The sequence below is a fragment of the Acidobacteriota bacterium genome, assembly GCA_003696075.1.
Classification (GTDB): domain Bacteria; phylum Acidobacteriota; class Polarisedimenticolia; order J045; family J045; genus J045.
In genome coordinates this window covers 1-57671 of the sequence record RFHH01000119.1, presented here as the reverse complement: position 1 = coordinate 57671, position 57671 = coordinate 1, and the positions used below count along the sequence as shown (strand labels likewise).

48 protein-coding genes and 1 tRNA gene (1 of these 49 running past the window's edge) are annotated in these 57671 nt (G+C 71.5%); 32 read left to right on the top strand and 17 right to left on the bottom strand.

The genetic code is table 11. From position 1 onward, the window contains the following. The 5 genes from D6718_07615 to D6718_07595 all read right to left on the bottom strand — a co-directional run. Positions 1-157, bottom strand: the 5' portion of a protein-coding gene (locus D6718_07615; protein ID RMG45413.1) for a hypothetical protein. It extends 23 nt beyond the left edge of the window; only the first 157 of its 180 coding nucleotides appear in the window; it begins with the start codon at positions 155-157; the stop codon falls past the left edge of the window. Between the two features lie 7 nt (positions 158-164). Further along, entirely contained in the window at positions 165-1286 is a 1122-nt protein-coding gene (locus D6718_07610) for a hypothetical protein (GenBank protein RMG45412.1), read from the bottom strand. A gap of 397 nt (positions 1287-1683) precedes the next feature. Next, positions 1684-5121 carry a hypothetical protein gene (locus D6718_07605; GenBank protein ID RMG45411.1) on the bottom strand — a complete coding sequence of 1146 codons (3438 nt, stop codon included), beginning with the start codon at positions 5119-5121 and terminating at the stop codon, positions 1684-1686. 163 nt (positions 5122-5284) lie between these two features. Then, a complete protein-coding gene (locus D6718_07600; protein ID RMG45410.1) occupies positions 5285-6553 on the bottom strand; it encodes a DUF362 domain-containing protein in 1269 nt (422 codons plus the stop codon). Positions 6554-6653: 100 nt separating this feature from the next. Next, the gene (locus tag D6718_07595) at positions 6654-7520 is read right to left on the bottom strand and encodes a DUF4442 domain-containing protein (protein RMG45409.1); all 867 of its coding nucleotides are present in this window, start codon (positions 7518-7520) and stop codon (positions 6654-6656) included. A 211-nt stretch (positions 7521-7731) separates the two neighbouring features. On the opposite strand from D6718_07595, the gene D6718_07590 reads away from it, so the two are divergent. Both D6718_07590 and clpB read left to right on the top strand, forming a co-directional pair. After that, positions 7732-8751 (top strand): hypothetical protein, encoded by a 1020-nt coding sequence (locus tag D6718_07590; protein ID RMG45408.1) that lies wholly within the window; start codon positions 7732-7734, stop codon positions 8749-8751. 39 nt (positions 8752-8790) lie between these two features. Continuing rightward, the gene (gene clpB / locus D6718_07585; protein RMG45407.1) at positions 8791-11412 is read left to right on the top strand and encodes an ATP-dependent chaperone ClpB; all 2622 of its coding nucleotides are present in this window, start codon (positions 8791-8793) and stop codon (positions 11410-11412) included. Positions 11413-11424: 12 nt separating this feature from the next. Here clpB and D6718_07580 read toward each other — a convergent pair whose 3' ends face one another. Continuing rightward, positions 11425-13545: a S9 family peptidase gene (locus tag D6718_07580; GenBank protein RMG45406.1), complete on the bottom strand. Its 2121-nt coding sequence runs from the start codon at positions 13543-13545 to the stop codon at positions 11425-11427. A 30-nt stretch (positions 13546-13575) separates the two neighbouring features. Further along, positions 13576-14589 (bottom strand): hypothetical protein, encoded by a 1014-nt coding sequence (locus tag D6718_07575; GenBank protein ID RMG45405.1) that lies wholly within the window; start codon positions 14587-14589, stop codon positions 13576-13578. 202 nt (positions 14590-14791) lie between these two features. Here D6718_07575 and D6718_07570 point away from each other — a divergent pair, with 202 nt between their 5' ends. After that, positions 14792-15625, top strand: coding sequence for a tetratricopeptide repeat protein (locus D6718_07570; GenBank protein RMG45404.1), 834 nt, complete (start codon positions 14792-14794; stop codon positions 15623-15625). A gap of 21 nt (positions 15626-15646) precedes the next feature. Here D6718_07570 and D6718_07565 read toward each other — a convergent pair whose 3' ends face one another. From D6718_07565 to D6718_07555, 3 genes are all read right to left on the bottom strand, one after another. After that, positions 15647-16321, bottom strand: coding sequence for a response regulator (locus D6718_07565; protein ID RMG45403.1), 675 nt, complete (start codon positions 16319-16321; stop codon positions 15647-15649). A gap of 161 nt (positions 16322-16482) precedes the next feature. Continuing rightward, positions 16483-17139, bottom strand: a complete 657-nt coding sequence (locus D6718_07560) for a LysM peptidoglycan-binding domain-containing protein (GenBank protein RMG45402.1) — start codon at positions 17137-17139, stop codon at positions 16483-16485. Then, positions 17136-18104: an RluA family pseudouridine synthase gene (locus D6718_07555; GenBank protein RMG45401.1), complete on the bottom strand. Its 969-nt coding sequence runs from the start codon at positions 18102-18104 to the stop codon at positions 17136-17138. Before D6718_07555 ends, D6718_07560 begins: the two co-directional genes overlap by 4 nt. 65 nt (positions 18105-18169) lie before the next feature. Between D6718_07555 and D6718_07550 the strand changes: the two genes are divergently transcribed. The 26 genes from D6718_07550 to lon all read left to right on the top strand — a co-directional run bounded on the left by D6718_07550 (position 18170) and on the right by lon (position 46535). Continuing rightward, complete coding sequence (locus D6718_07550) at positions 18170-19204, top strand: TlpA family protein disulfide reductase (GenBank protein RMG45400.1); 1035 nt, start codon at positions 18170-18172, stop codon at positions 19202-19204. Positions 19205-19827: 623 nt separating this feature from the next. Further along, entirely contained in the window at positions 19828-21534 is a 1707-nt protein-coding gene (locus D6718_07545) for a DUF1957 domain-containing protein (protein ID RMG45399.1), read from the top strand. Between the two features lie 39 nt (positions 21535-21573). Further along, positions 21574-22398: an RNA methyltransferase gene (locus D6718_07540; protein ID RMG45398.1), complete on the top strand. Its 825-nt coding sequence runs from the start codon at positions 21574-21576 to the stop codon at positions 22396-22398. Continuing rightward, positions 22385-23296: an ATP-binding cassette domain-containing protein gene (locus tag D6718_07535; GenBank protein RMG45397.1), complete on the top strand. Its 912-nt coding sequence runs from the start codon at positions 22385-22387 to the stop codon at positions 23294-23296. Before D6718_07540 ends, D6718_07535 begins: the two co-directional genes overlap by 14 nt. Beyond that, complete coding sequence (locus D6718_07530; protein RMG45396.1) at positions 23293-24630, top strand: ABC transporter permease; 1338 nt, start codon at positions 23293-23295, stop codon at positions 24628-24630. Before D6718_07535 ends, D6718_07530 begins: the two co-directional genes overlap by 4 nt. Before the next feature lie 110 nt (positions 24631-24740). Continuing rightward, positions 24741-25658, top strand: coding sequence for a hydroxymethylglutaryl-CoA lyase (locus tag D6718_07525; protein ID RMG45432.1), 918 nt, complete (start codon positions 24741-24743; stop codon positions 25656-25658). Then, on the top strand, positions 25655-26923 hold the full coding sequence (locus tag D6718_07520) for an ATP-grasp domain-containing protein (protein ID RMG45395.1): 1269 nt from the start codon (positions 25655-25657) through the stop codon (positions 26921-26923). The genes D6718_07525 and D6718_07520 overlap by 4 nt, the downstream gene beginning before the upstream one ends. A 31-nt stretch (positions 26924-26954) precedes the next feature. Then, positions 26955-27548 carry an iron-sulfur cluster assembly accessory protein gene (locus tag D6718_07515; GenBank protein RMG45394.1) on the top strand — a complete coding sequence of 198 codons (594 nt, stop codon included), beginning with the start codon at positions 26955-26957 and terminating at the stop codon, positions 27546-27548. A 14-nt stretch (positions 27549-27562) separates the two neighbouring features. Continuing rightward, positions 27563-28894 carry a radical SAM protein gene (locus D6718_07510; protein ID RMG45393.1) on the top strand — a complete coding sequence of 444 codons (1332 nt, stop codon included), beginning with the start codon at positions 27563-27565 and terminating at the stop codon, positions 28892-28894. Between the two features lie 85 nt (positions 28895-28979). Further along, on the top strand, positions 28980-29228 hold the full coding sequence (locus D6718_07505) for a ferredoxin (GenBank protein RMG45392.1): 249 nt from the start codon (positions 28980-28982) through the stop codon (positions 29226-29228). A gap of 80 nt (positions 29229-29308) precedes the next feature. Next, entirely contained in the window at positions 29309-30040 is a 732-nt protein-coding gene (locus D6718_07500) for an orotidine-5'-phosphate decarboxylase (GenBank protein RMG45431.1), read from the top strand. Further along, complete coding sequence (locus tag D6718_07495) at positions 30037-31953, top strand: tetratricopeptide repeat protein (GenBank protein RMG45391.1); 1917 nt, start codon at positions 30037-30039, stop codon at positions 31951-31953. Before D6718_07500 ends, D6718_07495 begins: the two co-directional genes overlap by 4 nt. Positions 31954-32109: 156 nt before the next feature. Then, a complete protein-coding gene (locus D6718_07490) occupies positions 32110-33288 on the top strand; it encodes an acetyl-CoA C-acetyltransferase (protein ID RMG45390.1) in 1179 nt (392 codons plus the stop codon). A gap of 4 nt (positions 33289-33292) precedes the next feature. Beyond that, a complete protein-coding gene (locus D6718_07485) occupies positions 33293-33655 on the top strand; it encodes a hypothetical protein (GenBank protein RMG45389.1) in 363 nt (120 codons plus the stop codon). Positions 33656-33670: 15 nt separating this feature from the next. Beyond that, complete coding sequence (locus D6718_07480; GenBank protein ID RMG45388.1) at positions 33671-34528, top strand: 3-hydroxybutyryl-CoA dehydrogenase; 858 nt, start codon at positions 33671-33673, stop codon at positions 34526-34528. Between the two features lie 18 nt (positions 34529-34546). Continuing rightward, positions 34547-35251 carry a hypothetical protein gene (locus D6718_07475; GenBank protein RMG45387.1) on the top strand — a complete coding sequence of 235 codons (705 nt, stop codon included), beginning with the start codon at positions 34547-34549 and terminating at the stop codon, positions 35249-35251. Continuing rightward, positions 35251-35805 (top strand): NUDIX hydrolase, encoded by a 555-nt coding sequence (locus D6718_07470; GenBank protein RMG45386.1) that lies wholly within the window; start codon positions 35251-35253, stop codon positions 35803-35805. The genes D6718_07475 and D6718_07470 overlap by 1 nt, the downstream gene beginning before the upstream one ends. After that, positions 35679-36818, top strand: a complete 1140-nt coding sequence (locus D6718_07465) for a tRNA-dihydrouridine synthase family protein (protein ID RMG45385.1) — start codon at positions 35679-35681, stop codon at positions 36816-36818. The genes D6718_07470 and D6718_07465 overlap by 127 nt, the downstream gene beginning before the upstream one ends. Before the next feature lie 52 nt (positions 36819-36870). Next, the gene (locus D6718_07460; GenBank protein RMG45384.1) at positions 36871-37935 is read left to right on the top strand and encodes an AI-2E family transporter; all 1065 of its coding nucleotides are present in this window, start codon (positions 36871-36873) and stop codon (positions 37933-37935) included. Positions 37936-38017: 82 nt separating this feature from the next. Next, a tRNA-Gly gene (locus D6718_07455) sits at positions 38018-38093 on the top strand. A gap of 46 nt (positions 38094-38139) precedes the next feature. Continuing rightward, the gene (locus D6718_07450) at positions 38140-38919 is read left to right on the top strand and encodes an SDR family oxidoreductase (GenBank protein RMG45383.1); all 780 of its coding nucleotides are present in this window, start codon (positions 38140-38142) and stop codon (positions 38917-38919) included. A gap of 59 nt (positions 38920-38978) precedes the next feature. Then, complete coding sequence (locus D6718_07445) at positions 38979-39443, top strand: response regulator (GenBank protein ID RMG45382.1); 465 nt, start codon at positions 38979-38981, stop codon at positions 39441-39443. Between the two features lie 23 nt (positions 39444-39466). Then, positions 39467-41260, top strand: a complete 1794-nt coding sequence (locus tag D6718_07440; protein RMG45381.1) for a hypothetical protein — start codon at positions 39467-39469, stop codon at positions 41258-41260. Positions 41261-41386: 126 nt separating this feature from the next. Continuing rightward, on the top strand, positions 41387-43495 hold the full coding sequence (gene fusA / locus D6718_07435) for an elongation factor G (GenBank protein ID RMG45380.1): 2109 nt from the start codon (positions 41387-41389) through the stop codon (positions 43493-43495). Between the two features lie 67 nt (positions 43496-43562). Beyond that, positions 43563-43994: an Hsp20/alpha crystallin family protein gene (locus D6718_07430; protein RMG45379.1), complete on the top strand. Its 432-nt coding sequence runs from the start codon at positions 43563-43565 to the stop codon at positions 43992-43994. A gap of 96 nt (positions 43995-44090) precedes the next feature. Then, positions 44091-46535 carry an endopeptidase La gene (lon, locus tag D6718_07425; GenBank protein RMG45378.1) on the top strand — a complete coding sequence of 815 codons (2445 nt, stop codon included), beginning with the start codon at positions 44091-44093 and terminating at the stop codon, positions 46533-46535. A gap of 24 nt (positions 46536-46559) precedes the next feature. On the opposite strand, the gene D6718_07420 is transcribed toward lon, so the two are convergent. From D6718_07420 to D6718_07390, 7 genes are all read right to left on the bottom strand, one after another. Beyond that, positions 46560-47204, bottom strand: coding sequence for a carboxypeptidase regulatory-like domain-containing protein (locus tag D6718_07420; protein ID RMG45377.1), 645 nt, complete (start codon positions 47202-47204; stop codon positions 46560-46562). A gap of 191 nt (positions 47205-47395) precedes the next feature. After that, positions 47396-47983, bottom strand: a complete 588-nt coding sequence (locus tag D6718_07415) for a carboxypeptidase regulatory-like domain-containing protein (GenBank protein RMG45376.1) — start codon at positions 47981-47983, stop codon at positions 47396-47398. A gap of 79 nt (positions 47984-48062) precedes the next feature. After that, positions 48063-50627 carry a hypothetical protein gene (locus D6718_07410; protein RMG45375.1) on the bottom strand — a complete coding sequence of 855 codons (2565 nt, stop codon included), beginning with the start codon at positions 50625-50627 and terminating at the stop codon, positions 48063-48065. A 21-nt stretch (positions 50628-50648) separates the two neighbouring features. Beyond that, complete coding sequence (locus tag D6718_07405) at positions 50649-52895, bottom strand: polysaccharide biosynthesis tyrosine autokinase (protein ID RMG45374.1); 2247 nt, start codon at positions 52893-52895, stop codon at positions 50649-50651. 130 nt (positions 52896-53025) lie between these two features. Continuing rightward, complete coding sequence (locus D6718_07400) at positions 53026-53940, bottom strand: hypothetical protein (GenBank protein RMG45373.1); 915 nt, start codon at positions 53938-53940, stop codon at positions 53026-53028. 27 nt (positions 53941-53967) lie between these two features. Next, positions 53968-55251, bottom strand: coding sequence for a hypothetical protein (locus D6718_07395; protein ID RMG45372.1), 1284 nt, complete (start codon positions 55249-55251; stop codon positions 53968-53970). A gap of 115 nt (positions 55252-55366) precedes the next feature. Further along, positions 55367-55960, bottom strand: coding sequence for a carboxypeptidase regulatory-like domain-containing protein (locus D6718_07390; protein RMG45371.1), 594 nt, complete (start codon positions 55958-55960; stop codon positions 55367-55369). A 177-nt stretch (positions 55961-56137) separates the two neighbouring features. Between D6718_07390 and pyrE the strand changes: the two genes are divergently transcribed. From pyrE to D6718_07375, 3 genes are all read left to right on the top strand, one after another. Continuing rightward, positions 56138-56695, top strand: coding sequence for an orotate phosphoribosyltransferase (pyrE, locus tag D6718_07385; protein RMG45370.1), 558 nt, complete (start codon positions 56138-56140; stop codon positions 56693-56695). A 225-nt stretch (positions 56696-56920) separates the two neighbouring features. Continuing rightward, complete coding sequence (locus D6718_07380) at positions 56921-57337, top strand: hypothetical protein (protein RMG45369.1); 417 nt, start codon at positions 56921-56923, stop codon at positions 57335-57337. A gap of 34 nt (positions 57338-57371) precedes the next feature. Next, a partial coding sequence (locus D6718_07375; protein RMG45368.1) for a hypothetical protein occupies positions 57372-57671 on the top strand: 300 nt, incomplete at its 3' end.

Below are 57671 nucleotides of genomic sequence, written 5' to 3'. Positions count from 1 at the left end.
GGTAGAACAAGAGCATGAGGTGCCGCGTTTCCAGGATCTTCTTCGAATCGATGGTGCGCCCGAACTGGTCCTGAAGGGTGAAGGCTGGCGCTTCGCTGCCGACGGCGATCATGGAGACCTCCCCTCGCCCGGAGCACCGGGCGACCGGAAGCATCATACCGCGGTCAGCGCACCCGTGCGGGCAGGACGGTGAGCTCGGCCGCCACGACGGCGCCGCCCGCGGCCCTCACGTTCGCCCGGGGGACGGAGAACGCCGGATCACCGGAGGCCAGCGCGCGGAAACGGAGCCGGCAGACCTCTCCGTCTCCCGACAGCCCCGGCCGGCGGCCGAGTCGCGAGTTTCCCACCACCACCGCGCGGCCGGACGAGTCGAGCGACGCCAGAAACGCGGTGGGGGCGCCGTCCCGGCGGAGGAAATCTCCCTCGGCCGCGTCGAGAAACGACACGATCCGGGGATCGAACCGCACGAGAAGGGGGACGCTCGACACCTCGACCGCCGCGGCGAGGCGCACGCTCAGCGTGACGATTTCCCCGGGGGCAACCTCCGCGGGCTCGGGGACGACGAGGATCGCCGTCTCCGCACCCGGTTCCGGGCCCGGGGACTCCTGCGGCGCCGCTGGCTCGCGAGCGTGTTCCGGCGGCTCCCGCTCCGGTGGCTCGCGGCTCGGGGCGAGCGGCTCCGCCGCTTCGCCCGCCGCGGGAACCTCCGCGGGGGAGTCCGGGGGGACGGCCGCGACGAAGCCGGCTCGGCCGGGTCCGCCGGGGGCGGAGTCTTTTCCGGATCCCTCGTTCGTCCGGGCGGGTTCCCCGGCCTCCGGCGGCGCGGGCGCCTCCGAACCGCGTCCCGCGGGACGCGGCACCTCCCCCGGCGGGCCGCCCACGCGTGAGCCGCCCTCGCCGGCCGGCTCGCGGGGCGGGGGGGAGAGCGGGCGAGCGCCGGGAGGAACGCCGGGAGGCCCCGTGGTCGCGCATCCCACCGAGACCAGGACGATCGCGAGCACCGCCCCGGCGGCCGGTCCGAACCCGCGCGGCGTCCCGTGAGCCCTCACGCCTGCCGCGCGATGACCGCCGGTTCGCCGTCGAACACGATCGACGGCACCGGATTTCCCGAGGGATCGAGGGCGGCGGGAGCGCGTCCCTGGGGATCGGCCGCGAAGCGGATCGCCGCCCGGCCCGCTTCCGGGAGGGTGACGCGGAAGCTCACCACCGTGGCCTGTCCCGCCCCCAGGCCGTTGCCCGGACCACCGCCCGTCTTCGTCACCCCGACGGTCAGGCGCGCCCCCGATTGACTCACCTGGGCGACGACGTCCTGGCCCGGTCCGGCCGTGAGGAAATCACCCGCCTCGGCCGATCCGGACACGTACTGCGGGGTGAGATCGCCGCTGAACAGCAGGTCGAAAGCGAACGAGTAGATGTCGGAGCTGGTGGTCGGACCGGTGACGACGACTTCAACCAGAACGGTCTGGTTGTCGATGACCTCCCCGCGCAGCCGGACGAGATCCGGGGCATCCGGAGTGGAGCTTTCCGTGAAGAAGGTGGTGAGCGGGGATTCGAAGAGGATATCCGGCGGGGCTTCGTGGCACCCCGTCGCGAGGAGACCGGTCCCCACCATGACGGCCGCCACCGCCGCCAGCAGCGGGCGGGCGAGCCGCACCCGGGCGAACTCGCCGCCGTTCCGCGTTGTCATGGCTCCACCTCCGCGCCGAACTCGGGGGCGAAAAGGGCGAGATCCTCTCCGTCCACGAATCCGTTCCGGTCGAGATCGACCGTCGGATCGTAACGGGGATCTCCCGCGGCGGCGCCGAACGCCCTCCCGAGGGCGGCGAGGTCGTACCCGTCGACGCGACCCGATCGGTCGGCGTCCGCTGCGGAGGCGCCCGACTCGCAGGCGTCGCCGGCCCCATCGGCGTCGAAATCCAGCTGGTCCGCGTTCGGGGTCCTCGGGCAGTTGTCCGCCTGGTTCGGCACGCCGTCGCCGTCGCAATCCCCCGACGACGGGTAGGAACACAGGTCGATCGCCCACAGTTCCCGGCCGTGCGTGCCGTCGTCCGCCGAGAAGAAGACGCGCGTCCGGCCCGCCAGGAAACGAGCCGGCGCCGATCCGGCCGGGCCGGGTGCGATGTCCTGCACCAGCTCCGTTCCGGCATTCGTCCCGTCGGTCGACCACGGCTCGGCCCCGCTCACCCCGTCGTCCGCGGCGAAGAAGGCTCGCCCGCCCGCGGCGGCGAAGGACGCCGCCCCGGCGGCCATGGACGACGCCGCCCCGGGGGAGATGTCCGCGACGAGGGAGGTTCCCGCGGCGGTCCCGTCGGTGACCCACGGCTCGCGGCCGTGCAGGCCGTCGTCCGCGCTGAACAGCGCCGAGGCGTCCAGGAGCGTCATCCCGGCCGGATCGGAGGAGGCCGGCCCCGCTGCGATGTCGGCGAGGAGCGACGTACCGGCCGGGGTCCCGTCGGTCGCCCACAGCTCGCGACCCTCCGCGGACGTCCAGGCGGTGAAGAGGACGCGCTCGGTGCCGTCGCGGGAGAGGTCGAACAGCCCCGCCGGGTCGGAGCCGCCGGTGCCGGGCTCGAGATCGCCGAGGAAGACGGTTCCGGTGCTCGTTCCGTCGGTGACATAGAGCTCGCGCCCGTGCGTCCCGTCGTCGGCGCTGAAATAGGCGTGATTCCCTGCCGTCAGCAGGATCCTCGGGGAGGAGCCCGCCGCGCCGGGAGCGATGTCCGCCAGTCGCGCCGTTCCGGCCTCCGTCCCGTCGCTCGCCCAGAGCTCCTCGCCCGCGTCCGTCGTGCTCGCGGCGAACAGGACGAGATTCCCCAGCGCGGTGAGGTCGTGCGGCGAGGAGGAGCCGGGACCCGGTTCGATGTCCTTCACCCTCCGCGTTCCCGCCTCCGTGCCGTCGGTGATCCAGAGCTCGCGGCCAGCGCCCGGATCCTCTGCAGCGAAGAACAGGAGTCCGGCGGCGCTCGTCAGGTCCGCCGGATCGGAGCCATGGGGATCGGGATCGCTCCCGGTGCCGTCACGCCCGATGTCGGCCACCAGCGCGGTTCCGTCCGCCGTCCCGTCGCTCCGCCACAGTTCCCGGCCGTGGATGCCGTCGTCCGCGCTGAAGAAGATCGAGCCGCCCGAGGGGGTGAACTCGCGCGGTTTCGAGCCGAGGCCGCTGATCGGCCGGAGATCGCCCAGCGGGACGAGAACCTGGGTCGCGAGGACCACGGCGTACGGTTCCTCGCCCAGCGCCTCCGAGTGAGCCCGGAGCACGATCCGGTCCCCCCCGTCGGCGGTGAACAGGGTGAGGTCCGCGGGCGTCGAGGGCGGCGCGCCGGGATCGATGTCCGCGAACAGCGACGTCCCGGACGGGGTGCCGAAGGTGGCCCATAGCTCGCGGCCGTGGAGCCCGTCGTCGGCGGAGAAGAACAGCTGCTCGACCGGCTCGGTCTCGCCCGTGCGCACCACCTCGGTGAACAGAAGAGGGATCGGGAGGGAACCGTCCTCTCCGGCGATGTCGGCCAACCGCTCGGACTGAGGGGCCGCCGGATCGAACACCCATGGCTCCCGCCCGGAGACACCGTCGTCGGCGACGAAGATCAACAGCTCGCCGAGGGCCACCGCGGTATCGGGCCCGAGGGGCGGCGGAAAGGGGGTCGGGACCGGGCCCGTGCCTGCGGGCGTGCCGTCGGAGCGCCACAGCGTCCGGCCATCCCCACCTTCCCCGGCGGCGAAATAGACGGCACTCCCGGCCGCGGCGAGCACGACGGGATCGCTCCCGGCCGCGCCCGGCCGGACGTCGGCGAGGAGGACGGCGCCGGCGCCGTCGGCGAACCAGGGCTCCCGCCCGTGCGCCTCGTCGGTGGCGGCGAAGAGGATCCCATCGCCGAGCGGGGTGAGCTGTCCCGGATCGCCGTCGAGCGGGTCGGCAGCCCCCGGAGCGGCACCCGCCCCGCGGCCGACGTCGGCGACGAGCGCCGTTCCCCCCGGCGTGCCGTCGGTTCGCCACAGCTCGCGCCCGTGGTTCGGGTCCGCGGCGGAGAAGTAGACGAACCCGCCCGCGGCGGTGAAGCCGAACGGCGACGAGGAATCCGTTCCGGGAGCGATGTCGGCCACCGGGAAGGTCCCGGCGGCGGTGCCGTCGGTTCGCCACAGCTCGCGGCCGTCTTCGTCGCGGAAGGCCGAGAAGAGCACGATCCCGGCGAAGGGGAAAAACTCCCGCGGATCGGAACCGCGCGCCTCGTCGCCTTCCTGCGGCGGATTGACGTCGAGAAGGAGGTGCGTGCCCGCCTCGGTCCCGTCCGTGACCCAGGGCTCCCGGCCGTGGGTGCCGTCGTCCGCGCTGAACAGGACGAGCCCGCCCGCCAGGGCGAAACCGGCCGGCGAGGAAGAGGCCTCCCCTGGATCGATGTCCTTGACGAGCCGCGTGCCCTCCGGCGTCCCGTCGGTCACCCACAGTTCGCGTCCCGTGCCGGCGGGAGAAACGCCGGCAGCGGACCTCTCGGTGGCGGCGAAGTAGAGGAGACCGCCGGCGGCTCCGAGCGGCCGCGGAAAGGACGTCTCCGTACCGGCCGCGATGTCGGCCAGCAGTACGGTCCCGCCCGCCGTTCCGTCGGTCACGAACAGCTCCTGGCCGTGGAGCCCGTCGTCGGCCGCGAAGAAGAGGCGCGTGCCGTCGGAGAAGAGCGCTTCGGGCCGCGAACCCGCGAGTCCCGGCGCGATGTCGGCCACCATCCGCGTTCCCGCGGCGGTGCCGTCGCTGACCCACAGTTCGCGACCGTGAACTCCGTCGTCCGCGGTGAAGTAGACGGCGCCGCCGGCGACCGTGAGGTTCGTCGGGGAGCCGCTTCCCGCTCCCGCCTGGATGTCCAGAACCAACTCCGTCCCGCCGGGCGTGCCGTCGGTCCGCCACAGCTCGCTACCGTGCGCCGGGTCCTCGGCGGCGAACAGAACGATCGAGCCGAAGCGGACGAGATCGTGGGGGAAGGAGGAAACGCCCGATCCCGCGGTTTCTGGCGACCGGAGGTCCCTGACGAGCGCCGCCGGCGGCCCGCCTGCAGCGGGCGGCACGACGATGAGCGACGCCAGGGCGGCCGGCAAGAGCTGGCGCGGAAGGGTGGGCAGTTTGAGGGTCATCGGCGCCTTCCGGACGGCTCGGGAGCCGCCGGAGGGTACCGCGAAGACGCGCGAAGCTGCAAACCGGCCCCGGGTGTCCCCGCGGCGGTGCGAACGCGGTGCCGGCTGCGGGGAAAGAGGGATCCCCACCGCCGCGGAGGGAATTGCCGGAGCGCGGCGCTCGTCAGCGCCCGCGGGCTCGCCGTCGCGCGGCGAACTCCGGGGCCTCCCGGAGACAGGTGGCGAGGATCCCGAGCGATTGGCGAAGAGCGCGCAGCCCCGTCTTCTCCAGCTCCGCCGGTTCGTCACCGACCTCGGGAAAGCCGAGTTCGTCGGGGCTCAGCTTTTCCCAGTTCCGGAACAGCCGCCCCCACTCGCTGTCGAGCGCCGCCCGCATCATCCGCTTCGCCTTCAGCGGATACCAGAAGCTGTCGTGGTACAGAACGCTCGCAACGTACGCCCACGGCGCGAGCACCGTCTTCAGCGACCACTCGACCGGTTTCTTCAGCGGGCCCCAGTAGATCTTGTGCTGCATGCGGGAAGCGAAGGTCATTCGCTTGTACGGTCCGTCGAAGCGCCAGTTCTGTGCCGCGGCCCTCTCGTCGCCGGCGATCTCGATCTCCCGCGGATCGCCGCATCCGAGTCCCAGATCGTGCGCGAGACGGATGTACTTGATCGAGAGGGGGTCGAACCCCATCATCCGCGCCGCCACCGCGTCGATCGCGACCTGGTCGGCGGATGCCAGGATCACGTTCTTCACGTGCGGCACCATGCACCGCGGCCCGGGTCCGTCCCCGGCGAACGTACCGTCCATCACCGCGAAGACCCCCCGGTGGATCTTCTTCTGGATCATGAGAAGGTCGACGAGCGTTTCGTGGATCACCGGGTGCGTCCAGTGTCGGTGCTCGTTCAGCAGCCCTCCGAAGGCGTTCTTCATCGCCCCGGTGGTCGTGGTGAACACGTGGGTCTTGACCGTCGGCAGGTGGATGATGTTCTCGCCGATGAACCGCTTCGGGATGTGGAAGCCTCGGGGATAGACGTCGTTCAGGCACAGGAACCGGTCGGCGAGCTCCCCGACCGCATCTCTGATGTGGATCCACTCCTCGCCCTCGTAGAGATGGATGTTCCTCAGGCCGTGCGCCTGGAGCACCGCGAGGTGCTTGTTCTCGCGCTCCCCGAGGTGGGCGTCGATCACGACCGTCCGGTTGTGGCATCCGTGGATCAACGCCGGATCGTACCCGTCGGCCTTCATCGCGCGGATCACGCCCTCGAGCTGCCAGGGCGTGGTGGAGCTGGCCGGATAGAAGAAGTGCCACGAGATGTTGATCTTGAGTGCCGTGTCGGCTGAGCGGTCGATGACGTCCTGGTACCCCGCGAGGTTCATCAGGCGGTGGTAGTCGGCGAAGACGGTGCGGGGGCGGGTCTGGAGGACGGCGACCTTGCTGCGGCTCATCGGCGGGCCTCCCGGCTCGGCTGGTTCTCCCGCGGCTGAGCGGCGGGCCCGGCAAGTATGTCCGGGCGGGGCCGCGCCGGCCACGGGCACGGGCCCCCGGTCACACCGCCTCCGCTCCGGCGGCTCCGGACCTCTCCCCGGTCCCGGGCATCCCGACGTAGACCTCGGTCTCGACCAGCGCGCAGGGCTCGCCGCCCGCGTCGATGGCCTCGACCGCGAAGCGCCGGGCGAAGCGCCCCTCGGACGCGAGAGCGTCGCGGGCCTCGGCGAGGTCCCGGTCCGTCAGCGCGAACTCCAAGGTGAGGTCGGAGGCGGCCGGCTTGAGGTAGCGGATGGAGGCACTCTTGAGCCACACGTGCACGCGGAGACCCTCGCGCGCGAGGGCCTGCCAGTAGAGCACCGCGTAGATCGGATCGGCGGCGGCGAAGATCGAACCGCCGAAGATCGTTCCGGCGTGGTTGCGGTTGAACAGGCTCTTGCGGACTCGGACCTTCGCGTGGCGGAACCCCGGGCCGATCTCCACGACGCGGATCCTCTGGAAGAGGAACGGCGGGTAGAAGTTCAGCAGTCGCCGCAGTTGCCGCTCGTTCATCCGGCGCGGGTGGGGGCGCCCCATCGGTTCCTCCGGCGTCGAAGCGTGATCCTGCACGGCCGCCGGCGCAAGGCGGCCTTCGTTGCGGTCGCCAGCGGGAAGGCGGTCTCCCGGGGTGATCCCAGCGGATCGGCCGGCCGGATCCTGCGCGGGCGGGACGACCGCCCCCTCCGCGGGCCGAAGGCGGAGGCGCCGCCCTCCGCTTCCGTCCCGTCCCGCCGGTGGGCCGCAGCGAGCGGAAGGTGCTTCCGCGACGGTGCGCGCCGGCGCCCAGTCCCGCGAAAACCCGTGGCTTCCGCGCGCCCTGACTCCTCGAGCGGCGAGTTCGGCCGGAACCTCCCAAGCCACAACGACTTGCAGAGGAAAACGCACCATCGCGGGTGCACCTCGGAACGAACGCCCGGCCGCCGGGGGGCCGGACGAGCCGACCGCCGGCCGAAAGCCCCCTCCGCCGCTGCTTCGGGAGGCCGCCCGCGTCCAACGGAAAGAGGCCGCGCCGCCTGCGGGCGCATCGATTTCTCGGGCACTCGCGCCGGCTGCCCGGAAACGTCCGGGCGCCGGCGCCGCTTGACCCGGGGGCCCCGCGATGCCACAAGGGGCGCGGCGGTCGCTCGGCCCGCCCCGGGCGGGTCTCCACCGATCGAGAGGCGTCGTCGTGAGCGTGACCTACAAGGACTACTACGCCATCCTGGGCGTCGACCGGAAGGCGTCGACCGAGGAGATCAAGCGCGCCTATCGCCGGAAGGCGCGCGAACTCCACCCGGACGTCAACAAGTCCCCCCGGGCGGAGGAGCAGTTCCGGGACCTCAACGAGGCCTACGAGGTTCTCAGCGATCCCGAGAAGCGGGCCCGCTACGACCGGCTCGGCGCCAATTGGAAGCACGGCGCTCCGTTCGAGCCGCCTCCCGGCTTCGAGGGATTCCGCGTCCACGTCGGCGGCATGGGGGATCTCGGCGACATCTTCGGGTCCGCCGGAGGCGGCGCCGGGGGAAGCGGCTTTTCCGATTTCTTCGAGACCCTCTTCGGTGACCTGGGGCTGGGCGGTTTCGGCCGCACCCGCACGCACCGGCCGCGCGGCCGGGACGTCGAAGCGGAGGTGGAGTTCGGACTGTCCGACCTGCTCCATCCGGGTCCGCGCAGGATCACGGTGGGCGTTCCCGGAGCCGGCGGGAAGGTGGAGCGGAAGACCGTGACGGTGAACCTGCCTCCGGGACTGCGGCCGGGACAGAAGCTGCGCCTGCCCGGGATGGGCGGCGGGGGACAGCCCGGCTCGCCCCGCGGAGATCTGTACCTGAAGATCCGGCTGCGCCCGGATCCGGCGTTCCGCATCGAAGGTGACGACCTCGTGACCGAGGTCGACGTCCCGGCACCCCTCGCGGTGGTCGGCGGCCACGTGGAGGTGCCGACCCCCGAGCGCCCGGTGAGAGTCCGTGTCGCGCCCGGGACTTCGACGGGGACGACGTTGCGCGTGCGCGGCCGCGGTCTTCCCCGGAAGGACGGCGGGCGCGGCGATCTGCTTGCGCGAGTCCGCCTCGTGGTGCCGAAGCACCCGACGCGAGAGCAGCGCGAACTGTACGAGAAGCTCGCCCGGCTCGAGCGATCTTGAGGCCGGTGCCGATAGGCCGATGACTCGGAGAGGTGAACGATGAACCTGGAGAGATTCACACAGAAGGCGCAGGACGCGCTCGGTGAAGCGCAACGGGAGGCGGTCCGCCGTCACCACCAGCAGGTCGAGGACCTCCACCTTCTCCGGGCGCTGCTCGATCAGGAAGGCGGGCTGGTCCCGCCCCTGCTCCAGAAGGCGGGTCTTTCGGTGCCGGCGGTGGCGGCCCGCACCGACCAGGCGCTCGAGCGGATCCCGCAGGTGACCGGCAGCGGGGCCGCGTCCGCCTCGCTGACGATCGGTCCCCGGTTGCAGCGCGTCCTGCTCGCGGCGGAGGACGAGGCGAAGGCGCTCAAGGACGAGTACGTCAGCGTCGAGCACCTGCTGCTGGCCATGGAGGCGACGGGCGTCGAAGCCTGGCAAGTGCTGGCTTCCGCCGGACTCGATCGCAACGGCCTGCTGGCGGCGCTCCGGGCGGTACGCGGGGGCCAGCGGGTGACGACGCGCGATCCGGAGAGCACCTTCCAGGCGCTCGAGAAATACGGGCGCGATCTCACAGCGCTGGCCAGGCAGGGGAAGCTCGACCCGGTGATCGGCCGCGACGAGGAGATCCGCCGTGTGATCCGCGTCCTCGCCCGCCGGACCAAGAACAACCCCGTGCTCATCGGCGAGCCGGGGGTGGGGAAGACCGCCATCGCCGAGGGCCTGGCGCGGCGGATTGCGCAGGGCGACGTCCCCGAATCGCTCCGCGACCGCCGCGTGGTCCAGCTCGACCTCGGCGCTTTGATCGCGGGCGCCAAGTACCGCGGTGAGTTCGAGGAGCGCCTGAAAGCGGTTCTCAAGGAGGTCACCGACTCCGAGGGTGGGATCATCCTCTTCATCGACGAAATCCACACGGTGGTCGGAGCCGGAGCCGCGGAGGGGGCGGTCGACGCCGCGAATCTCCTCAAGCCGATGCTGGCGCGCGGGGAACTGCACTGCATCGGCGCGACCACGCTCGACGAGTACCGCAAGCACATCGAGAAGGATCCGGCGCTCGAGCGCCGCTTCCAGCCCGTTTTCGTCCAGCCGCCCTCGGTCGAGGACACGATCTCGATCCTGCGCGGACTCAAGGAGCGCTACGAGGTGCATCACCGGGTCCGGATCCAGGACGCGGCGCTCGTCGCGGCCGCCACGCTGTCCGACCGGTACGTCTCCGATCGCTTCCTTCCCGACAAGGCCATCGACCTCATCGACGAGGCGGCGGCCCGGCTGAAAACGGAAATGGAGTCGATGCCCGCCGAACTCGACGAGCTCCAGCGGCGCGTGACGCAGCTCGAGATCGAGCGGGAGGCGCTGCGCAAGGAGAAAGACGAGGCGTCGCGGCGCCGGCTGGAGAAGATCGAGAAAGAGCTCGCCGATGCGCGAGCCGAGCTTGACGCCCTCAAGGCCCAGTGGGAGGAGGAAAAGGCGGCCCACAAGCGCATCGCGGACCTGATGTCCGAGATCGAACGGGTCCGCCTGGAGATCGAGAAGGCGGAGAGACAGGGCGAGCTGCAGCGGGCCGCCGAGCTCAAGTACGGCCGTCTGCCCGAACTCGAGCGCAGCTTGCGGGAAGCGGAGAGCGCCGCGCACGCCGAGGATCGCCCGCATCTCGTGCGAGAGGAGGTCTCCCCGGAAGACATCGCCGAGATCGTCTCCATGTGGACGGGCATCCCCGTGGCTCGGCTGATGGCCTCGGAGAAGGAGAAACTCCTCCATCTCGCCGACGAACTGCACAAGCGCGTTGTCGGGCAGGACGAGGCGGTGCAAGCCGTCGCCGACGCCGTGGTGCGGGCCAGGGCGGGTCTTTCCGATCCCAACCGTCCGATCGGGTCGTTCCTGTTCCTCGGCCCGACCGGCGTCGGGAAGACGGAGCTGGCGCGCTCGCTCGCTGAGGCGCTGTTCGACGACGAGCGCAACATGATCCGCATCGATATGTCGGAGTACCAGGAGCGCCACACGGTCGCACGTCTGATCGGCGCGCCTCCGGGATACGTCGGGTACGACGAGGGCGGACAACTCACCGAGGCGGTCCGCCGGCGCCCGTACTCGGTCGTGCTCTTCGATGAGATCGAGAAGGCGCACCCGGAGGTGTTCAACGTCCTGCTCCAGGTGCTGGACGACGGCCGGCTCACCGACAGTCACGGCCGCACGGTGAACTTCAAGAACACGATCCTGATCATGACCTCGAACATCGGCTCCGACGTCATCCTCGAGCGCTTGTCGGCCAGCGGCGCCGACGCGTCGGTGTTCGAGGAGGTCCGCGGAGCGGTGCAGGAACTCCTGAGGCGCCGGTTCCGGCCCGAGTTCCTCAACCGGATCGACGAAACCATCGTGTTCCGGCCGCTCTCCCGCGACGACCTCCGGCGGATCGTCCAGCTTCAGGTGGACCGGCTCCGGGAACGGCTCTCCGACCGCCGTCTCGAGCTGCTTCTCACTCCGGAGGCCGAGGACTTCCTCGCCGAGGTGGGGTTCGACCCGGTCTGGGGGGCTCGGCCGCTCAAGCGCGCCATCCAGAGGCACCTCGAGACTCCGCTCGCGCGAAAGATCGTCGCGGGCGAAATCGAGGACGGCGACGCGGTCACGGTGGACCGCACCGACGGCGGACTGACCTTCACCGTCAGCCGGCCGGTGACGACCTGACGGGTCCCCCGTTCAGGAAGCGGAGGCGGGCGCCGCCCCCGCGGCCTTCGCCTCCGCATCCCCCTCCTCTTCTTCTTCGAGGAGGGGATACTCGATCCGCCAGTCGGGCAGTTCCCGACCGCCTCCCTTGAGGAAGTGATCGAACCAGCGCAGCATCCGCAGGTTGTAGTCGTAGCGTGACGCAGCCCTGCGATTGCCATGACCCTCCCCGGGGTACAGCACCAGCCGCACAGGGACGTCTCCCTTGCGCTTCAACGCCCGGTAGAGCTCGTGAGACTGGCCGGGATTGACACGCGGGTCTTCCTTTCCGTGCAGGATCAGCAGCGGTGTGTGCGCCTTGGCCGCATGCATCACGGGGCTCCGGTCGAGGAAGAGCTCCAGATTGTCGAACGGATGGGCGAGCCAGTGGACGAGTTCCATCTCGCGGGGGATGTCCGACGTCCCGAACTTGGAAAGCTGGTCCGAGATCCCGACGAACATCACCCCCGCCGCGAAATGGTCGCTGAACTTCGTGGCGCCGAGCGCGGTGAAGTAACCGCCGTACGAGCCTCCCGTGATCCCGACCTTGGCGCGGTCGACCAATCCGCGGGCGACGAGGTGCTCGATGCCGTCGATGACGTCGAGGAACTCCTTGCCCCCACCGTCTCCCTGGTCGGCCTTCGCGAAGGCCACACCACGGCCGGTGCTTCCCCGGTAGTTCGGGTAGAAAACCGCGTAGCCGCGGGCGGCGGCGACCTGCCCCGGGTAGGAGTAGCGCGTCAGCCAGCCGTTTCGGTAATGGTACTCGGGCCCTCCGTGCGCCACGACGATCAGCGGAACCGTCCGTCCTTCCTCGCGCCGGAGCGGGTGGATCAGGAGCCCCTGGAGTTCCAGGCCATCCCGGGCGGTGTAGGTGACGATCTCCTGCGGCGCCAGCTCGACTTCCGAGAGCCACGGGTTGCTGTCGGTCAGCCTCTGCGGCCGGTCGGGCGCCGACGGCGGCAGAACGAACAGCTCGCGGGGGTGACGGGGACTGTCGCCCACGGCCACGACCGTGCGTCCGGCGCGGTCGGCGTGGATCGAGTACAGGACCGGTCCGTTGGCGCCGTCCCCTTCGTAGAGGATGCGGTTCGCGGAGGAGCCGGGGCCCACGAGTCCGACGCGGGTGCCCACGCCCACGCTCGCGAGGTAGAGAATCGCGCCGTCGGCCCGGAACGCAAACGCTTCGACGTGACCCCGATTGCGCAGCTCCGGGAGAAGGTCCCGCGGCGTTCCGCCCGACGCGGCGACGGCCATGAGCCGCCCCTCTCGCGGGTCGTTGATGTCGACCCCCGAGACCAGCACGATCGTGTTACCGTCCGGGGACCAGTCGAACTGACCCAGCTTCCCCGGATTCTCGATCCGCGCGACGACCTCCCCGCTCTCCGCGTCGACCACGGCGAGCCGGCGGAACATATAGCGATCGTCGGTCAGCGGAGTCGGTGAAAGATCGGTGAGGAGCTTCGAACCGTCCGGTGAGAACCGGACATGCCAGGGCTGTCCCTCGAGAGCGAGCTTCCGCGCCTCGGTCACCGGCTCGTCGCCGTCCCCGAGCTGCGCCAGGTAGATCCGGCGCGGCTGCCAGTCCTCCTCGTAGATCTCCTGGTTGAATCCCTTGTCCCGCTGTTCTTCGATCTCCTCCGGGAGCGGCTCTGACGCGACGAACGCGATTCGCGTGCCGTCGGGGCTCCAGTCGAAGCTCGTGATGTCGGTCTCGTGTTCGACCAGCTTCCGGGACTCTCCACCGTCGACCGGGATCGCCCAGATCGCGGTGTGCTCGTCGTCCCCTCGCTTCGACAGGTAGGCGATGAGACGGCCGTCGGGGCTGAAGCGCACGTGCGACACGGAGACATCGCCCCCCACGAAGGTCCTCGCCCCCGTACCGTCGGTCCTGACCACGTGCAGCTCGACCCAGGCGGGCCCGTCTTCGTCCTTCCCCGGCTGCCGCGGCCGCGCGAGCGTGAAGGCGATGATCTCCCCGCCGGGCGAGATCCGGGCGCTGGTGACGTCCCGGATCTGCGCCACCTGTTCGGGCGTCAGGCCCGCCCCGGCCGCCGTCGCGGGGCCGAATGCGCCCACCCACACGAGAACCGCCAAGATCCCGATCCGCCTCATCCGGTTTCCTCCGCGCGGGCCGCGCCGGCGTCACCGCCGTCCCTGGGGGATGCTCCGCGGGGCCGGCAGCGTCTTCGGCCGCTCGATTTTCAGAAGAAAGAAATCGGGTTCGATGGGCCCCGGCAGGAGCATCGCGGTGTATGGCTCGCGGCCCGGAACGTCGAAAGTCAGCTTGTCGCCGCCGCCCAGACAGAAGCGGCGGGCGAAGAGATAGGCCGCCGCCTCCGGCCCCGGCTGAGCTTCCCGCAGTCCGTTGAAGTAGAAGTCCAGGTCATGCTTCCTCTTCGGGTCTCGGAGGTCGGCGGCGAGCCGGGAAGCCGGCAGGCCGTAGGGGTACCAGTTCCACGCGAAGGCGACGTGCTCCTCGGCGACGGGCCTCCGCCAGTCGTCTCCGTCCCCCGCCACGTAGGCCGCGTTCAGGTCGGGCACCAGCGGCGCCGACGGAACGGCGGGTAGCTCGCTCCAGCGGCCGCTGCGCAGATCCAGCGCGAACCGCCGGCCCGCGAGCGTGATCGCCTCCCAGCGCGCCTTTCGCGGGAGAAGGTCGATCCGCGTCGCGTCCGGCAGCCGGAGCGCACCTCCGTGCGAGATGGACAGAGACCACAGCCCGCCGTCTCCCTCGCTGGCGAGCAGCCGGTCGCCGGAGATCCAGAAGTCGGTGTAGGCGCCGCTGGGAGCGGTGATTCGCACCCGCTCCCGGTTGCGGACCCGGGTGATCGCCACGGAGTAGCCGAGCGGGGAGACGAATCGCGAGCCGTCCTGCTCCAGCCGCGCCGGGGGAAGTTCGGTCTTCCAGCGCCCCTCCTCGAGGCGGTATTCGAGCCGGGTGCCGTCGGTCCGCTCGACCCGCACCACCGTTCCGTCGGGGAGGCTCTCGAGGTAGCGCTCCCCGATCTTGAAGTTGGTCTCGGCGCGGGCCACCGGGGGCAGGGGGGTGCCGGGAGCGGGCAGCTGCTCGGCCGGGGGTTCCCCGGCGCCGAAAGCGGGGAGCGCCGCGGCCAAGGCCAGGAGCGAGGCGGCGAGGGACCTGGGTTCGGGAAGCATGGCGCCGATTCTACGCACGCCCGGCCGGGGGCGCCCGTGATGCCACCCCGCTGTGGTCGGCACCGGCCGGGAGCGGATATCTTAGGGGCGTTCCGGAGAGCCGGGTCGGCCGGCCCGCTCGCGGCCCGGCGCGGGGCGACCGCCCGGGGCTTCCTGCGGGGTCGGGGTCGGCCGGAGCCGATCCGGGAGGGGGAGAGACGCCATGGGCCAGCCCCGGGCCGCCAGACGGCACGAGGAGTTGATCCGCCGGGCGCAGGATGCGCTCGACGCGGAACAGTTCGGCGAGGCGGAGGCTCTCGGCCGCCGCGCCCTCATGCTCCGGCCGGAGTCCTCGCGGGCGCGCCAGGTTCTGGCGTCGGCCCTGATCGAGCAGGGGGAATTCGAGGAGGCCGCCCGGCTGCTCGAGCAGAACCTCGAGGCGGAGCCCGACGACGTGCCCGCGCTCGCGGATCTCGGCCTGTGCTATTTCGAGATGTGCCGGTTCGGCGAAGCCGAGGCGGTGCTCGGGCGCGCCCTCGCTCTCGACCCGGACGACCCCCAGGCCTGCTACTGGATGGCGCTGTGCGTCGAGCGGCGCGGCGAGTACCGGGCCGCCGAAGAGTGCTTCCGGCGCGCGCACGAGATCGACCCCGAGGCCTATCCGATGCCGACGCGGTTCGGCGGCGGAACCTTCGCCAGGGCGCTCGCGGAGGCGCTCGCGGAGACGCGGCGGCACTTGCCGCCCGACGCCCGCCGCAAGGCCGACCAGCTCCGCTTCGTCGTGCGCGACCTGCCGCGGGAGTCCGATCTGCTCGACTTCGATCCGCCGCTCGATCCATGCCTGTACGGGCTTTACGTGGGAGTTCCGCTGCCCGAAAGGCGGGGCAAGGCGAAGCCGCGGCGGCCCGATACGATCTACATCTACAAACGAAACCTCGAACGTTTCTGCCACGACGAGGAGACGCTGATCCGGGAGCTGCGGCTCACGCTCAGCTACGAGATCGGCCACTATCTCGGCTACGACGAGGAAGAGCTGGCGCAGCGCGGGCTGGCCTGAAGCCGCGCCGGGCTGCCGCCGTCAGTGTCCGGCGGGGGCGGACGCCCCGAGAAGATTGGCAGCCTTCGCCAGCAGCACGTCGTCGATGTTGAGGCCCTTCTGCACCACGTCGTGAACGCCGAGGGCGCGAAGGCGGTCCCACTCCTCTCCCATCAGAGAGCCCTCGTCTCCGTTCGTGTAGAGAAGGACCGGGATGTCCTGGCGCGGGAGGGCGCGGAGCACGTCCACGCCGTCACCGTCCGGCAGGCTCAGGTCGAGAAGGACGAGGTCGATCGGACGGGTCGCGAGAACCTGCCTCGCCTCCGCGACGCTGCGGGCGGGGACGGCGTTGTACCGGCGGCCGAGCGCGTCGGTAGCCAGGCCGAGGAAGACCTCTTTGTCCTCGACGACCAGGACCGTGGCACGCCCGGCTCGCGCACGGTCCGGGTCGAACCGGTGCCCGCAGGCGGGGCAGGCGACCTCGTCCGACTGGGTGTCCTCGTCTTCCCAGTCGTCCACGTGCGCCGGCCGGCGGGGGGCCGGCGCCGGTGCCGCCGCCGGGGCCGCGGCCGGAGCGGACGCGGGAGCGGCGAAAGCGATCGTCCCCCCGCACTCGGGGCAGGGAAGCTCACCGCTGTCGGGGAGACGCTCCTCTTCCACCTGGTGCGTTTGCCCGCACGCAGGACAAGGGATTTCGACCTTCCGCGGCTCCGGCACCACACTCGCCTCCCTTCTCGGGACCCTCGGGGTCGAGCGATCCGAGCTGCCCGGCCGGGGAACCGCGCCCGCCGGAGGCGGGAACCGCGCGCGACCGCCGGCCGGGAGGGACCTCGCAAGGTAACGTTCGGTCGGCGGCGGCGCGCCGGCAAGGGCGGCCCTCAGGGCAGGAGCGCGAGCGGATCCAGCGGCTTCCCGTTCCGCCTCACCTCGAAGTGGACATGGGGGGCCGACGCATTGCCGCTGGCCCCGCTCAGGGCGACACGCGCCCCCGCGGCCACGGCGTCCCCCTCCCGGACCGTGATGCGGCTGTTGTGACCGTACCAGGTGGTGAACCCCTCCCCGTGGTCGACGACCACCAGCAGGCCGTAGCCGCGGCGGCGCCCGGCGTACCGCACCACGCCCGCCGCGGAGGCCCGGACCGGCGTGCCGGGCGGGACGAGGATATCGATCCCCTGATGCCGGCTCCCGCCCCTCGGCGCCCCGAAGAGGGAGCTGACCGGGCCCCGCACCGGCCACCTCCACCTCGGGCGAGCGGCCGGAGCGGCCTCCGGTGCCGGCGCCGCCTCCGGGGGAAGCAGGAGGCGTTGTCCCGCGACGATCCGGTTCGGATCGGCGAGCCCGTTCAGGGCCGCGAGGCGCTCCACGTCGACGCCGTAGCGGCGCGCGATGCGCCACAACGTCTCCCCGGGCGCGACGATGTGCACGCGGAGCGGCGCGGCCCGCGTGGCCGCGGCGGACTCCGCCGGCCGGACCGCAGTCCGTCCGCCGCAAGCGGCGAGCAGGGCGACCGCCAGAATCGCGCCGGCCCGCTTCACGCCGAAGGCTCCCCGCGCAGGGCTTCCCGCATGTCGGACGGCATCGGCGCTTCGAGCGAGATTCGGCCGCCCTCGCGCGGGTGATCCAGCTCGAGTCTGAAGGAGTGGAGCAACAGCCGGCCGGCGCCGAGGCGGGCCGCCGCTTCCTCGGGCAGCTTCCCGTACAGCAGGAGCCGGCGGTAGTCGCGGTCGGGGAGCATGTAGAGCTTGTCGCCGAGGATCGGGTGGCCGGCGAGGGCCAGGTGAGCCCGGATCTGGTGCCGCCGCCCCGTCTCGGGGCGAACCTCCACGAGAGCCCGGTCGGCAAGGCGCCGGACGACCCTCACCTCGGTCCGGGCGCTCTTCGTTCGCTCCGCCTCCGGACCCTGCCTGAAGATGAAGCCGTCCCTGGTGAAAGTCCCCAGGGGAAGGTCGATGCGAAAGCGGTCGGCCGCCGGAGCTCCGCGGACGACGGCGAGGTAGGTCTTCGAAACACGCGCCCGCTCGAACGCCGTTTGGAGGCGCCGCGCGGCCCACCGGTGGCGCCCGAGGAGAAGCACGCCGCTGGTCTCCGCGTCCAGGCGGTGGGCGAGGGTGAGCTGGGGCTCCCCCCGCCGGCGGCGCAGCAGACTGATGACGGTGTTCCGCCGGTGGCTGTGGGTGGGGTGCACCACCAGTCCCGGTGGCTTGTCGATGGCGAGGATATCCCGGTCTTCGTAGAGAACCGGTGGATCGAAGGCGATCTCCTCTTCCTCGATGCCGGGATCGAGCAGCGATACGGTGCCGCCGACTTGCACGGGCGTCGACGGCTTCACCGGCGCGTCCCACGACAACTCGACGCGCGTGGCGATCGCCCGCTGGACACGGGTGCGCGACAGCTTCGGGATCATGCGCTGCAGGAACCGGTCGAGCCGGCATCCGGCGAAGGCCGGACCGACCTTGAAACGGGCGGCGACGGTTTCACCGGTTTCGGTTTCGCGTTCCATCGGCGGTCGGTCTCGGGGCGCGGGGCCGAGCGGCCGCGCTGAGCCGCCCCTATAATGGCCGCCCGATGACGAAGAAGACAATTCGCGGCGCCGTCCTCGTATCGCTGCTCGCCGGGTTTTCGTGCCTCGCCGCGTTCGCCCAGGGCGGGCCGCGTCCCGTCACCCGGCCTGGGGAGGCGGTGCCGGCCGCCGTCCTGGAACGCGAGGCCGGACCGGCCGGCAAGGCGTTGGCCGGGTACCTCGGCGTGCGGCCCGTGCTCGTCGTCTACTGGCGTCCGGGCGATCCCGTCTCCGAGGCGGCCCTCGCCGACGCGATCGCGGGCGCCCGGGAGGCGGCTCCCGAGGCGGCCGTCCTGCCGGTCGCGGTGCTGGCTGCCGGCCAGCCGGAATCGTCGGTGACCGAGCGCCTGAAGGAGCTCGGGCTGGCGTCGGCGGTGGAGCCGGTGATCGACCGGGGCGACCTGGCCGTCGTTCTCGGAGTGCGCCGCGCTCCCTCGTTCGCGCTCATCGACGCCGGGGGCGTTCTGCGGCTCGTCGGCGGCTCCGACATTTCGCAGGCCAACAAGGACGGCGTTTCGATTCTGCAGGCGCTCGCGCTCGCTGCGAAGGGGAAGGCGGTGCCCACGCTCGGTGTCCTCGAGTACCAGCCGGCGTACCGGCTGCTCGGGTCGAAGCTTCCGGGCGTCGCGGTCACGGAGCTGGACGGCTCCACCTGGCGGCGGCTCACCGACTTCCTCGTTCCCGGCAAGCGGTTGCTGCTTTTCTACTGGTCTCCGATCTGTCCCCACTGCAAGCGGGCGCTTCCGGTGCTCGGACGCTGGTACGAAGAGCACCGTCCCGACGATCTCGTCGTCGTCGATGTGGCCCGCGCCGACGCCGAGGCGCTGCGCCGCGCGGCCGCTCCGCTGATCGAGTCCTATCCCTGGAAACACCTGCTGGACGTCCGCAACGCCGCCGGAAAGACGCTCCTCGTGACCCGCACCCCGACGTCGTTCCTCGTGTCGGGGGACGGCGAGATCCTCGCCGTGCAGGTCGGCGAGACGGAAGACTGGTCGGCCTGGCTGGGAGGGACTCGCGCGGGGTCCGGCGCCAGCCGCTGACGCGCGATGTCCGGCGAGAGAGAAGCTCGCGGCGGGGAGCCCCCGGCGGAGGGGCACGGTCAACTCCGGGCGGAGACCGCGCGCTTCGACCTGGGGCCGCACGCTCCGGTCCTGGCCGAGGCGCTCGGCCCCCCGCCGGCCGGCTACCGGCTCACCTACCTCAGGCTGCTCGCGCGGGACCCCTCCACCCTGCTCGTGGTCTGGGAAGTGAACGATCCGGACGCCGTGCAGGCGGGGGAGCGGGACGGCTGGCGGAACCTCCTCCTCGTCGTCCGCGACGGCCACGGTGAACCCCGCCTCCGGCGGCGCCTGGGCCGCCGCGGAGGGATCCTTTCTCTCGAGGTGCCCGGAGAAGGGGGGGTCTGGACGGGAGAGCTCGTTCTCGACGGAGCCGCGCTTCCGCCGGGCCCGATCGCCCGGTCCTGTCCCGTCCGCGCGGCCCGGCACCGGCCTTCGGGCGGCGGCACGCCCGAGGCGCTCGCCTTGCCGCCCGATCTCGACCGGCGGGCACTGGTCCGCGGCGAACCGCCCGCGATCCCCGGCCACGCGCCCCCGCCTCGCGGGGGCGACCGCCCCGCGGCGCGGCTCCTCGAGCGATTGGAGATCGCGGCGCAGGCGGGGCGGTGCGAAGGCGTTTCCCGGCCGCGTCCCCTCGGGGCGCCGGGCGCCGCCCCGCCCGAGGAGGGGGCCGGCGGACCTCCGGGCTCCTCCTGGGGCGGCCCCGGCCGGCCCTCGGGACGCGGGGCGTGAAGCGCGGAGAGCTGGTCGTCCTCCTCCACGCGCACCTCCCGTGGGTGCGCCACCCGGAACTTCCTTTCTTCCTGGAAGAGCACTGGCTGTTCGAGGCGGTGTTCGAGTGCTACCTCCCGCTGGTGGAGGCGCTGCGCGCGCTCGAGCGGGACGGGGTGCCGGTGAGGCTCACGGTCGACGTCTCGCCCACCCTCGCAGCGATGCTCGAGGATCCGCTGCTGCGCGGTCGCACGGCCGAGTTCGGCGCGCGCCTGCTCCGGCTGTGCCGGCAGGAGGAGGAGCGCACCCGCGGTGACCGCGCCTTCTCGGACGTGGTCGCCTTCTACCGGAAGCGTCTCACGCGCCTGCTCGACCTCTACGAGCGGCTGGGGCGCGACCTGAACGGAGAACTGGCCCGGCTCGAGCGCGCCGGGCTGCTCGAGCTGGCCACCTGCGCCGCGACGCACCCGATCCTGCCCTCGTTGCTGGATCGCCCGGAGCTGGCGCGCGGTCAGATCCGCACGGCCGTCCGCGAGCACGAGCGGATCTTCGGCCGCCGGCCCCGGGGCATCTGGCTTCCGGAGTGTGCCTACGCCCCTCCGCTGGACCGGTACCTCGCCGAGGCCGATCTGCGCTGGTTCGCCGTCGATGCCCACGGCCTGCTGAGCGCGAGCCCCTCCCCGCGCTACGGCATCTACGCCCCCTGCTGGACGGAGCACGGCGTGGCCGTGTTCGCCCGGGACGTGGCGTCGGCGCGGGAGGTGTGGTCGGCGCGCGGCGGCTACCCCGGCGACCCCGTTTACCGCGAGTTCTACCGCGACGTCGGGTGGGACCTCCCGTTCGAGCAGATCGCGCCCTTCATCGATCCCTCGGGGCAGAGGATGTTCACGGGATTGAAGTACTACCGGATCACCGGCGAGACCGAGGCCAAGGAACCCTACGATCCCCGCGCGGCGCGAGCCCGCGCCCTCGAGCACGGCGATCACTTCGTGGCGAGGCGCCGGGAGCAGGCCCGGGACCAGGCCTCCCGGATGGACCGGCCTCCGGTGCTGTTCTGCCCCTACGATGCGGAGCTGTTCGGCCACTGGTGGTTCGAGGGTCCCTGGTTCCTGGAGCGTGTCTTCCGGAGCCTCGCCGCGGCGGACGATCTCGACCCCGCCACTCCGGGCGACGTGCTCGCCCGCGCCGGCGCGCTCCAGGTCGTCGACCTCGAGCCGAGTTCGTGGGGGGCCGGCGGGCATCTCGCCGTCTGGCTCGACGAGTCGAACGAGTGGTGCCTGCCGCACCTCACCGGGATCGGCGAGCGGCTGGCCGCACGCCTGGAGGAGCGCGATCCCGGCGATGCCGCGAAGGGGCGCATCCTCCGGCAGGCGGTGCGGGAGGCGATGCTGGCGCAGGCGAGCGACTGGCCGTTCCTCATGAGCACCGGGACGGCGGTCGAGTACGCCACTCGCCGCTTCACGGAGCACGTGCAGCGGTTCAACCGCCTGGACGGGATGCTCGGACGGGTGGCCCTGGAGGGCGACGATCGCCGGTTTCTCGAACTTTGCGAGGAGCGCGACGGCCTGTTCCCCTCCCTCGACCTCGCCGATTTCGCGTAACCTGTCGGCGGGCCGCCCGCGGGGCGGCGCGGAGCGGCGGTGGAAAGCCTCGTCGACAAGTTGCAGCGCATCCGCATCGTGCTCGTCGAGCCGAGGTATCACGGGAACCTCGGCCAGGTGGCGCGCGCCATGCGGAACTTCGGCTTGTCCCGGCTGGTGCTGGTGGGGGGGAGGGCCGACCCCGAGGCGGACGAGGCCCGCTGGTACGCCCGGGAGGAAGGGGAGCCCGTCCTGCGCGGAGCCGAGAGGGTCGCCACGCTCGACGAGGCGGTCGCCGGCTGCCGTCTGGTGATCGGCACCTCCCGCCGGCTGGGCAAGCGCCGCGGCCCCGGGCTCACGCCCGAGGAGGTCTTCGACGAGACGAAACCCTGGCGAGCTCCCTACGAGACGGCGATCCTCTTCGGCCGCGAGGCGCACGGGCTGTCCACGGCGGAAGTCGATCGCTGCCAGCGGCTCCTCTGGATCCCCTCCGATCCGGCCGGCCCGTCCCTGAACCTCGCCCACGCCGTCGCCGTCGTGGGGTACGTGCTCGCGCGCCGCGCCAGGGCCGATCTGGGAACCGGGCCCCGACCGCTCGCCGTGGAACCGGCACCGGTCGAGCAGGTCGAAGAGATGTTCCGGCATGCCCGCCGCGTATGGTCGCGGATCGGATACCTGCACGCGCAGAACCCGGACGCGATCCTGCGGCGGTGGCGGCAGATGCTCGGCCGGGCGCTGCTCACCGAGTATGACGTCCGCGTGATCCGGGCCCTGCTGCACCAGACGGAGTGGGTGGCGCGCGTGGCGGGGATACCGGAAGGCGGGCCGCCGGAGGCCCCCGCGGGCCTGTTCGACAAACACAGGAAGCCAGATGACGACTCCTGAGCCGGTCATCTCGTTCCGGGACGTCTCCAAGAGCTACGGAGGCACGCCGGCCGTGGCCGACGTCTCGTTCGACGTCTTCGGTGGTGAGGTGCTGGGCCTGCTCGGTCCGAACGGGGCGGGGAAGACGACCCTCATCCGGATCCTGATGGACATCATCCGCGCGGATCGCGGGACGGTCCTGTACCGGGGAGAGCCGATGCGGCGGAAGTACCTCGACCGCTTCGGCTACCTGCCGGAGGAGCGGGGCCTGTACGTCAAGCAGAAGGTCCTCGACGTCCTGACCTACTTCGCGGCGTTGAAGGGGCTGAGCCGGAGGGAAGCGATCGGTCGATCGCACCGCTGGTTGGAACGGATCGGCTTGCCCGAGGTCGCGGGCTGGAAGGTCGAGCGGCTGTCGAAGGGGATGTCGCAGAAGGTGCAGATCGTCTCGGCGCTGCTGGCGGATCCCGAAGTGGCGATCCTCGACGAGCCCTTCTCCGGGCTGGACCCGGTGAACGTGCGCTTGGTGAAGGATCTGATTCGCGAGCGGAAAGACAGCGGCGCCACCACCATCCTGTCGACGCACCAGATGAACATGGTCGAGGAGTTGTGCGACCGGGTGGCGATGATCCATCGCGGTCGTCTCGTCCTCTACGGGGAGGTCGGCGACATCCGCCGGCGCCACTCGCCTCCGGAAGTGCGGATCGCCCTCGAAGGTGAACTGCCGCCGCTGGACGGGGTCGCCGAGGTCCGTCCCGAGGGAGACCACACCTGGAGGATCCGGCTGCGGGACACGGGCGACGGGGCGCGGATCCTGCAACAGCTCGTGGCCACAGGCGCGGAGGTGTACCGCTACGAACGTGTCCTGGCGCCGATGGAGGACATCTTCATCGCGCTCGTCGGGGGGGAAGGGCGATGATCCGGCCGCGCAAGGCGGGGGTGGTGGCCTCCTTCGAGTTCCTGTCCACGGTTCGCCGGGTCGGCTACCTGGTGGCGACGTTCGGAATGCCGGTGTTCGTGATTCTCTACGGCGGGTTCATCGCGGGCCTCGGCGCCTTCGTCAACAAGAGAGTGGAGGCCCGGGCGTCGCGGCCGCGTGTGGTGGCCGTCGTCGACGAGGGGGGCGCGATCGGCCTGGTCTCGCGGATCGAAGAGCCCGCCGTGGAGCTGCCGCCGGAAGTCCGGGAAGCGATCGAGCGGGCGCGGTCGATGAACCCCAGGGCGCCCGCGCTGGCGGTGGGCCGGATCGTGTTCACCCCTGCCGCCGCTGAGGACGAGGCGAAAGAGGCCCTCGCGGACGGCCGGATCGACGCCTACTACGTTCTGGGCAGCGATTACCTGCAGACGGGGGCGGTTCGGTTCGTCCAGCGGGAGACGGGCTTCGGGGACAGGGTGCAGGCCGGATCGGCGTTCGCCTCGCTGGTGCGCCGGCGTCTTCTCGAGGGAAAGGTGGAGGAGGAGATCCTCGAGAGGGTGAAGCAGCCGGTCGTGCGGACCGAGCGCCTCATGATGGACGAGTCGGGCGCGATCAAGCCGTACAGTCGGCTGGGGAAGGCGGCGGCGACCCTCGTCCCGATCGTGTTCACGATCATGCTCTTCGTGTCCCTGATGATCAGCGCCGGTTACCTCGTCCAGGGCACAGCCCTCGAAAAGGAAAACCGCGTGGTCGAGGTGCTTCTCGCCAGCGCCGACCCCGACGAGATCCTCCTGGGGAAGCTCGTCGGTCTCGGTTCCGCGGCCCTGCTCCAGGTCGCCGTCTGGCTCGGACTGCTGATCCTGGCCGGCGTCCTCTTCGCCGGTGCTCTCGCGGCGGCTGGGGTGAGCCTGCCCTGGGCCGCGGCCGGCCTGGCCGTGCCCTACTTCCTGGCCACATACGCGCTGCTGGGAAGCCTGATGCTCGGCACCGGATCCCTCGGGGGCACGATGCGCGAGAGCCAGCAGTGGTCGATGCTCTGGACGATGCTGGTGGCGCTGCCGGTGATGTTTCTCGGCATCATGATTCCGGATCCCAACGGGCCGGTGGCACGGGCGCTCACCTGGTTCCCGTTCAGCTCGGGAATCACGGTGCTGCTGCGCCTCGCGCTCGAGCCGGAGGGCGTGCGCTGGTGGGAGATCGCGGGCTCCCTCGCACTGCTGGCGGCCAGCACCTGGTTCGGGATCCGGTTCGGCGCGCGACTGTTCCGCATCGGGCTCCTTCTGGGCGGCTCGCGCCCGCGGCTGCGAGAGATCCTGCGGCAAGCCCGGCTCGGCTGACACGTTCGGGGCCGGTGTTGCGGGTTTCGGCGGCTCTCCGATAGGCTCGCGCCGCCACGCGCGCCGAGGCGGCCATGGTCCGATCGAACCAGAACCGATCCCCGCGGCGAATGCCACCCGGGACCGTCACGCTGTACGAGGTCGGCCCGCGCGACGGCCTTCAGAACGAGCCCACGCTCCTGTCTCCCGATCAGCGGGCCGAGCTCGTGCAACGGCTCGCGGCCTGCGGGCTCCGGGACATCGAGATCGGAAGCTTCGTCCATCCGCGGTGGGTGCCCCAGATGGCCGAGACGGATCGGGTCGCCGAACTCCTCGGGGAGCGCGAGGGCGTCCGCTTCTGGGCTCTGGTCCCGAACGTGAAGGGCTACGAGCTCGCCGTCGAAGCGGGCGTCCGGCGGGTGGCCGTCGTCGTGTCGGCCAGCGAGACGCACAACCGGAAGAACCTCAACCGTTCCCGGGAGGAGTCGATGGCCGAGATCGCGCGGATCGCCCGCGCCTGCAGGGAATCCGGGGTCGCGCTCCGGGCCTACGTCTCCACCGCCCTGGGATGCCCCTACGAAGGAGCGATCGACGAGGGGGAAGTGATCGGCCTCGCGGAGCGGCTCGCCGAGCTCGGCGCGGTCCAGGTCTCCCTGGGCGACACGATCGGCGCCGGCACCCCGCGCGCCGTGCGCCGGCTGGCGAGACTCGCGATCGAGCGCCTCGGACCGGAACGGGTGGCCCTCCATCTGCACGACACGCGCGGCCTCGGCCTCGTCAACGCCTACATAGCGCTGGAGGAGGGCGTTCGCATCCTCGACGGCTCGGTGGGCGGACTCGGCGGTTGCCCCTATGCTCCCGGCGCGGCGGGGAACGTCGCCACCGAGGACCTCGTCCAGCTTCTCGACGGGGAAGGGGTGCCGACGGAAGTCGACCTCGACGCCCTCGTCGAGACCGCCCTCTGGCTGGAGCGGCTCGGGCTGCAGCCCGCCTCGCGCTACGCCCGATTCCGGCGCGCGTCCTGCCGGCACGACAAGGAAGAACGATGACCGATCGCCCCCGGCTCCTGCTGTTGATGACGACGAGCACGTACAAGGCGGAGGCGTTCGTCACCGCTGCCGCCCGCTGCGGTGTGGCGCTGACGGTCGGAACGGACCGGCCACAGGCTTTGGCGGCGGCCGATCCGCAGGGTCATCTGGTGCTGCCGTTCGGCGAGAGTCGTCGCGCCGTCGCGAAGATCGCCGCCTTCGCCCGGCGGACCCGGATCGACGGTGTGCTCGCCGCGGACGACGACGGCGTGCTGCTCGCCGCGGAGGCGGCGGCGGCCCTCGGCCTCCGGCACGCCCCGGCCGAGGCGGTGCGACGGCTGAGATTCAAGCATCTCTTCCGGCGCGCGGTTTCGGAGGCCGGTCTCCCGTCGGCGCGGTGGCGGCTGCTGGCCCCGGGCGAGGATGCCGCCCGCGCCGCCCGGCGCTTGACCTTTCCGGTCGTCGTGAAGCCCGTGGCCCTGTCGGCCAGCCGAGGGGTCGTTCGCGCCGACGATCCCGCCGGATTCGTCCGGGCCGTCTCCCGGATCCGGGCGCTTCTGAACCGGGCTGAGCTGTCCGCCGGCCGCCAGCCGCTGCTCGTGGAGTCCTACCTCGACGGACCCGAAGTGGCCCTCGAGGGCGTGGTCCGGCGCGGGCGGCTGCGAACCCTCGCCCTGTTCGACAAACCGCGGGCCGGGCAGGGGCCCTTCTTCGAGGAGTCGATCTACGTGCTCCCCTCCGGCCTGACGGCCGAAGCGCAGGAGGGCTGCCGGCTCGCGGTCGAGCGGGCGCTGGGAGCGGTCGGTTTCCACACCGGGAACGTCCACGCCGAGTTGCGGATCGTCGGTGGCCTTCCCCACGTCATCGAGATCGCCCCGCGGTCGATCGGCGGCCTTTGCTCCCGCGTGGTCCGGTTCCGTCCCGGGGGAACCCCGCTGGAGGAGCTCGTGATCCGTTCCGCTCTGGGGATGGACGTCGAGGGTTTCGAACCGGAGCCGGGGGCCCGCGGGGTGATGATGATCCCGATCCCCGCGCCCGGGATCCTGCGCGGCTGGACGGGGGAGGCGAAGGCGCGCCTGGAACCGGGGATCGAGGGAGTGAGGATCACCGTGCCCCCGGGAGCGGAATTGGAACCGCCTCCCGAAGGCGACCGCTACCTCGGCTTCCTGTTCGCCCGGGGCGCCTCGCCGCCGGACGTGGTGCGGTCGCTCGAGAGGGCGCACTCCTGCCTCCGCTTCGAGATCGAGCCGCTGCGCAGGGGACAGGCAGCGGCCGGCATGCCATAATCACCGCTCGCCGTTCCCGGACAAGGATCCCATGCTGAAGATCACCGACCTCGCGCGCCGCAAAGTCTGTGAGTACATCGAGGCCGAGGGCGAGCCGGGTCTCGCGCTCCGCATCGCCATCCGCGGCCGCGGCCCGGGCGGGTTCCAGTACGAATTCGGCCTGGTCGAGGAGACCGATCGGCGCGAGGACGACAAGGTCATCGATGCCGGCCCGTTCAAGGTCTTCGTCGATCCGCAAAGCGCCGAGAAGCTGGAAGGCGCCACCTTCGACTACGTCGACGCCCCGGGACGGGCCGGTTTCCGCATCGACAACCCGAATCCGGTGTGGGACGACCCGCTGGCCGCCCGCGTCCAGGAGGTGATCGACCGCCATGTGAACCCGGCGGTGGCCTCGCACGGGGGCCGCGTCTCCCTGCTCGACGTGCGCGAGGGGAAGGCCTACGTCCGGCTCGAGGGAGGCTGCCAGGGCTGCGGGATGGCCAGCGTCACGCTGAAACAGGGCATCGAGGCGATGATCCGACAAGCGGTTCCGGAGATCACGGAGGTGATCGACACCACGGATCACGCGGGCGGGAAGAACCCCTACTACCAGCCGGCCAAGGGCGGCGGCCCCTCCCCCTTCTGAGCGCCCGACGGCGGATGAAGGCCGTCCTCGTCTCGACCTACGACCTCGGTCGGCAGCCGTTCGGCGTCGCGTCGGCGGCCGCCTGGCTGGCCCGCGCGGGGGCGGACGTCCGCTGCGTCGATCTGGCGGTCGAGCCGTTCGATCCCATCGCGTTCGAGGGGGCCGATCTCGTCGCCCTCTACTTGCCCATGCACACCGCGGCGCGCCTGGCGGCGCGGTTTCTCCCCGCGATCCGCCGGGCCGCCCCGGGAGCGCGTCTCTGCTGCTTCGGGCTGTACGCGGCGCTCAACGGCGAATCGCTGCTCGAACTCGGGGCCGACGCCGCCACCGGCGGCGAATTCGAGGCGGTGCTGGCCGACCAGATGCGGCCGGAGGCGGAAGGGGGCGTTCGCACCGTGCTCGACCGGCAGCGCTTCCTGATCCCGCTGCGGAAGGGTCTACCCGCGCTCGACGGGTACGCGCACCTGGTGATGCCGGACGGCACGAGACGCGTGGCCGGCGCCACCCAGACGAGCCGCGGATGTCTTCACCGCTGCCGTCATTGCCCGGTGGTCCCCGTCTACGGCGGAACGCTCCGGATCGTGCAGCGCGAGGTCGTGCTCGCGGATGTGGACAACCTGGTCGAAGCGGGTGCCGGGCACGTGACGTTCGCCGATCCCGATTTCTTCAACGCCCCCACGCACTCGCTGCGGATCGTGGAAGAGATGCACAGGCGCCACCCGCGCCTGTCGTATGACGTCACGATCAAGGTCGAGCACCTTCTACGGTACCGCCGGCACCTGGACGTCCTGAAGCGGACGGGCTGCCTGTTCGTGACCACCGCGGTGGAGTCGTTCGACGACGCGGTGCTCGCCCGGCTGGAGAAGGGGCACACGGGATCGGAAGCGGTCGCCGCCGTGGGTCTGCTGCGCGCGGCCGGTCTCGGAGTGAAGCCGACGTTCATCCCCTTCCATCCGTGGACGACGCGCTCCGGATACGCGGCCTTCCTCGCTCGCCTCGCCGAGCTGAAGCTGGTGGACGATGTGCCCCCGGTGCAGTTGTCCCTGCGGTTGTTGATCACGCGGCGCTCCCGGTTGCTCGAGCTTCCCGAGATCCGGCGGATCAGCGGCCCGTTCGATCCTCAGGCCCTCGTCCATCCCTGGCGCCACCCGGACCCGGACGTCGACGAGATGCAACGGGCCGCCGCGGCGATCGCGCGCGAAGCCGCGGCGGCAGGCGTTTCTCCAGGGGCCGTCTTCGAGCGGTTCGTCCGGCTCGCCGAGGGGGCCGTCGCGGCCGCGGGGGAGCACACCGAAGCGCCGCGGCGGGCGAAGGTCCCGTACCTCGAGGAGCCGTGGTACTGCTGAGCGGAGCCCCTCGGGGAGCGGTCCGCTGCCCGCCCGCAGGCCGAATCGTCGGTGCCGCTGCGCGAGCGGAGACGGGGAGGCGCGCATGTCGGATGATCGGGTGCGCCGGATCGGTGAGTTGACCGTGACGATCGAGCGGGAACGGTGCGTGGCGGCCGAGACCTGCATCGTCATCGCCCCGGAGCTGTTCGAGCTCGACGCGGAGGGCTTCGTCACGTTCCGTCCCGGGGCGCCGGGGACGATCGATCCCGAACGCCTGCTCGCCGCCTGCGCTTCCTGCCCCACGGGAGCCCTGATCGTCCGGGACGCCTCGGGACGCCGCCTGGTGCCGTGACGCGCGGGTCTTTCCCGGCGCGCCCGCCCGGCGGAGGATAGAATCCGCCGCGGCCCGTGGTGCGGGTGGGGAGCGGCAAGATGGGCGAAGCGAGGGAAGGCGGCCCGGACATCCCGCTGCGCGAGCGGTTGATCTTCGCGCTCGACGTGCCGGATGCCGATGCGGCTCGCCGCCTGGTGGAACGGCTCGGCGACAGCGTCGTTTTCTACAAGCTCGGTCTCGAACTCTTCCTGGCGGGCGGATACCTGGAGCTCGTGGACTGGCTCGTGCGCCGGGGGAAAAAGGTGTTCGCCGATCTCAAGCTCTTCGACGTGCCGGAGACGGTCCGGCGCGCGGTCTCGCGGCTGACCGACACCGGCGTCAGCCTGACGACCGTCCACGGCAACGACGCCATGCTCGAGGCGGCGGCATCGGTTCCCCGCGGGTCCCTCAAGATCCTCGCGGTGACCGTCCTCACCAGTCTCGACCGCGGTGATCTCCGCGACCTCGGTTTCCACTGCGACGTCGAGGAGCTGGTCCTCTCCCGGGCACGCCGCGCCCTGGAGCTGGGTTGCGACGGCGTCGTCTCCTCCGGCATCGAGGCGGCCCGCCTGCGCGAGCACCTGGGAAACCGCCTTCTGATCGTCTGCCCCGGCATCCGGCCGGTGGACAACCGCGTCGTGGACGACCAGAAGCGGGTGGTCACGGTCGAGAAGGCCTTCGCAGCGGGCGCCGACCACATCGTGGTGGGGCGCCCCATCCGCGAGGCCCCCGACCCTCGGCGGGCGGCGGAGAGCATCCAGGCCCGCATCGCAGCGTTCTTCGACGCATGAGGCCCGCCCGCGGTTTGGCTCCCCTTTCCGCCGCCGGGCTGGCGCTCGCGGCGGCTTCGTGCGGGGGGCATCCCTACCCCGAGCTTCCGCCGGCCCAGCACGTGGTCATCGTCAGTGTGGACACGCTCAGGGCCGATCACCTCGGTTGCTATGGAGCGGCCTCGGCGCACACCGAGACGTTCGACCGTCTGGCGCGGGAGGGGGTGCTGGCGGAACAGGCGGTGGCCCCGGCACCGATCACGCTGCCGTCGCACGCGACGCTCCTGACCGGTCTCGAACCGTGGCACCTCGGAATCTGGCACAACGGACTGTACCGGCTGGAGGACCGTTTCGAAACGCTGGCGGAGAGGCTCCGCTCGGAGGGATTCGAGACGGCGGCGTTCGTCGCCGGAGCGCCGCTCGCCTCCGGCTCGGGGATCGAACAAGGCTTCGACCTGTTCGACGATGCGATCCCCGATCTGGAATCGGCGGGTTACGAAGAGCCGAGCCGCACCGCGGAATCGGTGACCGACGCGGCCGTCGCCTGGATCGGATCCCGACCCGGAGGCGGCCGGCGGCGCTTCCTCTTCGTGCACTACTACGATCCGCACGCCCCGTACTCTCCGCCGCCGCGCTACCTCGAGGACGCCGGCGGGACCGGCGGGGCGGAAGGATTCGTCGCCTATCAAGGCGAGATCGCCTACGTCGACGATCAGCTCGATCGCCTGGTGCGGGCCCTCGAGGAGCACGGCTGGCTCGACCGGACGCTCCTCGTCGTCACCGCGGATCATGGCGAAGGGCTGATGCAGCACGGCGAGCTGACCCACGGCCTGTTCCTGTACGACGAGACGATCCGGGTTCCGCTGATCCTGCGCTATCCGGGGCTGCCGGCGGGCCGCCGGATCGCTCCGGTCGTCTCGCTGTCGGACGTGGTCCCGACCGTCCTCGAAGCGCTCGGCCTTGCATTGCCGGAGGGACTCGACGGCCAGAGCTTCTGGCGTCTCGCGCAGGGCGGGAATCCGGCGAGGGAGTACGCCTTCAGCGAGAGCCGGCTGGGATCGATCGAGTACGGCTGGGCTCCCCTGCGCGCGGTGCGGACCGGGGAGTGGAAATTCATCGCCGCCCCCGAGCCCGAGCTGTACGACCTCCGGCGCGATCCCGGAGAGACGAAGAACAGATTCGAGACGGCCAGGAAGACCGCGGGTTGGCTGTCCGAGCAGCTGGAGCGCGCCTTCGCCCGGATCGCGCCCGACCGTCCACGCGCCCTGGACGACGCCGAGCTCGGCCGACTCCAGAGCCTCGGATACTTCCAGGGAGGTGCACCCGGCACGGCGCGTCCCGCCCAGGGGCTCGCCGATCCGAAGCGGATGATCCGCGTCCAGCAGCAGCTCCACATCGCCTCCTTCGAGATCGGGCAGGGCCGGTACCGCGCCGCCGAGAAGCGCCTGCGTGAGCTGATCGCCAGGGATCCCGGCAATCTCGCCGCCCGGTGCCGGCTCGCCGACGCCTGGGTGGCGATGGGGCTCCTGGGGCCGGCGGAACGGGTCCTCTCGCAGGCACTGGAGCTGACGAAGGGCGATCCCCGCAGGAGCGCCGAGGTGCTCTGGCGACTGGCGGGGGTCCACCGGCGCCGCGGCGAGTACGACCTCGCGCTGCGAGCCTACGAAAAGCACGACACCCTCGTACCGCCGAGCGCCGCCTCGATCGCGATGCGGGCCCGGGTCCTGCACCTGGCCGGCCGGACGGAGGAGGCGCTCGCCCTGCTCGAGCATTGGCTCGAGCGGAGCCCGCGCTCGACCGCGGCGTGGCGCGAGCTGGCGCGGATCGCGGAGGACGCGGGCTTCGCCGGGCGGGCCGACGAGGCTTGGAGGCGGGTGCTCGAACTCCATCCGGGCGACACCGAAGCGACACGGAAACTGGCACGGAAGGACTAGCCCGGCGGCGTCCCGCTCCCCGCGGCGATGGGAGGGGACGGCTGCGCCGGTGTGGGACGCCGGCGGGGGGGCGGGTATACTCCGCCCCACGCGGCGCTGCCGCGTCTCCAGTCGACCCGGTCGCGTCCCGCCTCCGGACCGGGAACGAGGTCACCCATGGAAAAGACGGTCATTGTGAGTGCCTGCCGAACTCCGATCGGACGGTTCCTCGGCGCCCTGTCGCCGCTGCCGGCCACGCGCCTCGGTGCGCTGGTGGTCCGGGAGGCGGTGAGCCGCGCCGGCATCGCCCCCGGCGACGTGGACGAGGTCATCATGGGCAACGTCGTCCAGGCCGGCCTGGGCCAGAATCCGGCGCGCCAGGCGGCGATCTGGGGGGGCGTCCCGGAGAGCGTCGGGGCGTTCACCGTCAACAAGGTCTGCGGATCGTCGCTGAAGGCGGTGATGCTCGCCGATCAGGCGATCCGCGCGGGGGACGCCGACATCATCGTGGCCGGGGGCATGGAGTCGATGTCCAACTGCCCCTATCTCGTCCAGCAGGCCCGGACCGGGCTGCGTATGGGGCACGCCCAGCTCGTGGATTCGATGATCCACGACGGGCTGTGGGACGTCTATAACGACGTGCACATGGGCGAGACGGCGGAGATGGTCGCGGACCGGTACGAGGTCAGCCGCGAGGAGATGGACGCCTGGGCCTTGATGAGCCACGAGCGCGCCATCGCCGCGATCGACGCCGGAAAGTTCCGCGACGAGATCGTTCCGGTCGAGGTTCCCCAGCGAAAGGGTGAGACGAAGCTCGTGGACACCGACGAGGGGCCGCGGCGCGACACGAGCCTGGAGAAGCTCGCCCGGCTGAAGCCGGCCTTCCGCAAGGACGGGCGGGTGACGGCCGGCAACTCGCCCGGCGTGAACGACGGTGCGGCGGCGGTGGTCGTCGCGCGCGAGGGCGTGGCGCGCGAGCGCGGCCTGCCGGTGCTCGGCCGCGTGGTGGCCTCGGTGACGTCGGGTCTCGCGCCGGAATGGGTCCTCATGACGCCGGAGCCGGCCATTCGGGCGGTGCTCGACAAGGCCGGGTGGTCGATGGACGAGGTGGATCTGTTCGAGATCAACGAGGCCTTTGCGGTCCAGCAGGTGGCGCTCGGAAAGGTCCTCGGGATCCCGCGCGAAAAGCACAACGTCCACGGCGGCGGCGTCGCCCTGGGACACCCGATCGGCGCTTCGGGAGCGCGCTGCCTGACCACGGCCCTGTACGCGATGCGCGACCGGGACGCGCACCGTGCGGTCGTCTCCCTTTGCCTCGGCGGGGGCAACGCGGTGGCCGTCGCCATCGAGCGGTGAAGCCGTGACCGAGCCGGTCGGCGGCGCGGACGGGGCCAGGTCGCTGGTGCGCGGCGCGCTGGCCTTCCTGACCGCGGCCGGCTCGCTCGCCTGCCTCTGGTTCGCCTGGAGAGGCGACGTCGGACCGGGTTCCGCGGCCGCGGTCGCCGCATTCGGGGTCGCGGCCACGGTGCTGGTTCCGCGCGGCGGGAGGCCGGCGGCCTGGATCCTGGCGATCTGGTGCGCCGTGACGCTGGTGGTTCTGGCTCCCCTGGCGGGGGGAGCCGCGGCGACGGCGCGCGAGCGCCTCCGGCCCGCCCTCGGCGCCGCGGTCATCTACCTGGCGGTCGCCGGCGCAGGCTTCTGGGCCTGCCTCGGCAAGCGATAAAGCGGGAGGGTGACGATGAAGATCGACGAAGTGAAACGGATCGGTGTCGTCGGCGCCGGACAGATGGGAAGTGGAATCGCCCACGTGTTCGCCCAGTCGGGCTACGAGGTCACCTTGAGCGACGTGTCGCGGGACCTCGTCGACAAGGCGATCGCGAAGATCGGTGGGTTCCTGTCACGCGCCGTCGAGAAGGGGAAGATCGCCGCAGAGGACAAAGACGCCACTCTCGCGCGGATCACACCCGCGGTGGGTGTGGAGCCGCTGGCCGACAGCGACTTCGTCGTCGAGGCGATCGTCGAGAATCTCGAGGCCAAGACGCGGCTTTTCTCCGAACTCGATCGGATCACGCGGGACGAGGTGGTCCTCGCGAGCAACACCTCGTCGCTTCCGATCACGCGGCTCGCCTCGTCGACGAAGCGGCCCGACCGGTTCATCGGAATGCATTTCATGAACCCCGTGCCGGTGATGAAGCTCGTCGAGGTCATCCGCGGCCTGGCCACCAGCGACGAGACCTTCTCGCTGACCAGGGATCTGGCGGAGAAGCTGGGGAAGACGCCCGTGGAGGTTCACGACTATCCCGGCTTCGTGGCGAACCGCGTTCTCATGCCGATGATCAACGAGGCGATCTACGCGCTCTACGAGGGGGTCGCCGGGGTCGAGGAGATCGACACCGTCATGAAGCTCGGCATGAACCACCCGATGGGGCCGTTGACCCTTGCCGACTTCATCGGGCTCGACACCTGCCTGGCCATCCTGCGGGTGCTGCACGAGGGGCTCGGCGATCCCAAGTACCGTCCGTGCCCGCTTCTCGTCAAGTACGTCGACGCCGGGTGGCTCGGAAGAAAGACGGGCCGCGGTTTCTACGAGTACTGATCGGCTGCGCCGTCCCCGATGAGTCTTCCCTTCGACGTCGCGGGTCTGGCCTTGTGGCTGGTGGCCTTCCTGCTGTCCGCCACTTGCCACGAAGCGGCGCATGCGGCGGCGGCGCGCCTCGGCGGCGATCCGACCGCCTACCGCGCCGGGCAGGTCACCCTCAATCCGATCCCGCACCTGAGGCGGGAGCCGTTCGGAATGCTGGTCGTCCCGATCGTGTGCTACGCCCTGGCTGGCTGGATGATCGGCTGGGCTTCCGCGCCCTACGACCCCCGCTGGGCCCGCCGCCACCCCCGGCGCGCGGCGGCGATGGCCGCCGCGGGGCCGCTCGCCAACCTCGCGCTCGCCGGCGCAGCCATCGTCGCGATCCGAGCGCTCGTGGGCGCGGGGCTGGGAGCGCCGCCGGCCGAGCCGGGGCTCGAACGTATCGTCGTGCCGGCGGTCGGGGGCCCGTTCGCGATGGCGGGAGCGAGGCTCCTGAGCGTTCTCGCCCTCCTCAACGCCATGCTCGGGGTGTTCAACCTCATCCCGCTTCCGCCGCTCGATGGCGCCACGGTGCTCGAAGGGCTCGGGGGTAGGGCGGGAGCCGCGTTGATGGCGGCGGCGCGCTCCGCGCCGATGGCGGCATTGTTCGGACTCCTCGTCGCGTGGCGGCTGTTCGATCTCCTCGCCCCCGGCCTGTTCCGCCTCGTGCTCGGGCTGGCGCAACCGGGGCTTCGCTGATGCGTGGGGCGGCTCCCGGCGGCTGGGTCCGTCTCGGCGGAAGAAAGGTAGCGGATCACGGGATCTTCACCGTCCACCGCGATCGGTATCGCCTCGAACCGGAGGGCCGGGAGCGGGATTTCGTGGTGCTCCGGGCGGTGGACTGGGTGAACGTGATCGCGCTCACCCCCGAACGGGAGGTCCTCCTCGTCCGGCAGTACCGCCACGGCTCGGAGAGCGACTCGCTCGAGATCCCAGGCGGCATGGTCGATCGCGGGGAGACGCCGGAGCAGGCGGCCCTGCGCGAGCTGAGAGAGGAAACGGGCTACCGAGCCGCACGAGCCGAGTTGCTGGGGACGATCGAGCCCAATCCGGCGATCTTCGCCAACCGCTGTCACTGTTTTCTCGCCGAGGACGCTCGGCCGGCGGGGCCCGCCGAGCCGGACCCATGGGAGCGGATCGAGCTGATCCGGCGCCCCGCCGGCGCCCTTCCCGATCTCGTCCGCGAGGGGGCGATCCGGCACGCGCTCGTCGTGGCCGCGGTCGGTCTGTACCTGCTGTCCGGGAGAACGTGATGGCGGCGGGTGGAGGGATCCCGGCGCTGCGGATCGGGGGGCTCACGGTGCGGCCGCCGCTCGTGCTGGCTCCCATGGCCGGCATCTGCGACCGCCACTTCCGGCTGCTCGTGAGAAGGATCGGCGGAGTGGGCCTCGTGTCGGCGGAGTTCGTCTCCTCGGGGCAGGTGGCCCGCGGGATCCGCAAGGAGCTCGAGAAGCTGACGTTCACCACGGAGGAGCGACCGATCGCGATCCAGATCTACGGGCGCGACGCGGAACAGATGGCGGCCTGTGCCCGCGTGGTGGAACGCCTCCGCCCGGATGTCTGCGACATCAACATGGGTTGCCCCGCGAACAAGATTCTGAAAGGGTGCGCGGGAGCGGCGCTGATGCGCGACGTCAAGCGTGCGGCAAGCATCGTCCGGGCCTGCCGGCGGGAGCTCACGATCCCTCTCACGGTCAAGTTCCGCCTCGGGATCGGAACCGGACCGACGCCGGTGAACTATCTCGAGTTCGGCCGCATGTGCGAATCCGAAGGGGCCGACGCCGTCACGCTCCACGCGCGGACGGCCCGGCAGATGTATCGGGGGCACGCCGACTGGGAAGCGATCGCCCGGCTGGCGGCGGCCCTGTCGATACCGGTGATCGGTAACGGAGACGTGGACTCTCCCGCCGCCGCGCTCCGGATGCTGAGGGAGACGGGGTGCGCCGGGGTCATGATCGGGCGTGCCGTTCTGGAGAACCCGTGGATTTTCAGGGAGGCGGCCGACCTCCTGGCCGGAAGGCCTCCCTGCAGGCCCCGGCCCGAGGAGCGGCTCGAGCTGATCCGGACGCACTTCGCGTGGATCGTCCGCGACTACGAGCCGAAGATGGCGCTGCACAAGCTGAGGACCTTCACCGGCCGCTACGCCCGGGGCTTGCCGGATGGGGACGCGCTCCGGCGCCGGATCTCCGCGCTCGAACGGCCCGAGGACTTCATCGGCGCGATCGAGGAACATTTCAGGGCGCTCCCCGCCGGCGTTACCGCCTGAGCCGCGGGGCGGGGGTGGCCGGGGGCGCCCCCGGCTGAGGTAGCATCGGGCGATGCGCGTCCAGATCACGAGGGCGGTTCTCGCCGTCGCGGCGCTCGCCGCGGTGCTCTACGGCTGCATCCTCGTCCTGTCGCCTTTCATCAGTCCGATCCTGTGGGCGCTCATCCTCGGAAGCGCCACCTGGCCCGCCTATCGGCGGCTGCGGGACCGGTTGGGCGGGCGGCGGACGCTCGCCGCCCTCTCGATGACCGCTCTGCTGGTGCTCCTGCTGCTGGTTCCCACCGGGCTCCTCGGTTTCGCTCTCCTCCAGGAACTCGAACCGCAGATCGCGCGCCTTCGCGCCTGGGCCACTGCGCCGGTGATCCAGTGGCCGGAGTGGGTGAACCGTGTGCCCCTCCTCGAGCAGCTGCTGCAGGACTGGGCCGACCGGCTGTCCGACAACGAACTGCGGCAGGTGTGGATCCGGGAACTCGCCGGTCAGGCGCAGCAGGTCCTGCGTCTCGGCAGGAACGTCGCCCAGCACCTCCTCAACGGCGTGCTCATCGTCTTCACCCTCTTCTTCGTGTACCGGGACGGCGAGACCCTCGTTTCGGAGGTGGGCATCCTGCTCGACAGGATCATCGGCGAGCGAGGCCGCGACCTGTTCCAGGCGGTGCGCGAGACCGTCAGCGCCGTCGTCTACGGCTGGTTGATGACCGCCGCCGCCCAGGGACTCGTGGCGATGGTGGGCTACTGGCTGGCGGGGGTTCCCGCTCCGGTGCTCCTGGGTGTGGCGACCGGGCTGTGCGCGGTGATTCCCTTCGGCGTGAGCCTGGTGTTCATTCCGGTCATCGCGGGCCTCGCCATCGGCGGCGAGTGGGGTCGCGCCCTGTTCGTGGCCTTGTGGTCCTTCTTGTTCGTGTCGCTGATCGACAACTTCCTCCGGCCGCTCTTCATTTCCGGTTCCACCCGGATTCCCTTCATCGTGGTCTTCTTCGGCGTTCTGGGAGGCCTGGCCGCCTTCGGTCTGGTCGGCCTGGTGTTGGGTCCGGTGATCCTCGCCGTGGTGCTGGCCCTGATGCGGGAGGCCCGCGAGTCGCTCGCCGAGGCGGTTGAAAGCCCGGAGGGCGGCGGCTAGAATCCGCGCTTTGCCCGGGCCGGGAGCCGAGCGGCAGCCGGCCTCGTGCCCGCCGGTGCGCTATCCTCGAGGCCGGCGACGGGCGGGAATAGCTCAGCTGGTAGAGCACGACCTTGCCAAGGTCGGGGTCGCGGGTTCGAGTCCCGTTTCCCGCTCCAGTCCCCTCGCCGCGGCCGCGAGCAGCCCCCGCCGGAGGCGGCGCGGATGCCCCCTGGACGAGACCGGACGCGCCACGCGCTCGTCACCGGCGCCGGATCCGGGATCGGCCGCGCGACCGCCGTACGGCTCGCGCAGGCGGGCTACGCGGTGGCGCTGGTCGGGAGGCGCCGCCGGGAACTCGAGGAAACGGCGCGCGCCTGCGCTTCCGCCGGCGGAAGGGCCGTGGTCGAGACGGCCGACGTCGGAGATCCCGCAGAGGTCGACAACGCGATCGCGGCGGTGCAGCGCCGTTTCGGTCGGCTGGAGGCCCTGGTCAACAACGCGGGGCAGGCCGCCTTCGGAACCGTGGAGACCACCCCCCTGGAGGTCTGGGAACGCCTGTTCCGCGTCAACGTGACGGGGGCTTTCCTGGTGAGCCGGGCCGCGCTCCCGCTGCTCCGGGCGGGGGAGAGACCGGCGGTGGTCAACGTCGCCAGCACCCTCGGCCTCGTCGGAATGCGGCGAGCCGCCGCGTACTGCGCCAGCAAGGCGGCGCTGGTCAATCTCACGCGCGCCATGGCCCTCGACCACGCGGGGGAGGGGATTCGAGTGAACGCCGTCTGCCCCGGTGCCGTCGACACGCCGATGCTTCGGGCACCGCGGGGAGACGAACCCGCGAGCGACGCGAGGCTGGAAAGGCTCGGCGGCCGCCACCCGGTGGGCCGGATCGGGCGTCCCGAGGAGATCGCCGAGGCGATCTTCCGGCTACTCGATCCGGCGTTCTCGTTCGTCACCGGAACGGTTCTCGTGGCCGACGGCGGGCTCACCGCGGGCTTCGCCGAGTGATCCAGCGGGCGCCGGCCGCGAGCGCCGGTACGAAGTTCTCGGCCGGCCGAGGAAAATCCATGGACTCTCGTGGACCGTCGCCGTACAATCCGACGAGCAACCCTGAACAGCGTCGGTCCCTGGCGGAGTGGCAGATGGCGGGAGCGAAGGGGGCGGCACCTCGGGTGCTTCTCGTCGACGACGATGCGGATCTGAGGGAATCCCTGGCGAAATCGCTCATGCTCAGGTCCGGGTTCGAGGTCGCGATGGCCGGCGACGCGTTCGAGGCCGGCTATCGGCTCGCGACGTTCGAGCCGCAGGTCGTCATCCTCGATGTCGTCATGCCGGGGATGGGAGGTCTCGACATCTGCGAGAGGATCCGGCGCCTGACGCGCGGTCGCTCGCTCAAGATCATCATCCTCACCGGCTATCCGGGGATCGGCGCCCAGGAGCGGTCCTTGATCTCCGGTGCCGACCTGTTCCTCACCAAGCCGCCGGACATCGAGGCGCTCGCCACCCACGTGCGGGATCTGCTCGAGCCGTGAGTCCAGCCGTACGGGCGGTCCCCGTGGCTCCTTCGGCCGCCTGCCGGGGAGGCTGCCGGCCGATCGCGCTGGTGGCCGGGGCCCGGCTCGCCGGTCTCGCCGGAGCGTCAGGAACGATGCCCTGCCCCGATTGCCGGCACGAGGTCCGCGTCGCGACTTCCGGTGCCCGGCTCACCGTGCCGATGCGACCGGAGGGGGGACGGCGGGAAGGGGGGCGGGTCCGCCGGTTCGTGCCGGTCGGCTGGCGGGAGGTCCTGGACCGCCTCGCGGCCGAGGCGCGGGAGCGACAGGTTCGCTGGGTGGTTCTCGATACGGCGGTCCGCGCCCGATTCTCCCGTGTTCTGCTCGACCGGGTTTCCGCTTTCCTCCCGCAGCCGATCGAGATCGTGCGCTCCCCGAGCCCGCGCCGGCTCCTGGCCGAGGCGCTGGCTCCCGAAGCCCGTCCGGCGGACGGCCCGGGCCGGTTCGAGCGGCTGCGCCTGCTCGTCCTTTGGGGTGCCGAGCTCGGCGACACCGGGGGGCTCGGCGACCGATGGCCGGAGCGGGCCCGGCGTGACGGCGCCCGACGCGTTTTCGTCGGAGCGCGCGGGGGACCGGCCGCTGGCGAGGCGGACCGGAGGATCCAGCCACTTCCCGGTACCCACGCCGCCATCGCGCTCGGCGCCGCCCATGTGGCGCGCGAGGTCCGCGGGGGGAGAGAGACGGGCGACCCTTGGCCCCCGGCCAGGGCGGCCGCCGTGGCGGGCGTGTCGCCGGACGAGATCGTCTGGCTGGGCCGGAGCCTCGCCGACGCCGCCGGGGAGGCCATGATCGTGGTCGGGGAGGAGGCCGCTGCGGGGGAGGCCGCCGGGCTGTTGTGCCGGTCCCTCGGCGAGCTGGCCCGCACGACGGGTGCCGTGCTGGCCGCGACGCTCGAGGGTGAGCCGCCGGGAAGCGGGATGCCGCTCCCCGTCGGCTCTGCAGGTGCCGTGGCCCGGGACGCCGCCTGGTTCGCCGCCCGCCTGGAGGAGCGCGACGCCGGCTCCGACGTGGTCGTGGTCTCCGGCCCCGATCCGCTGACCTTCTGGCCCGGGGCTTCCATCCTGGCGCGGTACCTCGAAAAGGCGCGCCTGGTGGTCCGGTTCGCGCTGGAGATACAGGGACCGACCGCACGCCGCGCGGATCTTCTCCTCCCCGCTCCGGCCTTCTTCGAGGCTTCCGACGCGGCCGCCGGAGCCGGGATCGGCCCGTGCCCGTGGGGAGGCCAGGGTGCGGTCCCGCCGCCTCCCGAGGTCCGGCCGCCGGAACGCCTCTGGCGCGGACTCGGCGCGCGCCTCGGATGGCCCGCCGAGTGGTTTCCCGAGGATCTCGGCCCGCTCCTACCCCCGTGCGCCGAGGGCGAAGCGCCGCCGCGGGGAGACGCCCGCGTCCGATCGCGCGAGTGCGGCGGGGCAGTCTTGGGGGCCGAGGCCCGGGTGGCGCCCCCGGCCCGGAGCACCGCCTTCCCGCTCGAGTTCGTTCCCGCGCCGCCCGCGCCCGAGCGGCGCCTGTGGATCGGAATGGCGCCCGCCGACGCCGAGGCCCGCGGGCTGTCGGACGGCGACCTGGTGGTGCTGCGCAACGATCGAGGCGCGGTGCGCGGCCGGCTCCGCGTGCTTCCCGAGCAGCGGACCGGGGTCGTCACCTGCCCTTGGTCCGGCTCGGGAGGGCTCGCCGGTCCGGGGCCGCTCTTCGGCGCCGATCCGGACCAGCCGTTTCCGGCCTTCCCTCAAACCGAGGCTGTGCCGGGGCCGGGTGAAGGGCCCTGGGAGGGCGACCTGCTGTTTTCCACCGATTGACCCACAATGTGGAAAACCGCGGCGAGCGGTTGTGGATCCCGGGTTTCGGAACGCCGGGCTGCCGGGCCGGAGGCGCCGGCTTCGCGTTGACGCACTTTCGCCCCCCTGCTAACTTGCCGGTCATTCCTGCGAGCCGAGCGAGGTCGACCCGTGTCGCGCGCACCCCGAGACAAGGTCCGGAACATCGGCATCATCGCGCACATCGACGCGGGCAAGACGACGACCACGGAGCGCTTCCTCTACTACGCCGGCTTGATCCACAAGATCGGAGAGGTCCATCGCGGGGAGGCGGCGATGGACTTTCTCGAGCAGGAGCGGGAGCGCGGGATCACCATCCAGGCGGCGGCGACGACCTTCCTCTGGAACGGCCATCAGGTCAACCTGATCGACACCCCGGGGCACGTCGATTTCACCGCCGAGGTCGAGCGGAGCGTTCGCGTCCTCGACGGGGCTGTCGTCGTCTTCTCCGGGGTGGAAGGCGTCGAGCCGCAGAGCGAGACCGTCTGGCACCAGGCCGACCGTTACCGCGTCCCGAGGCTGGCGTTCATCAACAAGCTCGACCGGGTGGGTGCCGACCACGAGCGGGTGCTCGAACAGATTCGCGAAGTCCTGGGGGCGAATGCCTGCTTCATCAATCTCCCCTGCGGCCTCGAGGACAAGCTCGACGGGGTGATCGACCTGCTCTCCATGCGCCGCCTGGTCTTCGATCCCGCGACCCGCGGGCGGGAGTTGGAGGAAGAGGACATCCCCCCCGAGATGCGGGAGGCGGCCGAGGCCGCCCGCGAGAGGCTCGTCTGCGGCGTGGCCGAGGCCGTGGACTGGCTCGCCGACAAGTTCCTCGCCGACGAGCCCGTGAGTGGGGAGGAGCTCCGCCGCGCGATTCGCGAGGCCACGGTCGCCGGGCGTTTCGTCCCGGTCCTCTGCGGCGCGGCGCTCAAGGATCTCGGTATCCGCCCCGTCCTCGATGCGGTGTGCGACTACCTCCCATCCCCGCTCGACCGGCCCCCCGCGGCCGGGATCGACCCGAAGACGGGTGAGCCGGCGACGCGCCCGCCGGATCCGTCGGCGCCATTCTCCGCGCTGGTCTGCAAGGTCGTCGCGACGCCCAACGCCGACGTCCACTGGCTGCGTGTCTATTCGGGTTCGCTGGGGACCGAGGACCGCTGCTTCAACCCGCGGACCGGGAAAAGGCTCCGGCTGCGGCGCCTGCTGAGGATCTTCGCCGACCGGACGGAGCCGGTGGACCGCGCGGAGACGGGCGACATCGTCGCCGCGATGGGGATCAAGGACGTCGTCACCGGCGACACCCTGTGCGATCCCGATCACCCCATCGCGTACGAGAAGATCACCTTCCCGGAGACGGTCGTTTCCGTGGCCGTCGAGGCCCGGACGGCCGCGGACCGGGACAAGCTGCTCGAAGTCGTGGACAGGCTCCAGCGGGAAGATCCGACGTTCCGCTGCCACGTGAACGAGGAAACGGGCGAGCTGATTTTCTCCGGAATGGGAGAGCTCCACCTGGATGTCATTCGCAACCGGATGGAACGCGACTTCCGCGTGCGCGCCCGGTTCGGGCGACCCCGCGTCTCCTATCGCGAGACGATCGGCGGGCCGGCCGCCGGGGAGGGCGTGTTCGACAAGCGGGTCGGCGACGTCGCCCTGTTCGCCCGCGCCGCCGTGGAGGTGGCGCCGAGGCCCCGGCCCCCGGGCGATCGCTCGCTTCCCCCGGTGGAGGTCGACCTCGGATCGCACGCGGCGCTTCTCCCGCCGGCCCTGCGGGAGGAGGCCGCCGACACGCTGCGATCCGCGTGCGAGGCGGGAGGCGCGCACGGCTTTCCCGTGATCGACGTGCGGGTCACCTTGACCGCGCTCGAGCTCGGCGATGCCCCGGAGCCCTCGGTGCCCCTCGGAGCGGCCCTTTCGCTCGCCGTGCGCCACGCCTTCCAGAAGGCGGAGGCGGTGCTGCTCGAGCCGATCATGCGCTTCGAGGTCAGGGCTCCGGAGGAGTTCCTGGGAGCGGTGGTCAAGGACCTGGGGGCCCGCCGGGCGGAGATCCGCGAAACCGGAGTCCTGGGAACGCAGGCGGTGGTCCGCGGATTCGTTCCGCTGGGATCGATGTTCGGTTATTCGACGGACCTTCGCTCGCTCACCCAGGGACGCGGCACGTTCGCCCTGGAGCCGTTCGACTACCGGCCTGTTCCCCCCGAGCTCGTCGACGCCGTCGTCGGGGCGTCTTGACGGCGCTTGCCGCCGGTCTTAGAAGCTGCGCGCCCGGATCTTCAGGATCCCGGCGGGAGCGAAGACCATGCGTGCGAGCGAGACGGGCCGTCATCCCTTCGAGATTCTCTCGGGCCTCGAGCAGGACCTGACCCGGATTCTGGACGGGCTCGGCCTGCCAGGGCGCGGGCGTCGCGCCGCGGAATTCCTCCCCCCCGTCGACGTCCGTGAGACCGACAGCGCGGTGGTGATCGAGGCCGACCTGCCCGGAGTTCCGCGCGAGGCGATCGATCTGCGCGTCGAGGGAGGGATGCTCCTGCTGACCGGCGAGCGTCCCCGTGCGAACGGCGCTGGCATCGTGCGTTCCGAGCGGCCGGCCGGTCGGTTCCGGCGCAGCTTCCGGCTGCCGCCCGGCGCCGATCCGTCCCGCATCACCGCCGGCTACGAAGCTGGGGTGCTCACGATCACGATCCCGAAGCGCGAGGAGGCGCGGGTTCGCCGGATCGAGGTTTCCGGGTGACGGGCCCTTCCGGATCGTCTGGCAGGAGCGGGGGCGCCGTGGCACACTCGAACCAGGGCCGCGGCTCCCGCGCGTCGCACGCGGTGTGAGGTCACGATGAGCGAGGCGAAGCGTTCGAAGGGCGCGGACGGCGAGCGGTTCGGCATTCTGCCGCTCCGAAACAGTGTGTTGTTCCCCCACGCCGTGATGCCGATCAGCGTCGGGCGGCGCAAGACGCTCGCGCTGATCGAGAACGCGCTGGAGAAGGATCTCCAGATCGTCGTCCTGAGCCAGAAGGACCCGGGAACCGACGACCCGCGGATCGAGGATCTGTACGATCACGGCACCCTGGCGCGAGTGCTCAAAGCGATCCGCGTCGGCGGCGGAAACATCAACCTCATCATTCAGGGTCTGCAGCGCGTCCGCCTGATCGAGCTCGAGCAGGAAGAGCCGCACCTGGCCGGACGCTTCGAGCGCCTGGAGACGATTCGCGACGAGGGAATCGAGGTCGAAGCGCTCGCCCGGAACCTCGCCATCCAGTTCCGCAAGCTGGTGGAGATTCACCCGAACCTGTCCGGGGATATTTCCGAGCTGACCCTTCCGGAGGACGATCCCGACCGGCTGGCGGATCTCGTGGCCTCGGTCCTGCCCATCCCGGTGAAGGACAAGATGGAGCTTCTCCCGATCGCATCCCTCAAGGAGCGGCTGGAGAAGATCACCTACCGCGTGAACCGGGAGATCCAGGTCACCGAGCTCGGGTCGCAGATCCAGTCGCGCGTCATGGACGAGGTCGGGAAGACCCAGCGGCACTTCTACCTGCGCGAGCAGATGAAGGCGATCCAGCGGGAGCTCGGGGACGGCGACGATCGGACGCGGGAGATCGAAGAGTTCCGGAAGAAGATCGAGGCGGCCGGGATGCCCGACGAGGCCCGGGAGGTCGCGGAGCGGGAGCTCGACCGGCTGAGCGCGATGCCGCCGGCGTCGGCGGAGTACACGGTGGCGCGGACCTACCTCGATTGGATGACGAGCCTGCCGTGGAGCACCACCACCGAGGACAAGATCGAGCTGAAAGCCGCCCGCGAGATCCTGGACCAGGATCACTACGACCTGGAGAAGGTGAAGGACAGGATCCTCGAGTACCTGGCCGTCCGGAAGCGCAAGCCGGATCTCAAGGGACCGATCCTGTGCTTCGTGGGCCCGCCGGGGACCGGGAAGACCTCGCTCGGCCGCTCCATCGCGCGTGCGATGGGCCGCAAGTTCGTCCGGATCTCGCTGGGAGGCGTCCGGGACGAGGCGGAGATCAGAGGCCATCGCCGGACGTACGTCGGAGCCCTCCCGGGACGGATCATTCAGGGACTGAAACGGGCGGGGTCGAAGAACCCCGTGTTCGTCCTCGACGAGGTGGACAAGCTCGGCGCCGATTTCCGCGGCGATCCCTCGAGCGCCCTGCTGGAGGTGCTCGACCCGGAGCAGAATTTCTCCTTCTCCGACCACTACCTCGAGGTCCCGTTCGATCTGAGTCAGGTCTTCTTCATCTGCACGGCGAACGTGCTCGACACCATCCCGCACGCGTTGCGTGACCGGATGGAGGTTCTGTCCCTTCCCGGGTACACCGAAGAGGAGAAGCTGGAAATCGCGCGCCGGCATCTGATCCCGCGGCAGCTGGAGGAAAACGGTCTCGAGGGAGTCGACATCGAGATCGAGGACGGTGCGATCCAGCGGATCATCGCCGAGTACACCCGGGAGGCGGGGTTGCGGAATCTCGAGCGCGAGATCGCCAGCCTGTGCCGCAAGGTGGCCCGGCGGCTCGTCGAGCAGGAGGAGGAGCACCGGTCCGGCCCGATCGTGATTCGGGCGGCGGACGTGCCCGACTACCTCGGTCCGCAGAAATTCCACCGGGAGTTGGCGGAGCGCGCCAACCGCCCCGGCGTCGCCATCGGTCTCGCGTGGACCCAGTCTGGGGGCGACATTCTGTTCATCGAATCGAGCCTGATGCCGGGCCGCGGCAAACTCCTCATCACGGGGCGGCTCGGCGAGGTGATGAAGGAGTCGGCCCAGGCTGCGCTGTCCTGGATCCGCTCCAACGCCGCCGCGTTCGGGATCCCGCCCGAGAAGTTCGAGAAGAACGACATCCACGTGCACGTCCCCGCGGGCGCCATCCCGAAGGACGGGCCCTCGGCCGGCGTGACGATCGCGGTGAGCCTCCTGTCGCTGCTGATCGGCCGTCCGGTGCGGCCGATGGTCGGGATGACGGGGGAGCTCACCCTCCGCGGGAAGGTGCTCCCTGTGGGCGGGATCAAGGAGAAGGTCCTGGCGGCCCGCCGCGCCGGCGTGACGCGCGTCATCCTGCCGGCGAACAACGAGAAGGACCTCGAGGACATCCAGCCCGAGCTGCGGGCGACGATGCAGTTCGACTTCGCCCAGGAGCTGGACGACGTGATCCGGGTCGCTCTCGGGGACGACCTGTTCGAGCGGCCGCCGGCCGGACCCGAAGAGCCGGGCCGGGTCGATGTGTCGGGCGAGGTGCGGGTCGTCAGCGACGACGCACCGCCACCGCGCTGATCCCGCCGGCGAACCGACTTCCGCTCAGAAAGGCGTCGCGTTGGTGTCCCGCGCGTCTTCGTGGTCGTCGTTCAGCAGCGCGAGGAGTGCCACCAGACCGCCCGCCGCCAGCGCCGGGACCAGCCAGGCGGCGTGCGCTCCGCCCGCCGCCGCCGCCGCGGGCGTTTCCTTGGCGGCAGGGCGCGGGAGCTTCTTCGGCGAGCCCTCGAAGATCCGGCAGACACTGTCCGGGACCTGGTTGAGACCGGGGAGCTTGCGGGTCGAGTCGGCCGACCACCACTCGGTGTCCTCCGGATTCGGCGCCCCGATCACCATCGAGATCTCCACCGTCTCCCCGGCGGGCACGTTGACGACCCGGTTGGCGAGGCACAGGCCCCTGGGCGTCGAAACGGCGCAGTCGTAGTACCCGAACGGGAGGTTCGTCAGAGCGTACGAACCGTCGGTCGCGGAAGGCTCCGAGGTCATCACCTGCTTGGTGTCGAGATGGATGCAGTGGACGGTCGCCCCGGCGATCGGTTCGCCGCCTTCTTCCCAGAACAGCCGCCCCCGGATGCCCGCCGTCCCCGCGGCGGTCTGACCCAGGGCCACGGGAATCTGCCCGCCGGTCGCCAAGAGCCCCACCAGAACAGCGCTGACGAACCGCTGCACCGATCGACCCATCTGCCGCATCTCCCGAGCCGTCCCTGCTCAGCAGGGGACCGGTCCAGAATCTAGGTCCGCGGTCGAGGGCTTTCCACGGGGGAGCCTCACCTCCCTCCCCTGGGGCCCGCGGGCCGCGGCACCCGGATCGCCGCCCGAGGCTATCGCCCTGGGCGGGCCGGGTCAAGCGGGATCGGGCGGAATCGGACAGCCGCGGCGCGTTACGGGGAGGAGGGGCTGACCACCGTCTCGTCGCCGCCCGACAGCAGGATGATCCCGGCGACGAGGGCGGTCGCTCCCCCGAGCAGGACCAGCGCTCCCCGGCCCCTCGTGAGCCACCGGAGACCGGTCGGGCCCAACGGTTCCACGAGGTGCGCGACCCCTGCCGCCGGACTCCCCCCGGCGAGAGCGACCGGGCGGCCCGGCTCGAGCCCCAGGAGCTGGTCTCGCGCCGTTGCCGGACCGATCGTCCAGTCCGCCTGGACCTTCTTTCCGGGAGGGACGAGAAGAACCCGGTTTCCCGGGTAGGGCCGGTCCCCGACCAGGAGGACGCACCGGTAATAGCCGTAGGGAAGCCCCGACACGGAGTACCGGCCGCGGGCGTCGGTCTGCGCCGCGTACTCCTTCCCCTGGGCGTCGAGGGGGGCGAGGACGACCCGCACCCCGCCGAGCGGTTCTCCGGAAGCGTCCCTCACCTCGCCCCGCACGCGCCCCGTCCCGGCGGACCCGGCCGCGGAGCCAGCCTGGGCCGGGATGGCGAGAATCGCGGCGAGAAGGACCGCGAGCGATCGGGGGGCGCGGCGACGCATCGGGAACCTCCGCTGGGCCGGGCAGGCGCCGGATCGTACACCACGCGCGCGGATCGCGGGAACGGCGCCTCGCCGGGACTCAGGGCGCTTCGAACGGGTTGGTTCCGTGCCGCAGGTCGGTCACGATTCGGTCGACACGGGGGAAGGCGGGATTGAGTCTCCGGACCCGTTCGTACTGCCGGAGCGCGGCGCCGATCCGCCCCTGCTGCGCGTAGGCCTTCCCGAGCTTGGCCCGGAGCCACGCCTCCCGCGTCGGATCGTGGCGGCCGCGCCCCTCGTCCAGCAGGGCCAGCGCAAGGCGCACGACCGCCGCCCAGTCGCCTCGCGCGTCCGCGATCTCCAGCCGGGCGTTCCGGACGAAGCCGAGCGCCGGATCGGCGCCGGCGAGCGCCCGCTCCGCCGCCTCCACGTCACCGAGCCGGAGGTGCTCCTGAGCCAGGTAGACCCGCAGCCGGTCGCGCTCGACCGGGTCGTCCCTCGCCGATTCCAGGCAGCCCTCCAGAAAGGGACGCGGGTCGAGACGGTGCACGCCGCGGAGGACGCGCCGCACCGCGTGTGCGATGGCGCAGCGGTCGGGCGAGGGGGTGACGTCGGAGGGGACCAGCGCCGCGAGGTCTTCCTTGGCGCCCTCGGAGAAGAGGCGGTCGATCAGCTCCGTCATGGCCCGGGGCACGGGCCGGAGCATCTCCCCGATCACCAGCACGGGGAGCCCCGTCTGGCGGAGAGTCCGGACGATCCGCCGCGCGAGGGCGGCCGAGCGGGAGGCGGCCACCCGGGCGTCTTCTCCCGCTCCCTCGAGATCGCCCAGCTCGAGCGCCGCCACCATCGTCTTCTCCCGGATCCAGGCGTTCCACGGATCGAGCCGCCGCGCCAGATCGGTCGCCCGGCGGGCTTCCTCGAGCGAGCGCGGCAGCTCCTCGTCGCCGAACAGGCCGGACCGGGCGGCCGTCAGGAGAAGCAGCGACTCCTGCGAGGCGAACCGGGCCGACATCGGCCTGGCCCGCTGGGCGGAGGCCGCCGCTTCGATCGCCCGGCACAGAGCAGCGCTCCCGCCCGGCTCCTCCTCCCCGGACGACCAGCGGGCGAACTCCGCCACCGACCGCTCGTAGGCCCTCTCCGGGATCGTCGGCCACGGGATGCGCTCGGCGGCGCCGGGCCAACCGGCGACGGAGAAGAGCAGGCCCATCGGGGCCAGGGCGAGGGCCGCCGCCCCCAGGAGGATCGAGCCGCGGCGCGAGGGTGCGGCGGAGGCACGGGGGAGGCTCGCCCCCGCGAGCAGTCCCACCAGCGCGGCGTGGGCGGGGATCTGCAGCCCGAAGTCGACGATCTCGTGCGCGGCGACCGCCGCCAAGGCTCCCCAGATCGGCCAGCCTTCCGGCAGCGGGTCGGGCCGGCGCCACCGCTTCCAGGCGGCCGCGGCGAACAGGGCCGCCGGCAGGAGGGCGGCCGCCAGCCCCGGCAGACCCGTTTCGACCAACTGCTGGAGGTAATCGTTGTGCGCGTAATCGTAGCGGCCGTAGATCCGCTCGCTCCGGTACAAGGGGAAGATCCACTCGAAGCTCCCCGCGCCGGTGCCGGTGGCGAGGAAGCGGGCGACGATCGGAAGGCTCAGCCGGAGAACCGCGCCGCGGCTCGCCTCGCCGGACCACTCCGACGGCAGTTCCTGCAGCCGGCCCGCGAGGTCGGGGCCGACGTAGACCACCACCGGCACGGCGAGCACCGCCAGCACCAGCGCCGCGACCCCGCGAACTTCCCCGGTGCCGCGGCGGACGAGGAAGGGCACCGCCGGCGCGAGGACGACCAGGGAAACCGCCGTCCCCGCTCGCGATTGCGTGGCGACGATGCCGGCGAGCTGGAGGCCGACCGTGAGCGCGAGCAGGGCGCGGACCATCATCTCGCGCCCGCGGTCGCCCCGGGGGTCAGCCTCCCGCAGCCTGGCGGCGAGCACCACCAGGGTGCACGACGCCCCCAGGTAGAGCAGCATCGCGAAGTGGTTCCGGTTGATCAGCGTTCCGCTGGCGGAATCGAGGTAGGCGGTCTTGAGGCGCCAGAGCACGTGCGGGGTGGGCGACCGCCACTCATAGAGCCCGTAGGCGGCCTCCAGCGCCGTGAACGCGGCCACCGCGAAGGCGAGCGCGCGGACCCGCCGCCCGGCCCGCCCGAAGAAGGTGTACCCGGCGGCGAACGCCACGAGCGCCGAGGCGATGCGGAACAGGGCCCGCCAGGTTCCCACGGGGTCGATGCTCACGGGAAGCCACCCGGAAGTGGAGGCGGCGATGAGCTCCTTCCCGCCGCAGCCGTGGACCGGACCGGGCCAGACATCGGCAAGGAGCGCGACGGCGCCCGGGTCGATCCGGCGCAGGAGCCCGACCGGCAGCGGGCAGAGCTGGAGCAGGACGAGGAGCGGCAGAGCGGCCAGCGCGAAGCACCATCGCCTCGGGAGCCGCGCGTGGCGCGGCGACGCGAGGAGCGCGCCGCCCGCGAGGGCGAGGACGCCGCCGCCGAACAGGCAGCGGATGCCGAGGCGCGTCGCGTCGGGAGCCGTCCCCAGCGGCAGGGTAGTGGCTCCGAAGAGTAGCTCCCCCGCGAGAACCCAGCCCAGGAGCGACCAGGCGAGGAACGCCTCCGGGCGCCGGCCGGTCATGGCGCGCCGACCACGCCGGGATCAGGTCCGCTGCCCGCCAGCCCGTGCAGCCCGACCACGGCGGCGCGGGCGAGACTCGTCGTCCGCCGCGTACCGGTAGTAGCGGTACTGGTACGGGACGTGTTCGGTCTCGACGGCGTTCAACACCGCGCCCAGGATCGTCGCCCGCCCCTTCTCCAGCTTGTCCTTGCCGAGACGTCCCGCTTCGCGCGACGTATAGCCCGAGCGGATGACCAGCACGACGCCCTCGGTCTGCCGGCCGATCAGCACCGGATCCACGACGGAGAGAAGCGGGGGAGAGTCGAAGATGACGTGGTCGAACTCGCCGCGTTCGCGCAGCGTCTCCACCAGCTCGGCGAACCGGGGGGAATCGAGCAGATCGGCCGGGTTGGGCGGGACGGGGCCGGCGGCGATCAGCGACAGCCGGTCGATCCGGGTCTGCTGGATCAGCGGATCCAGGTCGTTCAGGCCCGTCAGGAAGGTGCTGACGCCCCGGTCCTTTTCCACCCCGAGCACGTCATGGCAGCGCGGCCGGCGGAGGTCCGAGTCCACGAGGAGCACCTGCCGCCCGAGCTGCGCCAGCGCGATCGCCAGGTTCACGGCGGTGGTGGTCTTCCCCTCGCCGGGCTGGCACGAGGTGACGGTGAGATCGCGCGGCGGATGACCCGGCGTGGCGAGAAGGACCGCCGTCCGCAGCTCGCGGTAGGCCTCCGCCGCCGGGCTGAGCGGCATCTCGGCCGTGATCACCGCCGGATCGCAGCGCACCGGCTCCTCGCCGTGCGCCTTCTTGACGGGGCGCGGCGCCGGCACCATTCCGAGCAGCGGCAGATCGAGGATGTCCCGCACGTCGTCCGGGGACTTGATCGTGTTGTCGATGTACTCGGCCAGCACGGCCCCACCGATGCCGAGGCACAGCCCGAGGAGGAATCCGAGCAGGATGTTGAGCTTCTTCTTCGGCCGGTAGATGATCTCGGGCGGCACCGCCTCGTCGATGATCTGCACGTTGTGCGCGGTGTCGCCGAGGTTGGCCGACTGCTCCATCTCGTTTTCCTTGGCGATCAGCTCGTTGAGGGTGGCCTTCTTGCGCTCGAGCTCCAGGCTGCGCGCCTCGTATTCGATCATCGCGCGGTCGGCCTCGCTCGCCTCGCGCGTCGCATCGGCGAGGAGCTGGGCGAGCTGCTGCTCTTCCCGCCGGGCCTGCTCGAAGGCGGCCTGAGCACTGTCGATCGCGCTGGCGGCGATGGCCGCGATCTGTTCCTGCAGGTGCTCCCGGCTGCTGTCCAGCTTCGCCTTGACCGTCTGCACCTCCGGATGCTTCTCCCCGAGCTGGACGAGCTTCTCCCTGTACTCGCTCTCGAGCGCGCTCACCCGGGAGCGCAGCTCGCGCACCACGGGGTTCTCCAGCACCTCCTGCAGGCTTTCCGGTCTGGTGGAGCGGACCGTGTCGAGGCGGGCCCGGGCCTCCGCCAGCTTGATCTTCGCCTGGGTGTAGCGTTCCTGGATGTTCGACAGGTTGCGGCGGGTGACGTCCTCGCCCTGACCCAGGACGATCTGGTGCTGCGCGGCGTAGTCTTGCAGCGCCAGCTCGAGGTCGGAGACCTCCCGCTTCAGCTCCGCTACGCGTTCCACGAACCAGTCCTTCGACTGCTTCGCGATCCTCGTCTTGCGATCGAGCGTGAACCGGAGGTAGCCGTAGGCGATCGCGTTGGCGACCTCCGCGGCGATGCGGGGATCGGGATGCACGAACGAAATCTCGACCAGGTGAGAGTCCCGGACCGGATCCACCGATAGTCCGGCTCGCAGCTGCTTGATGTACGGCCGGAGCGGATCCACCTCGCCCGTTTCCGGGGCGCCACGCCCGATCACGGAGAGGATCTTCGCGCGCAGCCCGCCCAGCGAGAAGGGTGAGGGTTCCTCGTCCGCCTGCTCTCCGAGAAGGGTGGGGCGGTTCTCGAGGTCGAGCTGCTTCACCGCGTAGCGCAGCACCGCGTCCGAGCTGATGATCCGGTACTGGGTGTTGTACCAGTTCTGGTAGTCCAGCCAGCTCGGTTCGGTGGCCGTCAGCGAGGTGTTCAGCAGCCGCACGCCCCGCCGCTCGATCGAGATCGTCGTCGTCGCCTTGTAGATGGGCGTCGCCAGGAAACTCGACACGGCGGCAGCGACCGTCGTCACGAGGACGCAGGTCCCGATGAGCCAGCGCCGGCGGACGAGGATCTGCCAGTAGCTGCGGAGGTTGAATTCCTGGTTCTGTGGGTCTTGCTGGATCATGCGAAGCGTCTCCGGGGGGCCGATCCGGTGGCGGTCGGGCCGTCCGCGGGGTCGGGCGCGGGAGCGGCGCCCGCTTCCGCCGCTCGAAGCCGGGTGGCCGACCGCACGCGCGGTCCTCGGCCGGGCCGGTTCAGAAGAACGACTCCTCCACGATCACGATGTCGTTCGGCTGCAGTTCGATGTCCGGGTCCCGGCCCTTCATGATGCGTCTCAGATTTACATTGATCTGCTGCTCGCTGCCATCCGGGAGTTTGCGCAGGACCTTCACCTTACTTTCGTTCGCCCGGTCGGTCGTCCCGCCGGCCATCGTGATCGCCTGCAGGATCGTCACCGTCTCGTCGGCCGAGAATTCGTGGGCGTTCGGATTGCGCACGGCGCCCGTCACATAGATCCGGATCTTCTTCTCGTAGGGGACCATGACGACATCGCCCGGGCGCAGGAGGATGTTCAGCAGCGGATCGCCCTCGTAGATGAGCCCGTCGACGTCGATCTCGATCCGGCCCTCGCTCGCCTCGGGATCGAGCCCCCGGATGACGTAGATCTTCTTGCCCGCCCGGAGATCGATCCCGCCGGCCTCCCCGATCATGTCGAGGAGCGTCCGCTGCCCGAGGAGGGCGTACGGCCCCGGCTTGGTGACGGCGCCCTGGATGTAGACCCTCCGGCTGACGTACTCCTTGACGAAGACCCCGACCTGCGGGTTTTTCACCAGCTTGCGCCGCCGGAGTTCGTCGGCGATCGCCTGCTCCGCCTGATGCGGGGTCAGGCCGCCCACGTGGATCTCGCCGAGGAGAGGAAGGGTGATCGTTCCCTCCTCCGTGACACGCTTCTCGCTGTTGAGCTCGTCCATGTCGAAGACGGTGATCTCGAGCAGGTCGTGCGCGCCGATCACGTACTCCCCTTCGTAGGCGCTGGGAGGGCTCGCCAGCGTCGCCGCTGGGACGCCCGTGGCGGGCTCCTGCTCGTTTGCGGGACCGGCGAGCGGTGCCGCGGGCGACCACGCCGCCGCGGCCGCCGCGAGAATCGTCCGGAGCGGGAAACGCGTCATGACTCGACTCCCTTGGAAATCATCGTCTCAGAAGGTGAAGCTCCCCGATGTCGCCACGTAGTACTGCGTATCGTCGAAGCCGATCACGTTCGAGTCGCGGACCCGGCGCCCGTACCGCACGCTGAAGATGGTCTCGCGGCCCAGGTAGAAGAGAACCCCGACGTAGTCGTTCGCGATCCGGTCCCGCCGCCTCGTGTCGGCGGGGTTCTCGAACGGGACGGGGGTCGTTTCCGGGAACTGGAGGTCGCGGCGGGAGACGCCGGCCTGCACGCCGAAGAGCCGGCCGAGGAACGTCTCCGCCGAGAGGCTTCCCGAGCGGCTGTCGAAGAAGAGGTTCCCCGAGAAGGTGCTGAAGAAGACGTCCCGCCGGAGCGAACCCCGGATCCGCGCCCGCCCGGTCGGCCGGTAGGTGAAGCTGAGCGCGCCGACGCCGCCCCGGAATGGCCGGAAGCGGCCCGTGGCGGGCTCGAACCGCACCCTCCCCAGGCGCAGCTCGCCCTCGATCCGCCGGCTCGGTTCGAGCCCCACGCCGAGCTCGATCCTCCGCTCCGAGGAATCGCGTCCCTCGCGGTCGATCGTGAAGTCGTGTTCGCGCCGCTTGAACGATCCGAAGAACCGGGTGCCCGACGACAGCCTCCACCCCGCCTCCAGCTCCAGCGTGGCGGCGTCCTCGTCGAGGCGCTCGGCGATCAGCTCGCCGCCGGGATCGGGATCGCTGTAGCGGATCCGCTGGCGTTCCGCCGCGAGGACGAAGTCGGTCCGCGGGCCGAGGAAGAGCCGCGCGGCCCCGCGGATGCGCCGGTCGTCCCGCCGCGAGCGGGCGTCCTCGGCGGAGTTCGGGCGGAGGCGCAGTGTGGACCACCGTGCCGCGCCGGTCAGCAGCACGGGCCCCAGGATCGTGTCGAGCTGGCCCGAGAAGTCGTTGTCGGCATGGTTCAGCGAGGAGGTCTTCACGAAGACCTCCCCCGCGAGCTTGTCGCGGAGGGTCAGCGCGACGCGGCGGCCGAAGCGGATCTGGGCGTCGATCTCGGGCCCGAGCCTGATCACGTAGTCGGAGCGGGCGGGCTCGCCGGGCGGAACGAGGTAGACGTTCGAGTCGTAGCCGATGTTGTCGATCGAAAACGCCGGCCGCACCAGGAACGGGCCCCACCTGCGGGCGTCCAGCAGGAGGGGAAAGGGCTCGTCCCGCGTCGGCGTCTGGGCGATCCCCGGCGTTCCCGCGAGCACCGCGAGCAGGACCAGCGCGGCGCGGGCGGGCGGGCGGACGGCCCGGAGGGACTCCGGCCGCGGAGACCGGGCGTCGGTTGCCACGGCGCGCTGCTCCTCCTCGTCCGGGCGTGCGCGGCGCGCGAGGACGCACCCTGCCCGTGACGACCGGACAGTCTAGCCCTCCCCGGCAGGCGCCGCTTCCGCGCCGTTCGCCGCCTCAGGGGGAGGAGGGGGTGACCGGCGGCTCCTGCTCCACCAGCTCCTGGGCCTCGTCGGTCAGGGCGTCGCCGACCCCGGCGAACACCACCGCCCCGACGACGAACAGGATCGTCGCCCCGACCGGCGTCTTGATGAAGTGGCGGAACCCCCGGTCCTTCTTCGGCGCTTCGCCGGCGTCCCCGCCCTCGCCTCCTTCGGCGGCCTCGGCCGGCGCGACGGCCGACTCGCCCGGGGCGAGCCGGGGCAGGCCGAGGTGGACCGTGCGGTCCTCCCCGGGGGACGCCACGACCCGAGCCGCGGCGAGCGGCTCGCCGGACCGGGAGGCGAGCAGGAGCACGTAGGCCCCGGGCGACAAGCGGGGGAAGAGGAAGCGGCCGGCCTCGTCGGTCCGGGCGGAGAGGGCTTTCCCGGGAGCCGCCGCCGGAATGGCCCGCACCTCGATGCCCGCGGCCGGGCTCTTCAGGTCGGGAGCGAGGACGTTGCCGTGGATCCGTGCCATCTCGGGTGCGGGGGCGGCCAGCAGGGCCACGGGCTGGAGGAGGAGAGCTGCCGCCGTCAGCACGGCGGCCGTTCCGCGCGTCGGTCCGATCATCACGTCCAATCCTCCGGGGGATCCCTTCTCACCGGCGGGGCCGGGATCTGGTTCAGGGGGCCTCTGGCTACAATGGGTCCGGCCGGGGACCTGGGCACGCCGGCCCGGTCGGCGCGCGGGCTCGGCGGGCCGGTAAGTTTCCACCATTCCCCACCTGGCGTGCAACGAGGCGAACGGATGCAGGCGAATGCGAAGAGGGAACGTTTGGCGCAGCTCCTGCGCGAGCTCTCCCTCCGGCGGGGGCGGTTCCGCTTGGCCTCGGGCCGGGAGTCGGACTACTACCTGGACTGCCGCCGCACGACGCTCTCGGCGGAGGGGGCGACGCTGGTGGGGGAACTCGTCCTGGCCGCCCTGGATCGCCGGGGGTGGCGCCCGGCCGCCGTCGGGGGCCTGACCCTCGGCGCCGACCCGGTGGCGGTCGCCACGGCGGTCGTGTCGCAGATCTCCGGGAGGCCGGTCGCGGCCTTCATCGTCCGCAAGAAGCCGAAGGACCACGGGACGGGGCGCCGGATCGAGGGGTGCCCGCCCCCGGGCAGCCGGGTCGTTCTCGTCGAGGATGTCGTCACCACCGGCGGGAGCGCGCTCGAGGCGGCCGGCGCCTGCCGCGAGGCGGGCCTCGAGATCCTCGGGGCCGTGGCGATCGTCGACCGGGAGGAGGGTGGCCGGGAGGCGATCGAGGCAGCCGGGATCCCGCTCGAGGCGCTGTTCACCGCCTCCGAGCTGCTGGCGGGCTGAAACACCCGCGCGGCCGCCGGTGCGCGGATCGCCCCCGCGCCCGGGCAGGGCGAAGCGTGTCCGCCCCGCGGACCTCGGATGTCCGGTTCCAGGCCAGGGTGACGCGCGGCGGGCATCCGCCGGAAGCCCAACGCCTTTCATGTCAGTTCGTTGTGTCCTTGCACGCTTCTTGCTCCCTCCCCGGGCGCCCGGCCGGCCGGATCCGGCCCGGCGGAGGAGCGAGTCATGTACCAGGATCGGCTGGACGAGAACCTGCTCGACGAGGTGACCCGGCTGGTGGGCCGCCCGGTCCCGGTCGTGGCCGACGCGCTCGGAGGTCTGTTCGGCGTCCTGGTGGGGGAGCTCCCGGGCGAACTGGCCCGGCAGCTCGCTCCGTTCCCGCTGACCGCGTGGCAGGCGCTGGCTCCCGAGGAGGAGCCGGTGCGGCGGATCTGGACCGCGGCCCTTTCGGCAGGGCTGACCGCCGAGGAGGTGTTCACGGTCCTGGCCGTCGTCGACGACCACGTCAGGAGGCGGTTCGGCAACGAGGCATGGTCCCGGGCCGGGGAGTGGGCCCGGCGGCTGGCCCGGGAATACGACTTCCCGATGCCCCCGAGCGCCCCGGGTGGCCGCAAGAAAGCGAGCCGGGCGCACCGCATGTGACGCCGGGCGCGAGCGCGGAACGAGGAGGCGAGAGATGGCTCACGGAAATCGGTCGAAGCGGTCGATGGAACTGACGCGGCACCTGGCCGAGCGCTTCAATCTGCGGGACGAGCTGGTCAACGAGGCGCTGACCGCCCTCATCGGAGCGATCCATGACAGGCTTCCGCGCGCGGTCCAGGTGAGTCTCGTCTCCTGGGTTCCCCAGAGCTGGGGGTTCTTGTTCGGTGCCCAGGCTACCGACACCGTCCGCGGCGTCCCGGCCCTCCGCGCCCGGCTCCAGGAGGCCGGGCTGTCTGCGTCCTACGCCGGTCCCTTCGTCGCCGAGGTGGTCGCC

Bases quoted from the DNA above. Each gene is read 5' to 3' on its own strand.
- D6718_07605 (RMG45411.1), bottom strand. From the start codon at position 5,121: ATGACCCTCAAACTGCCCACCCTTCCGCGCCAGCTCTTGCCGGCCGCC.
- D6718_07600 (RMG45410.1), bottom strand. From the start codon at position 6,553: ATGAGCCGCAGCAAGGTCGCCGTCCTCCAGACCCGCCCCCGCACCGTC.
- D6718_07595 (RMG45409.1), bottom strand. From the start codon at position 7,520: ATGGTGCGTTTTCCTCTGCAAGTCGTTGTGGCTTGGGAGGTTCCGGCC.
- D6718_07590 (RMG45408.1), top strand. From the start codon at position 7,732: ATGCCACAAGGGGCGCGGCGGTCGCTCGGCCCGCCCCGGGCGGGTCTC.
- clpB (RMG45407.1), top strand. From the start codon at position 8,791: ATGAACCTGGAGAGATTCACACAGAAGGCGCAGGACGCGCTCGGTGAA.
- D6718_07580 (RMG45406.1), bottom strand. From the start codon at position 13,545: ATGAGGCGGATCGGGATCTTGGCGGTTCTCGTGTGGGTGGGCGCATTC.
- D6718_07575 (RMG45405.1), bottom strand. From the start codon at position 14,589: ATGCTTCCCGAACCCAGGTCCCTCGCCGCCTCGCTCCTGGCCTTGGCC.
- D6718_07570 (RMG45404.1), top strand. From the start codon at position 14,792: ATGGGCCAGCCCCGGGCCGCCAGACGGCACGAGGAGTTGATCCGCCGG.
- D6718_07555 (RMG45401.1), bottom strand. From the start codon at position 18,104: ATGGAACGCGAAACCGAAACCGGTGAAACCGTCGCCGCCCGTTTCAAG.
- D6718_07550 (RMG45400.1), top strand. From the start codon at position 18,170: ATGACGAAGAAGACAATTCGCGGCGCCGTCCTCGTATCGCTGCTCGCC.
- D6718_07535 (RMG45397.1), top strand. From the start codon at position 22,385: ATGACGACTCCTGAGCCGGTCATCTCGTTCCGGGACGTCTCCAAGAGC.
- D6718_07530 (RMG45396.1), top strand. From the start codon at position 23,293: ATGATCCGGCCGCGCAAGGCGGGGGTGGTGGCCTCCTTCGAGTTCCTG.
- D6718_07525 (RMG45432.1), top strand. From the start codon at position 24,741: ATGCCACCCGGGACCGTCACGCTGTACGAGGTCGGCCCGCGCGACGGC.
- D6718_07520 (RMG45395.1), top strand. From the start codon at position 25,655: ATGACCGATCGCCCCCGGCTCCTGCTGTTGATGACGACGAGCACGTAC.
- D6718_07515 (RMG45394.1), top strand. From the start codon at position 26,955: ATGCTGAAGATCACCGACCTCGCGCGCCGCAAAGTCTGTGAGTACATC.
- D6718_07510 (RMG45393.1), top strand. From the start codon at position 27,563: ATGAAGGCCGTCCTCGTCTCGACCTACGACCTCGGTCGGCAGCCGTTC.
- D6718_07505 (RMG45392.1), top strand. From the start codon at position 28,980: ATGTCGGATGATCGGGTGCGCCGGATCGGTGAGTTGACCGTGACGATC.
- D6718_07500 (RMG45431.1), top strand. From the start codon at position 29,309: ATGGGCGAAGCGAGGGAAGGCGGCCCGGACATCCCGCTGCGCGAGCGG.
- D6718_07495 (RMG45391.1), top strand. From the start codon at position 30,037: ATGAGGCCCGCCCGCGGTTTGGCTCCCCTTTCCGCCGCCGGGCTGGCG.
- D6718_07490 (RMG45390.1), top strand. From the start codon at position 32,110: ATGGAAAAGACGGTCATTGTGAGTGCCTGCCGAACTCCGATCGGACGG.
- D6718_07480 (RMG45388.1), top strand. From the start codon at position 33,671: ATGAAGATCGACGAAGTGAAACGGATCGGTGTCGTCGGCGCCGGACAG.
- D6718_07475 (RMG45387.1), top strand. From the start codon at position 34,547: ATGAGTCTTCCCTTCGACGTCGCGGGTCTGGCCTTGTGGCTGGTGGCC.
- D6718_07470 (RMG45386.1), top strand. From the start codon at position 35,251: ATGCGTGGGGCGGCTCCCGGCGGCTGGGTCCGTCTCGGCGGAAGAAAG.
- D6718_07465 (RMG45385.1), top strand. From the start codon at position 35,679: ATGGGAGCGGATCGAGCTGATCCGGCGCCCCGCCGGCGCCCTTCCCGA.
- D6718_07460 (RMG45384.1), top strand. From the start codon at position 36,871: ATGCGCGTCCAGATCACGAGGGCGGTTCTCGCCGTCGCGGCGCTCGCC.
- D6718_07450 (RMG45383.1), top strand. From the start codon at position 38,140: ATGCCCCCTGGACGAGACCGGACGCGCCACGCGCTCGTCACCGGCGCC.
- D6718_07445 (RMG45382.1), top strand. From the start codon at position 38,979: ATGGACTCTCGTGGACCGTCGCCGTACAATCCGACGAGCAACCCTGAA.
- D6718_07430 (RMG45379.1), top strand. From the start codon at position 43,563: ATGCGTGCGAGCGAGACGGGCCGTCATCCCTTCGAGATTCTCTCGGGC.
- lon (RMG45378.1), top strand. From the start codon at position 44,091: ATGAGCGAGGCGAAGCGTTCGAAGGGCGCGGACGGCGAGCGGTTCGGC.
- D6718_07420 (RMG45377.1), bottom strand. From the start codon at position 47,204: ATGCGGCAGATGGGTCGATCGGTGCAGCGGTTCGTCAGCGCTGTTCTG.
- D6718_07415 (RMG45376.1), bottom strand. From the start codon at position 47,983: ATGCGTCGCCGCGCCCCCCGATCGCTCGCGGTCCTTCTCGCCGCGATT.
- D6718_07410 (RMG45375.1), bottom strand. From the start codon at position 50,627: ATGACCGGCCGGCGCCCGGAGGCGTTCCTCGCCTGGTCGCTCCTGGGC.
- D6718_07405 (RMG45374.1), bottom strand. From the start codon at position 52,895: ATGATCCAGCAAGACCCACAGAACCAGGAATTCAACCTCCGCAGCTAC.
- D6718_07400 (RMG45373.1), bottom strand. From the start codon at position 53,940: ATGACGCGTTTCCCGCTCCGGACGATTCTCGCGGCGGCCGCGGCGGCG.
- D6718_07390 (RMG45371.1), bottom strand. From the start codon at position 55,960: ATGATCGGACCGACGCGCGGAACGGCCGCCGTGCTGACGGCGGCAGCT.
- pyrE (RMG45370.1), top strand. From the start codon at position 56,138: ATGCAGGCGAATGCGAAGAGGGAACGTTTGGCGCAGCTCCTGCGCGAG.
- D6718_07380 (RMG45369.1), top strand. From the start codon at position 56,921: ATGTACCAGGATCGGCTGGACGAGAACCTGCTCGACGAGGTGACCCGG.